Raw genomic sequence first — 57671 nt, forward strand, 5'->3', positions numbered from 1 at the left:
AGCATTTAATGGGTTTAATGTGGCTACCTCAGCATCGTTGGCTCGCACCAATTCTTGCTTAGCGGCCAACTCACCGGCTTGCGGCAATGGATTGGCTTGTGCTTGAGGCAAAATTTGAGTAGCTAATAGCACTGAAGTTGCAATCATGCTTAGTGATGGCAATGTCATGAAATGTCCTTATCGACGATAATTTTACGTGGCGTTAATTGTCGCATAACGAATTAAAAAAACGAGATGAAACTATATATTAGCAAAGAATAAATTGCGATTTAAGTAAGAAAAAACAGCGCAAAAATGCTGATAACTCTAATCTAAGCCATTTCCCTTTATAAACAGCTCAACACAACTTTGAATATACACCTTACGTTGCTCATCACTTTCTTGGCAATTTTCACCAAGGTTGGCAAAGTACACCGCCCGACCATGGAACAACAACAACAGCTGCATTGCCGCGTCTTCCACAGGAGTCATTAACGTCAAAGATTGTTGTGCTAACTTTTTCGTAAGGTAATGACTTAGCGTTGTGATGGTCGTTTTCGGCCCTGATTCTAGATACATCGATGCAAGATCCGGGTGCGTGTCTAATTGACTGATCGCATTGCGATACGTCTGTTTAACGCCGTCTTCCAACAACATATTTTGAAAGCGCATCCCAAATTCCACCAGCATCTGTTGCAATGGAAGCTGATAATCAAACTCACTGTCGTTAATACGATGGGTAATACACTTTGACTGAATGCAAGTTTCAAACAGCGCATCTTTGGTACCAAAGTGAGCGTAAACGGTTTGTTTAGACACATTAGCCGCCTTTGATATCGCGTCCATGCTGACCCGATAGCCGTGTTCGGCAAACAATTGCCCTGCTGCCAATAAGATCTGTTGTTTCTTATGTTCGTGTCTATTCACTGTTTTTCCTCACAAACCTTCACTTTCGTTAAACTTTATAACAATCAAACTGGACAGTCTAGTTTGATTGTTGTTTAATTGCACAATAATAACCTTAATGCATATCAGGGATGTCAATGCTACCCACATCACACTTAAAAACTGCGCTACTACTGAGCATGACAGCCTCACTCAGCGGCTGTTTTGACTCATCAACCCAATCCACTGAACCAGCCGAATCAACGCAACATCTAAGCGTGCAAACCTATTCCCTTCACCAAAGCGATCTCTATCAAGTGCAACGAGAATATGTGGGCACCATCAAGGCATCTCAGCAGTCTCGTCTTGGGTTTGAGTTTCCCGGAAAAGTATCGGCTATTTTGGTCGATGTCGGAGACAAAGTGGCAAAAGATGCCCCGCTAATCCGTTTAGATACTCAACTATTGGAAACCGAAGCGAAGCAATTACATGCCCAGCGCAACGAAATTAAAGCGCAGTTACAACTGGTTGACGCTAACTTAAAGCGCCAAAGATCGCTTAAATCAAAAGGATTTAGCGCCGAAGCAGAAATGGATGCACTCACCAGTGAAAAAGCAGTGTTACAAGCCAATACCGTACGCCTTAATGCCAGTATTCAAGCCAACTCACTCAAGCAAAATAAATCGACCATTAAAGCGCCCTATGCTGGTATTGTCAGCCAGCGTCATGTGTCCCTTGGTGATGTTGTTAATGCCGGTGCACCTACCTTAACCTTGCTAGCGCAAGACAATAAAGAAGCTTTTGTTGGCATACCCACAGCGCAACTGGCTAATATTAGTCAACTCAAGCAACCGCAAATCCGCATCGCCGATAACACCTATGCCGTGAAACTTCTTAACCCCGGCGCACAGGTGGACTTAAACTCAAGAAGTGTTGGTCTTCGTTACCTATTGCCCGACAGTGCACAAGTTATCGATGGACAACTGGCGTATCTTAACTACCAAGAAAGCATGTCGGAAAGTGGGTATTGGATCCCAAATACGGCTTTAACCGACGGTATTCGTGGGGTATGGAATGTGTTTGTCATCACGGATGACGAGCTAGTCGAGCGCCGTAGCGTACAAGTGTTGTTTGCCGATAGCCAAAACGCATATGTACAAGGGGCTATTTCCGAAAACGAACGCATTATTAAAAATGGCCTACACCGCATTGTTCCCGGACAAAAAGTGACGCCTATTTCGAGCGGGGAATAAACGATGAAAATCATCAACATCGTCTCTAACACTCGCTTATTAATATTGATGACGGCGTTTTTATTGGTCAGTGGCTTCTCTTCTTTTAACACTTTGCCACGCGCTGAAGATCCTGTTATCAGCAACCGTTTTGCCACAGTCACCACCAGTTATCCCGGTGCCAGTGCCGAGCGTGTCGAGGCACTCGTCACTGAAGTCGTCGAAAATAAACTGCGCGAACTCAGTGAAATCAAACTGATTTCATCCACCTCTCGTCCTGGCGTGTCTATCATCAATATCGAACTCAATGATGAAATTACCCACCCAGATCCTGTATGGTCTAAGGCCCGTGATAAGCTTTCCGATACTCCGCCGCTACTGCCTGTCGGCACATTTGCTCCGGAGTTTGATAGTGACCATACTTACGCATTCACCCTTATTACTGCCCTCATATGGCAAGGAAGCAGTGACAGCGATTTATTAACTCTTGGCCGCTATGCAAAAGAGCTTTCGTCTCAGCTGCGTGCGTTATCAGGTACTGAGTTTGTTGATAGTTACGGTATGCCAAAAGAGGAAATATTAGTTAGCCTTGATACGAGCTCAGCGGTAGCACTAGGCAATTCCAGTGCCAGTATTGCGCAGAGCTTAGATGGCGCAGATGCTAAAAACTCAGCCGGTGAACTGGTCAACGGACATTCAAGATTTGGCTTAGAAATTGCTTCAGATTTAAATTCCCTAGAGCGCATCCGCCAAGTGCCGATTGCAATAGACACACAAGGCCATCGCATACGCTTAGAAGACGTCGCCACCGTCACTCGCACGCAAAAAACACCCGCAGGCGAAATTGCCATTATTGACGGTAAGCCCGGCGTCATTGTGGCCGCGCGCATGCAATCTAACTTGCGAGTGGATAAATGGACGCCTCGCGCTAGAGCCTTAATTGAGCACTATCAACAGCAGCTTCCTAGCAATATCAAAGTCGAAACGCTTTTTAGTCAGCAAGGCTATACCCAAACTCGCCTATCCGATCTGAGCGACAGTTTGTTGCTTGGCTTTAGCATTATCTTGGTTGTGCTACTGCTTACCTTAGGTTTTCGCGCCGCTATTATGGTGGCGGTCGCCTTGCCACTGACCTCTATGCTGACCCTAATGCTAATGAAATTCACCGGCATTCCAATTAATCAGATGTCGGTGACCGGTCTTATTGTCGCCTTAGGCATAATGGTTGATAACGCTGTGGTCATGGTGGATACCATTCAAACCTACCGTTTAAAAGGCAAAGCCAAACTTGAATCGGCACTGATGGCAATTGAGCATCTTTGGGTACCTCTGTTGGGCTCTACTTTAACCACAATTTTGGCCTTTGCCCCTATCTTCCTAATGCCTGGAGCCAGCGGTGAGTTTGTCGGCGCAATTGCTATCACTGTTTCATTCTCACTGATTGGCTCATATATCATTTCACACACCATCATCGCAGGTTTTGCGGTGCACTTTTTGCCTAGCCATTCGTCTTCTAACCGCTGGTATCATACAGGTATCCGCATTCCCCCTGTTACGCGAGCTTTCTCCAAAACCGTGTCATTGGCAATACGCCGTCCGCTGATTGCAATTGCATTGGTCGTCAGTGTACCAGTGGCAGGCTATGTCAGCCTGTCACAATTGACCGAACAGTTTTTTCCGCCGTCAGACAGAGACATGTTTGAAGTTCAGGTCTACCTGTCACCACAAGCCAGTATTTATGCTACCAAAAATGTGGCTGAAGAGGTTGATAAGATCATTCGACAATATCAAGGCGTTGAACAAGTTAACTGGTTAGTCGGCGGTAACTTTCCATCCTTTTACTACAATTTACAGGCCTCACAAAGCCGAGCGCCTTACTTTGCGCAAGCAATGGTGAAAACCGATACCTTCCAATCGGCCAATGACATGATCGTTAGGTTACAGCGTCACTTAAATCAAGCCATTCCCAACGCACAAATACTCGTCAGAAAGCTAGAACAAGGCCCTCCATTTAAAGCCCCTATCGAGCTGCGCATTTATGGGGATAATCTTGACCAGCTAAAAAGCATAGGTGAAGACATTCGCTTGATCTTAGCCAACACTCAACACGTAACCCATACCCGAGAAACACTGCAACCGGGTACACCTAAAGTGTGGCTAGACATTGACGAAGATGCGGCAAAACTCAATAACATGACGTTAACCGATGTGGCGAATTTACTGCAATCATCGCTAGTAGGACGAGAAAGCGGCAGCATTATTGAAGCCAGCGAGTCGATTCCGGTACGAGTGCGAGTGGGCGACAGTGAAAGAGAAAATATGAGTCACCTTAGCAACTTGCGCTTACCGATTGCCTCAGAGGCTTACAGTACGGGCATGAGTATTTCCACCATTGCCAAGCTGAGCCTCACTCCAAGTCGAGGAGCCATTCCGCGCCGCAATGGACAACGCGTAAATACTATCGAAGGGTATATAGAAGCCGGCGTGTTGTCGGGTGGACGACACTTGTTACCAAGTGCCGTCTCCCTAAGAACCCAGCGTGCAACTTTCACTGCACTAGGCTCAAGCCTCCACAAAAGCATCGTTTGATACCCAGCAACTTATAAAGCAGTCGGAGCAGGTTCATTCCAAGAGTTGCGAGCTAACCTTTTGGATTTTCTCTTCGCCAAGTATTCTTGGTATTGAGGGTCAAATGGTGTCGCTGCACTTCGAATTTTTACATGCCTTTCTATTGGCACTTTGGCTATTTGGAAGAGATTGAACTGGCAATCCATATCCATGATCTTCTGCCAACCGTGAAACTGCCACTGGCCTTTTCGGTTGATGAAGTATTTTAGGGCGATCCAAGTTTTAGACTTTGTTGGATGGCGCCTTTTTGCCCAGTGCCACAATGTATGGAATAGCTTGTGGCCTACATATCCGAATACTTGTTTGGCAACGCAGTGTCGATAGTAGTTCGACCACCCCCTAAGTTTCGGGTTTATCAGTTTGATAAGATCATTCACTGGTAGGGTTACGTGCTTTTTGACGAGTTCACGCAGATTACTCAAGAACATCAACGTGTTGGATTTACTCGGTTTAATGAGCAATTTCCCTTTGTACTTCCTATGGTTAAAACCTAGGAAATCAAAGCCATCATTAATGTGAGTGATATGCGTTTTATCTTCGGAAAGTGTTAGGCCTCTTTCTGCTAAGAAATCAGCGATCAACGGTTTGATATCGTTCTCCAGCACTTCCTTTGAAGCACAAGTGACGACGAAATCGTCGGCGTATCCAATAAAGTTAGCTCTTGCCCCCTTTTTGAGAGCGGTAGACTTAATCTGCTGTTCGAGACCAGAGAGTGTCATTAACATCAAGGTTGGGGATATAATCCCGCCTTGAGGCGTGCCTTCATCGGTGTCTTGAAATAGCCCTTTGTCTACAAAGCCAGACTTTAACCATTGCTCCAACATACGTTTATCAACAGCAATATTTTCCATCAGCCATTGATGCCCGATTTTGTCGAAACAGGCTTTGATGTCCCCTTCGAGAACCCATTGTGCTGACCGTTTCTGACTTAAGCAGATAAAACACTGTCCGATTGCGTCAGCAGTGCTGCGCCTTGGTCTAAAACCGTAGCTGTTAGGATCGGCAAGATTCTCAGACACAGGCTCTAATGCTAATAGATAAAGTGCCTGTTGCGCTCGGTCTATCATGCATGGGATGCCCAATGGTCGAAGTTTGCCATTCTTTTTGGGGATATAGATACGCTTGAGTGGTTTAGCTTGATAGGCCTTTCGACTCAATTGATGCACGGCTTTCATGCGACGTGTGTCTGTGTTCCAAATGACACCGTCTATTCCAGACGTTTTACTGCCTTTGTTTTGCGATACTCGTTTAACAGCAAGAAGCTTTGCTGAACGAGAGTGAGTCAGTATCCATTGCAATGCTTTCGCTTTGCCACGTTTACCTTCTCTCGTTGCCTTTGCGATACGCATCTGAAGCTTTAATACATGCGCCTCAACAGATTTCCAGTCAATTGACTGCCATTGAGCGCTGTCAGGAGCGGCACTAATCTCTTTTGAGATCATCATTTGCATTTCTCCTTGAATAAAGTTCTTCAAACTCTCTCGCAACGGGAGACCAGTCGGAAGTGGGCTCACTTTCGTGATCAGACACAAGCCTGTATCTACATCGTTACAATGTAGCCTTCGCTTTCTCCGACCTCCTATACCTGCATTACTATCGGCCACAAAGGCTTTCCCAGAGGGAGTGATACAGGCTTACCGTGTTCCGTATGTTGCGCAGTGTCAGTGTAGATGCCCGCTATGGTGCGGAGAGTTCAATGATCACGAAAGAGCATGGGGCAATCTCTTTCCGACTCTCGTGCCTTTTGGCCACAGCGTGTTAACCACTTTCGCTGTTTCATCGTATAACGCACCTTACGCGGATTCACTTATGTTCATCATGCTGACTACCTAGCACTCACCCGATTTGTGGTTATCAGGAGGATCGTCCTCTCACGATTTCGATCCCGATTGGTCTATGACCAACCTTCGTTACATTGTTAGGCTCGCTACTTTATTCAGAGCCCTAGGTTCATCTGGTGATACAGATGGTTCACACATTAAGCGGTGAACAGCGCTTCATACGACTTCACGTCGCACACCCCAAACCGTATTAAACGACTTCCAATCTTCTTTAGAGCGCTACTCACTGCCAACGGGCTACCGCGTAGAATTTGGCGGGGAATCAGCAGAGCGAGATGAGTCAGTAAACAGCTTAATGGCCAATCTGGCTATGGTGATTACCTTAATGATTCTAGTGGTTGTACTGTCGTTCAACTCCTTTAGATTGAGCAACATCATATTCTCAGTAGCGTGGTTATCTGCGGGTCTGGGGATTTTGTCAGTGTATCTGTTTGGCTATCCGTTTGGTTTTACGGTCATTATCGCCATGCTCGGCATTGTCGGTTTGGCCATTAATGCCGCCATCGTGATTTTAGCCGAATTAAAAGCTAGCCCAAAGGCTTGCCAAGGTGATGAAAACGCCATTCTTGAAGCGGTGATGAGTTGTACCCGTCACATCACCTCCACCACGATCACCACTGTGGGAGGGTTTTTGCCATTGATTATTGCCGGAGGTGGTTTTTGGCCACCATTTGCCATTGCAATAGCGGGAGGGACAACCCTAACCACTTTAATCTCATTTTATTTTGTGCCGGCTCTATTTAAGTTGTTAATGAGAAAAGATAAACCTAAGAACAACTTATAAGATCACTGAATATCTGGGGAGTGTACTCCCCTTTTCCTACCCAATGTTTTAACCTATTTTCATGGTTATTGTGAAATAAGCGACACTCAACAGAGTTCGCTTTGAAAATGAATATTTAAGCCATTATCTACTAGACTTTCTAGTTATTCCTTTTATGCTAGATGGCGACTTCCTTTAATTACAACATTATTTAAAGGGTCAAAAGTTCATTAATTACGCTTAAGTCGGCGTCTAATACTAATAAATCATTTGGGAGAGACTTTTTACTCCCACTTATATGGATGTACTATGTTAAACACACTCATTGCACGCATAGCCAAGGGCAACCTTGTTATGCAAATCTTAGTCGGTATCGTTGCCGGCGCTATCCTTGCTACCGTTTCTCCTTCTACTGCTACTAGTGTTGGTCTGCTAGGTAGCCTATTTGTTGGTGCTCTTAAAGCCGTTGCACCTATTTTGGTATTCATTTTGGTGGCAGCCTCAATTGCCAACCAAAAGAAAAACCAACACTCTTACATGCGTCCGATCGTCATTCTGTATTTAATTGGTACCTTTTTAGCTGCGATCACCGCTGTTGTATTAAGCTTTGCTTTCCCGACAACATTAACCTTAGTAGAAAGCACAACTAGCGTAACGCCTCCACAAGGTATTGCTGAAGTACTGCATACTTTGCTGTTTAAACTAGTTGATAACCCAGTTCATGCTCTAATGGATGCCAACTACATTGGTATTCTTGCTTGGGGTATCGGTCTTGGTCTTGCACTGCACCACGCATCAGACACCACTAAATCAGTGTTTGAAGATCTAAGCCACGGCGTTTCTCAAATTGTTCGCTTTATTATCCGTCTAGCACCATTGGGTATCTTTGGTCTTGTTGCTGCTACGTTTGCAAGCACAGGCTTTAGCGCTCTACTAGGCTACGCGAACCTACTGTTTGTACTACTAAGCGCAATGCTAGTGATTGCATTGGTAGTTAACCCAATCATTGTTTGGGTTAAAACCAAACAAAACCCATACCCATTGGTTCTACAATGTCTGCGTGAAAGTGGCGTAACTGCGTTCTTCACTCGCTCAAGTGCAGCAAACATTCCAGTGAACATGGCGTTGTGTGAAAAACTAAAACTGGATGAAGATACTTACTCTGTCTCTATCCCTCTAGGTGCAACCATCAACATGGGCGGCGCAGCAATTACGATTACCGTACTGACTCTAGCGGCGGTGCATACTCTAGGTATTCAAGTTGATTTCTTGTCAGCACTACTGCTTAGCTTAATTGCTGCTATCTCAGCATGTGGCGCATCTGGTGTTGCGGGCGGTTCTCTACTGCTTATCCCACTAGCGTGTAGCTTGTTTGGTATTCCAAACGAAGTAGCGATGCAAGTAGTCGGTGTTGGCTTCATCATCGGTGTTATCCAAGATTCTGCTGAAACAGCACTAAATAGCTCAACTGACGTTGTATTTACTGCGGCGGCTTGTCGCGCTGAACAAGCAAAATAATAATCAGAGTTACTCGCTAAAATCACGTTAATTATAAAGGTCGGGCAACCGACCTTTATTTTGCCTACAAAACAGCCCAAGCGTACAATAAACAAACCACTCGACTACATCTCACCCAAATCCAGTATAATATTCACCCATCACATCAAAACCGCAATATTAGTTTCCACTAGCCATCAATATGACTAATTACCCATTACTTGATCTTTTAAAACAACAAGTTAAGTATTAAAAATGAATATTTATAGCGATTTTTAGGCATTGCCGTAATCGATACTGCGCTGTATATCTAGTTCTGTTCATACTAAAAATATTATAGACAGACACAACAATGACTAATCAAAAAACTATCTTGGGCCACCCACGTGGTCTTTTTCTGCTGTTTAGCACCGAGCTTTGGGAACGTTTCTCATATTACGCTATGCGTGCCATTCTGGTTTTATATCTCACAGACACAACCATTAACGGTGGCTTAGGCTGGAGCACAAAAGACGCTCTGGATTTATACGGTATCTATACCGGACTGGTATACGTCACACCGCTTATCGGTGGTTGGATTGCCGATAACTACTTAGGTCAACGTAAATCCGTTCTTATCGGCGGTATCTTAATGGCTATCGGTCAATTCTCTCTAGCACTTCCTGCTGGCGCGTTTGGCATTGATGCTTACACCTCTTTCTACCTAGGCTTAACACTGCTTATTTTAGGTAACGGTTTATTCAAGCCAAACATCTCAACTATGGTTGGCGACCTGTATGAAGAAGGTGACAACCGTCGTGACGGCGCATTTACCATTTTCTACATGGGTATCAACCTAGGCGCACTGATTGCGGGTATCGTGGCAGGTAGTGCGGCTAACGCCTACGGCTGGAATGCCGGTTTCCTTGTTGCCGGTATCGGTATGATGCTCAGTGTTGTGCTACAGCTGAGCTTAAGCCACTCTTGGTTAGGTAAAATTGGTACGGTTCCTGCGGCTAAATTAGGCCACAAGAACGGCGTTAAAACCAAAACTCCACTCACTAAAGAAGAAGTAGACCGTTTAAAAGTTATCTTAGTGATGGGCTTATTCGTGATCATTTTCTGGGCAGGCTTTGAACAAGCTGGCGGCCTAATGAATATCTACACTCAGCAATACACTGACCGTATGCTAGGTAGCTTTGAAGTGCCTGCAGCTTGGTTCCAATCATTAAACCCATTATTCATCATGCTACTAGCGCCTATCTTGGCTGCAGTATGGGTGAAACTGGGCAAACGTGAACCGACCTCTCCGGTTAAATTTGCTTTCGCTCTATTCTTCTTGTCGGTCGGTTTCTTGTGCATGGTTGGCGCGGTTCTACAACAAGGTGGCGATGAAAGCGTTAAAACTTCAATGATCTGGCTAGTTGGTGCGTACTTCTTCCATACTTTGGGTGAACTATGTATCTCTCCTATCGGTCTATCTATGGTGACAAAACTGGCTCCACTTCGCCTAGCATCATTAATGATGGGTGCATGGTTTGGCTTTAACGCTATCGCAAACTACGTTGCAGGCCTTATCGGCTCACATGTAGGCGACTTTGGCGCTATGGCTATCTTTGGTGGTATCGCTGTTGCGGCAACCATCTCAGGTATCATCTTGCTGTTCATGTCCAACACTTTGGTGTACTGGATGCATGGCGCAGAAAACAAACCTACAATGAAAGAAGATCAAGAGCTAGATCACGCCGTAATCTAACGCGCGATACAGCTTTAAACAGCGGTAAAACGTTACTAAAAGAAATGGGTCGCATATTGCGACCCATTTTATTACCAGCCCAGTTATTTAAAAACCCAACGTGAACTCAGTAAGTAGTTGCCTATTAGCCCTGCCCCTACCCCACACACAAAAGCCAAAGCATGAGTAACGTAATTCTCCCCTAGGCACAGCAATATTCCTTTGAACACCAATAGATTTGGCAACATTGATAAGCAGGCTGAAATAAAAAACCGCTTCCACTGCGCAAAGTGTTGCGCACTACTTTTAAAAGTATAAACACGGTTTCCTAGCCAAGTTGTTGTCGCCGCAACCACAAAAGACAACACTCTCGCCAACATTGTAGGCAACCCTAACCAATACAACAGTAAGGAAAAAACACTGATATCAACAATAAAACCAACAGCCCCCACCTTAGCAAAACGAACAAAACGGTGGTTTCTCATTCCATCCCCTTATAAAAGATCACCTGCATGTGAATAAATCATCTTGGTTTGACGAATAAATAGGTCTAAGATGAGCGCCTTTTCTATTTTGACTCGTCTTATAATAAACACGAAACAGTCCTTATGAAACTCAATACTAGTCCAGTAACACAGCATATTTTTCGTAATCACAATTTTTATCTAAAACGTGATGAACAGCTGCATCAACATTTTTCGGGTAACAAAGCGCGAAAATTCATGCGTTTGTTGCAAGAAGACTACTCTGGTATTGATACCCTTATCGGTTACGGCTCAATTCAAGCGAATTCTTTATACTCGTTAGCGGCGCTGTGCAAAATCAAAAAATGGAAACTGGAATTCTATGTACAAAGAATACCAAACTGGTTAAAAGAAAAGCCTAGTGGTAACTATCGCGGCGCACTGGATTTGGGCGCGCAAATCATAGAGTGCAGTAATGCGTTCGGTGATGAAATGACGCCAGCACAATACATAAAAGAAATCCGAAATCCCCAAGCGAACTGTTTAGTGATTCCCGAAGGTGGTCGAAGCTATTTAGCAGAAAAAGGCATTCAAGGGCTTGCGACTGAACTATTAGATTGGACTCGCTATAAACCCAATCAACAATTTGCTATTGCCCTACCCTCAGGTACTGGCACGACCGCATTGTACTTACACAAGCACCTCAAAGAGCACAACCTACCCGTGTTGACTTGCGCTTGCGTAGGAGGCGAAAGCTACCTGCGTGAACAGTGGCAAGAACTAGGCGAAGACGATACCCCTACAATTTTGCATGCAGATTACAAACATCATTTCGGTAAGCTGTACAAAGACGAGTTTAAAATTTGGCAAGATTTAGAAAAAAACACCAATGTTGAATTTGATTTGTTGTACGACCCGTACATGTGGCAATGCTTACTGCCATGGATGGATGCAAACCCTGATGTGTGCATTCTTTATATCCATCAAGGTGGTATATTAGGGAACGAAACCATGCTATCAAGATACCAGCGTAAATTTGAACCTGACACCTCTAACTCCAACACTCAAATCATCGCTCGTTAATTTCGAGCGAAATTTAAGCAAAACTCACCCAATAGTACGATTAACCCTACTAAACCTGATTTATCGCAACTCATCCTCCGTGCGCTCGCTAGATACTAAGGGGATTGAGAATAAATAAGGTCTATACAAATGGATAAGTTAGTTGAACGCTTCCTTCGTTACGTCAGTTTTGATACTCAGTCCGATGGCGCAATATCGCACTGCCCAAGTACCGAAGGTCAACGTGTCTTAGCCAAGCAGTTGTACCAAGAGTTGCTAGCGCTGGAACTTACCGATGTGACTTTAGATGATAACGGCTATATTTCGGCAAAACTTCCAGCTAACGTCGAGCATGCAGTACCTGCGATTGGCTTTATTGCGCACATGGACACCGCGCCAGATGCCTCTGGTAAAAATGTCCAACCGCAAATCATCGAAAACTATCAAGGTGGCGAGATAGCGCTAGGTAGATCTGGCGAAGTGTTATCACCAGCGCAATATCCAGACCTGAATGCATTACACGGCCAAAGCCTCATCACCACCGATGGCACCACGTTATTAGGCGCAGACAACAAAGCCGGCATCGCTGAAATCATCAGCGCTGTTGCTTACCTAAAAGCAAATCCAAATATCAAACATGGCGACATCTGCATTGGCTTTACTCCCGATGAAGAGATTGGACGAGGCGCGAACTTATTTGACGTCGAGAAATTTGCCGCTGAGTGGGCTTACACCATAGATGGCGGCCCAGTGGGTGAACTTGAATACGAAAACTTCAACGCCACTACTGCAACCGTAATTTGTCATGGCGTGAACGTTCATCCAGGCACGGCCAAAGACAAGATGATCAACGCCATGAACATCGCAGCCCAATTTCAATTGCTTATGCCAATGCAACAAACCCCAGAAACCACGGAAGGTTATGAAGGTTTCTACCATCTAAAATCCATGCTTCCTAGCGTTGCCCGCACCGAGCTTTCTTATATTTTGCGCGACTTTGACCGCCAACAGTTGCAAGAGCGTAAAGCCTTCATGCAACAGAAAGTAGATGAACTAAACAGCCAACTAAGCAAAGGCCATGTAGAGCTTGAACTTACTGACAGTTACTTCAACATGCGAGAAATGGTAGAGCCACACCCGCATATTATTGAATTGGCGAAACAAGCCATGCTTGAGTGCGGTGTACAGCCAAACATCAAACCTATCCGCGGCGGTACTGACGGTGCGCGTCTTTCATTCATGGGTCTGCCTTGCCCGAACATCTTTACTGGCGGCTATAACTTCCATGGTATCCATGAGTTCATCAGCATTGATGGCATGCAGCAAGCCGTACAAGTGATTGTGAAACTGGCGGAGAATACGGCGAAAAACGCTCAATAACTGGCGCCCAACTATTGGGGTCAATTCCGCCGCTGATTTTTAATAAACACAAGATACTCAGTTAACGCTAAGTATCTTGTTTGAGCAATTTATCAAAACAAACTAAGGATTCAGCAACAAAAAACGGATAAATGAAAGCCCATTCCTAGCCCATCGCATTGCAAAACTATCAGCATGCAATCGGCTTTATCATCCTCAAAAAATCCATTTATTACTCTTTAGAATGATAAACAGGATTTAATAGATTCATTTCTTTTTTCACTTCTATTAATAAGCTTTAAATGTGATGTGGCGCATAATGATAAGTATTCCCGTGATCTATTGGATAAAATACAATCATCAACAGTGTTAATCTATTTACGAATTAATAGGTTATGAATCTAAATAATTACAGAGAGGAATATAATGTTTTCCGTTACTTTAATGCCAAGCGATAATAACTCTCAGCTTTGTTCTCACCTAAAGAATACGCTGTCTGAAAATATCTATGACTATTTCGATGCGTCGTCAGTTCAGTTTTGGGAATCAGATGAAGATCAAATCATCTTCGTCGATAACAAAATCCAAGAGCCTAAATGGGGTATTACTATCAATGCAGAAAACCGTGTTGTACTAGAGGAATTTCTTGAGAATATGGAAAGCCCAGTACCATTGGAACTGCTAGAGAGTTAATTTAGTTATGCTTTGCCAACAGACGCTGCCAAGTGGTTATACTGCCACTTGGCTCTTGCTCTGTTTCATGAAATCATAATCTTCGATATAACAGCCACTTATCTTTCCCCACTGCGACTCTAATTTGCTACCATTAGCGCATTACATAAAGGAATGCCGATGAATAGCACCACTCAATACTACAACCAAAACGCACAGCAATTTTTTGATTCGACCGTCGATGTAGAAATGCACTCTCTCTATCAGAAATTCTTGCCTTTGTTACCCAGTAACGGTCGCATTCTTGATGCTGGGTGTGGTTCTGGTCGTGATAGCAAAGCCTTTTTAGACCTTGGCTATAAGGTTGACTCATTCGATGCTAGTGAAGAACTGACCAAACTCGCGGCAAAGCTGACTAAAAATAACGTCACCCAATCGACGTTTTTAGATTTCCAAACAAATCCAAATACCTACGACGGTATTTGGGCTTGTGCATCATTACTGCATGTACCGCAAAGCCAATTAAGCACAACCTTTACCCATTTAACTCAATTCCTAAAAGCTGGTGGCTATTTCTATTGTTCATTTAAACTCGGCCGTTCAGAATTAGATCGCAATGGCCGTTTTTTTCGAGATTTAACCCTCTCTCAGCTCAAGACTACTTTAGCTGACACGCAGGTGTTACACATTGAATCTTGGTGGGAAACCGCCGATTTACGCCCAAATAGAGAAAACGAAAAGTGGTTAAACGCCATCCTAAAACGTCATCCCTAATTAAAGAGTGTAAATCATGCTAAGTCAGTCACAAGTGAATGAAGTAATGGCCTGCTTTGGTTTTTCAGCCATGCAAGAACACAAACTGGGTTGCTTATATGAAGATAAGCATCGACAAATGGTAGTGGTCGACTTTTGGGACACTCCACCCAGCGACTATCACTACGTTGAATACACTAGCCTGCAAAATCGCTTGATGCACCAATATCAGGGGATTTATCGCTTTTTTGCTCTCTCTGAACACGCACTACATTCCCAACTTGAAAATTTCTTGCGCTCGGAGCTGCAACATAAAGTCGCGGATATAGCGATACACACTTACGGTGCTCATCGCAATGAAACCCATTTAGACCCTACTCCGCCAGAATTTAATTTTCACACTACCTTTGAAGAAGTGTTTGGCTCTCAATATTTGTATGCGCTGCGACCAGAAGAGGTTTATATAGACTTAAATGGTCATCGACGTTATATCGATTTTGTTTTGCATCGCCGCCAAGGCAATATTGCCATAGAGCTTAACGGTGAACGTTACCACCACCCGCTATTAATTTCGCAGCAGAAGTATCTTTCGCAGTTATATAAACAAAACTCACTGGTGCACGACGGGCTATTAGTTTATCGATGGTCAAATCGCGGTATGCGTGACGATTTTAAATTTAAAGAGCAGCTTAAAGATTATTTTGGTGATGCCTCACAATTTAAAGCCACACCTTATTTTAAAGGCAACAGACAAGTCAGCTTTGAGCTCTATGCTCACCAAAAAGACGCCATAGAATCCATCAGTGACAAGCGTTCGCAAGGTCAAAATACCTTTCTCACTGTTTTACCTACTGGCACAGGCAAAACCGAAGTCTTTATTGAAGACTTTCGCCGTCAATTACAACAAGGCGCAACCCAACACGCTTTAGCCATCGTTCCTACGGTGAATTTAAAAGATCAATTGGTGGCCAGAGTTCAGCAACAACTACCGCTAGTTGAAATCAGTACCGAGATAGATACCCCTTTGGATCTGACTATTGTCACCAATGCGGCGGTAGTGCGTAACTATCAACACCTACCGAGCCAACTGTTTGACTATATCTTGGTTGATGAAGCCCACAGAGCCGCCGCCACTGGGTTATCTAAGGCATTGGAATATTTCACGCCACGCACTTTACTTGGCCTAACCGCCACCGACGAACGACTTGACCAGAAAAAGCTAGAAGATATCTTTGGTCATTATCATGTCGATTTAACATTGCAACAGGCGATGGAACATGGGTTAGTACCGCCTATTCGAGTGTTTCGTCTTGAATCCAATATCGATTTTTCTAAAGTACGCTTTAATGGCAAAGACTTTGTGAAATCCGATCTGCAAAAAACGATTCAAATCCCCTCTAGAGATCACTTGATTGCCGATATTTTGCAAAAATACTTCGTCGGTAACGCATTACAAAAGCAAGGCATTATCTTTTGTGTGGATGTAAAACATACCGAGCGCATGGCACAAACTCTACGCTCGGTGGGCATTAATGCCAAATCTGTGCATGCTAAAGATCGCTCCGCTATTGATGAGTATTTTGCAGGAGAGGTTCAGTTTCTCTGCGCTTGCGAATTGCTCAGCGAAGGTTGGGATGCTCCGCAAACCAGTGTGGTGGTTATGGCAAGGCCGACCATGTCAAAAGCCCTGTATCTACAACAATTGGGAAGAGGCACTCGCCTAGCACCAAACAAAGAAGCCTTATATGTTATCGATATTATTGATAATTATGGGCCAGCTTTACTGCAACCTTGGAACCTACATAATTTATTTAATATTGGGCATTACCGCGCTTTCGCTGAGGTGGGTGAGTATCAACATCCTGTGCTACAACAAGAATTATTGGTGTTGGACGGGTTATACGAGCAAGAGCGCAAAATTGAGCCCATTGATATTTTCAACTTTGAACAAGAGTTTGGAGACTTATTCAGTGAGGAGCAACTGGCAAGAGAATTGTTCATCTCTACCGGTACCGTACGAAATTGGATTAAAAAACAAGATATTACCCCTACTCGCTCAATCCCATTTGGCAAAAGCCAATTACACTATTTTTCTCAAGAAAGCATAGAGCAGATCAAAGCCGAGAAAAACATAAAACCTCGCACCGAAGCCACTCGCTTTGACGATTTCTGGGAGTTTTTGGGCAAACGAGATTACACTTTCTCATACAAAATCATATTCTTACTTGCATTTCACGCTAATTGCGATGAAAACGGCGAAGCGCAAACTGAGCAAATAGCCAAACACTACCAGGCCTTTTATCAACGACTATTCACAGAATTTGGGCAGTGTGAAAAAGAGAACAATCCGCTCAATCGCACTGAACATCTGCAAGATCTAAAATACTTAACCCGCAGTATTGCCAATAACCCATTTGAAAAATTTGAACGTAAGCGTTTCTTCTATCAATCGAAAGAGCTCTCTCTCACTGCTATGGATTCGTTGCTATGGGATAAGCTTGGCAAACAAGATTGGGCAAAAATACAAGATCAAATGATTCAAGATGGGATAAACTACTTCCACAAGTTAGGCATCACGCTTAGCAAAACCTATTTTGAGTTTTAACATGCCACTGCAAATCTCCAACACCGTCACCCTAGCCGACTGGGAAATTGAAATGACTGCCATTCGCGCGCAAGGTGCGGGTGGGCAGAATGTGAATAAAACCTCATCAGCCATCCATCTTCGATTTGATATTAGTCGTTCCACCTTGCCGCAAGTGTATAAAGAACGATTGCTGGCTTTGTCTGATAGCCGTATTACCAGTGATGGCGTGATTGTGATTAAAGCGCAGGCGCATAGGACGCAGGAATTGAATCGACAAGATGCGTTAGATCGTCTGTTAATCTTGATTAAAAGCGTAACGATTGTGCCAAAGATACGTCGTGAAACTAAGCCGACGCGCGCCTCACAAAGACGACGAGTGGATGCGAAAAAGAAAAAGGGACAAACTAAATCAATGCGAGGCCGAGTGGTTTAACTCGACCCCGTAGTATACGAGTATTTTTACTCTAGCGGCGTGAGCGAGAGTTACGCTCTTGCGCTTTTCTCGCTTTAAAGGCAGAAGCGGCTTTGGCTTGCGAGGCTAAAATTGAATCGACAGTTAATTCCATAGGCTCTTTGGGTTCAATGCCGTTAGCAAAAGTGCGCATTCTTGGTGGAATTTCTCTTTCTTCTTCTGTTGGACGTGGCATACGTTTAAAACGAGACAAATAAAAGGCTTCTAGTTTCTCTCTTGCCCAGTCACTTTTACGCAAGTATTTAACGCTACTTGCCACTGATGGATTGGTGTGAAAACAGTTAAAACGCATTGCTGTGTCGAGAATATCCCAGCCGTAATGGTCAACAAGTTCTTTCACCATATCTTCAAGCTTTAGGCCGTGTAATGGGTTGTTTTGTAATTCTTCTCTATTAATGCTCATTGTACGTTCACTGTTGTGTATTTGGGTGAAGTATAACAATCCAAGAGCCTAACAGGTAACAGAAATGTCATTCTAAGCTCTTTCAAGTGCTTCGTTTGGCCCTGCGCCTATCAATTAGGGCACAAAAGGGACTCAAATCTGATAATTACTTTTTTTACCGATATCAAAATGCAAAGGCATACGCCATTTTTTAAGGGCTAAGAAGGCAAAGATAGCGCCACTGATACTGCTAAGTATGGCAAGTAAGGCGGCATCTTTCATCCAAATCACCAGTACCGATAAGATCAGCAACATAGGCACAAGCGTTAACCCTTTAATCTTAAAGCAGTATGACTCTTTTAATGCCACCCCAGAAAAAGTCACAAAAAAGAAGCCGATAAACAACCAATCGTGGCTAGGTAATGCAATAAAAGTCACTAACCCCAACCACCCAGACCACACAATAAGGGTGCGGATCTTTTTATCGTAGATATGAATTGTGGCAGCACACATAGCAGCAGAAATCGCCACAACATGAATACTTAAATGGCGCATGAAACCCGCTTTATCACTTTCAATCACGCACAGTATTTCGGCAAATGCGAGCATCAATAGTGCTACCGATACTAGGCTAATCCCTATTCTGTATATCACTACACTAATTTTATCTAATCCATCTAGCGATTCTTTATGCTCAGGATTGGCCATGAGTTTAATCTACCTTAATCACTTCTTTACTAAAAAAGACATTACCCGTTATCGCATTTGCTGTTGCGATAAAGACACTGTTGCTATCGGACTCTCGTTTAAACTGAAATTTAAATTGTTCTACCGGCGTTAATATCGACAAGTCACTTCGCTCAGATAGTTGATAGCCGCCGTCTTGATAGAGGTCGCTATTCACCACCAATTTATGCGCTATGGCTTTGCCTGACTTACGATTAAAAATAGGCTCACTGGTCGCATCAAAAGGATAGTTTTGTCCGTCGTAGCGAAGCAAACGCAGTGAAGCACCGCTTGCAACCACAATGTTCTTCCATTGATGATTACCCGTACGTGAAAGCAAGATCGGGCGTTTTATGGATGTAAACGTGGCTAGCAATTGTTTTGATGAATCAAACAGATAGCCAGTACAACCCTCTGCTTCACAAAAATGAGCGTCTTGCATTAGCACAAATAACTCGTCTTCATTATCGCCGTTAAGATCAGCATAAGCGTAAACAAAAGCGTCTGATTTAGCCGTAAATCCTTCAGGAAATGTGACTTGGTCGAACAATATTTTGAGTATTGGATCGTTAGGAGGGTCAATAGGAGCAGGAGGAGTAGAACTCGTCTGACATCCTGTGAGCAAAACGAGTATTGAGAGTAGAAAAGCGTAACTAAACTTGGTCTTTCTATCCATATTAAACATAGTGACTCCTCCCTAATCAAAGCTAGGACAAGTCACTATATTGTTCAATGATGTGCGGTAATTTACACGGGTTGTACGTAGTAATAGATGGCTAAAAAGTGACATGCCGCACCCGCCAACACAAAACAGTGCCAAATAGCGTGATTAAACGGGATACGCTTACCAACATAAAAAATAATGCCCAGTGAATACAACAAACCACCAGCGGCTAAAAATACTAGCCCTCCAGTATGCATTGTCATCGCCAGTTGATACACCATGACCAAAGATAACCAGCCCATAACGATATAGCTAATTAAGGAGAATCGTTTAAAGCGATACACAAATACCACTTTCATGACAATGCCAACTAAGGCAATGGACCAAATCACAATCATCAGCCCTATCGCTAATGGCGTGCGTAACGTGACCAATAAAAAGGGCGTATAACTACCTGCAATCAGCAAATAAATAGCGCTGTGATCGAAGGTCTTTAATAAACGCTTGGTTTTTTCGTAAGGAACGGCGTGATAAAGCGTGGAGGCTAAAAATAGCAATATCATGCTGCTACCGTAAATGGCCATGCTGGTTATCGTAAGTAGGTCCGCATCATACGCTAGGGCTTTACGCACTAATAAAACCAAAGCAAAAACACCAAAAATCATCCCAATCCCGTGGGTCAGTGAATTCGCTATCTCTTCATTTTTACTGTATTGATTGTTACTTGCTGTCGACATGGACACTACTTTCGTTAACTGGCTTAAACTGAGTATGACACGCTTTGCTATTTATTCGTAACTGGTATTTCGTCACTATGAACTCCTCAACTAATAGATGTGCACTCTTGGGAATATACGCCCAGATCCTAAACCTTTGTTTTCATATGTAGTGGATAACAAAGATTGGTCTATCCTTAACTCAGATCTTAAACTCAGTTTTCATTTTAAATACGGAATACATGCACATGAAAAAACCTCTTGTTATCGTTGCAGTTGTCGCCATTGCTTGGCTATTTATCTGGAACAACAACACCGCATTCTCAAAAGTTTGTTCTTCAGTTAGTGCTGTACAACACCAATTTCCTAGCAAATGTATGAAAGCAAGCGCGCTTTCCGTATTTGAATAAATCGTAAACCGAATACCAATCGTCATAATTAAGTGCTCAAAGATAGCTTTAACAAGCTAGAACGCTACATTCATTATTGCGATTGGCGTAACATCTCAGGTCCAGCTTCTGAGATCCTAGTCCTCTAGGATCTCGTCCCTAATTCGTGCATACATGCAAATTTCAAGACCTGACCCCGCACTTTTTTGGTACATATCGTGATTACAAGATTACCTCGATGGGTTGAATATGGCGCTTTGTTGCTTGCCTTTATTGCCGGATCGATCAATGCTATTGGTTTGTTGGGGCTAGACCATCAGTCTGTGTCTCACCTGTCTGGGACTGCTACCCTATTTGGTACAGAGTTATTTACTTCTTCCATTGGGCAAAGTCTGCACCTTGCGGGCGTTATGGGGTCGTTTTTCTTGGGTGCGGCCATATCGGGTTTTGTACTTAAATCATCCTCTTTAAAACTTAAACGTCACTATGAAGTTCCGCTCCTTTTAGAAGCGTCACTTTTGTTGCTGACCATCTATTTGCTGTTTAACGGTAGCGATTATGGTGACTTTACGGCTGCTGCGGCGTGTGGATTGCAAAATGCAATGGTGACGACCTACAGTGGCGCGATTGTTCGCACCACCCATTTGACGGGGATCATTACCGACCTTGGTTTGATGCTGGGTCATTATTTGCGTGGTGAAGAAGTCAATTCCAGAAAGCTGATGTTATTTATCTACATTACGCTTGGCTTTATTTTAGGTGGCAGTGTGGGGGCTTATCTTTATCTATACAATTCGTTTTATGCTTTATTTATGCCATCGATTTTGTGTGTGATTATTGCTTTTTATTATCGAATCTATATTAAAAATCACCCAGAAATCGAATAAAGCCTATCAAAAAACAAAAAAGGTACTGAGCCTTAATCGGTCTCAGTACCTTTATTCATTGACTGTAATTTTATACTAGATTAGTGCGTGGCGCGCTTTTGCCGATATCCACTCAGAAATAACCACGGTCACCAGAATCGAACAAAAGATCACTGTCACTTGTGGCCAAGCTAACACTGCCATTGATTCTTGAAGCTTCAAACCAATGCCACCCGCTCCTACTAAGCCCAACACGGTAGATTCACGAATATTAATGTCCCAACGGAACAAGCTTGTGCCGATGAAACTTGGCATTACCTGTGGCAATACACCGTAGTCCAACACTTGCAGTGGCGATGCGCCCGTGGCGCGAATGGCCGATACTTGAGTAACGTTCACCTCTTCAATGGCTTCGTACATCAGCTTTGAGATAAAACCGATTGAACGAAGGGCAATCGCGATGATACCTGCCAGCAAACCAGGGCCTAAAATAGCAACTAATAACAGCGCCCAAATTAAAGAGTTGATAGAACGACTTGCCGCAATAATAAACAGCGCAATCGGTCTAATAAATACCGCACTTGGAGTGGTGTTTTGCGCCGCAAGAAACGCCACTGGAAACGCCATCACAATCCCAAGCAATGTCCCTAAAGTGGCGATATTTAGTGTATCCCAAAGCGGTAACCATAAATGCTCAAGATAGCTCCAACGTGGCGGCCACATACGCGAGCCAATATCAGCAATCTGATTTGGCGCATCGGTGACGAAGTACCAAATGGTGTCTTGGTTCATCAATTGCCATGCGTATACCAACAGGGTAATAAAAGCTAGCCATACACTCCAGCGAAGCAGAGTCTGTTTTTCGTCGTACTTTCGCCAAACAGTAAGCGAAGAATTGAATTGGGTCATTATTGTACTCGCTTACGAATCAAGGTTGAGGTGTATTCACACAACATAACAATAGCGATGATGATCAGTAGAATGGCCGCTGCTGCGCTGTATTCATAACGATCCATAGCCGTATTCAATGTGCCGCCAATACCACCAGCGCCAACAATGCCGATCACGGCTGATTCACGAAAGTTAATGTCCAAACGGTACATAGATAAACCAATAAAACGCGGCATGACTTGTGCTTGCACCGCATAGTTCACTTGTTGTAACCATGACGCACCTGTTGCCTTCATCGCCGTTAATGGCGCAGGATCTATGGTTTCAATTTCATCGGCGAACAGCTTGGCCAAAAAGCCAATCGTGGCAAAGGTTAAAGTGACAAAGCCGGCAAAAGTACCAAATCCAAACAGCGCTACACATAAAATAGCGATGATGATCTCTTGAAAACTTCTTGCGATAGAAATGAACCCGCGACAGAACAAATAAATAGGCTTAGGCGCTAAGTTTTTGGCTGCGCCCAGTCCAAAAGGTACCGAAAGAATCACGCCTGCCACAGTTGATGTCAGAGTCATGGTTAAACTTTCTATCAAACCTTGCGAGATGTTCTCCCAACGCCCTGTGAAATCAGGATTAAAGAACGCCGATACAAAGCGCCATCCGCGCTCACTGCCTTCGTAGATTCGAGTCCAGTTGATCTCAACCGATTGTGTCGCCAGGTATAAATAGACCACCACCGATAACGTAATGCCCCAGCGTAACCATGCACTGCTGATCAGTGCTGGCTTTTTCCAGTACGTTGGATAGTTGCCACTCATGCCAGTGCCTCAGTAAATGATGCGGCAATGATCTCTTCTTCTTCATCGCTGTCAGTCGTCGACGCACTCCAATCTTCTTGACCGTAGATTTTGGTTAACGCATCTTCGTTAAGCTCACTTGGCTTACCGTCAAAGACCACTTCACCGGCTTGCAGGCCGACAATGCGTTGTACAAATTGTTTTGCCAATTCAACATCGTGGATGTTGATGATGGCTGGAAGCTGATGCTCTTCACAGATTTCACTGATCAGACGCATAATTTGACGAGCCGTTCTTGGATCAAGTGCCGCCGTTGGCTCATCAATTAATAATAATTTGGGTTGTTGCGCGAGCGCTCGTGCAATACCTACACGTTGACGCTGACCACCAGAAAGTGCATCCGCACGTTTATTCGCGTGCTCTAGTAGCCCTACTCTATCAAGCAAAGCGTACGCTGCTTGCACATCTTGTTCTGGATAACGACGAGCAAAGCTGCGCCAAAAACCCACATAACCAAGACGGCCAGATAATACATTCTCCATTACAGTTAAACGCTCAATCAACGCATATTCTTGGAAGATCATCCCAATCTCTCGGCGAGCATGTCGCAGATTAGATTTGGATAATTGGACAAGATCTTTATCTGAAAAAATGACCTGACCACTTGTTGGCTCAGTAAGACGATTGATACAACGTATTAGCGTCGATTTTCCCGCGCCAGACGGACCAATTAAACCAACGACCTCACCGGGTTCGACAGTAAAGCTCACATCGGTCAGTGCTTTGTCCGATGCTGAATAGTGCTTGGTTAAACCCTTAAGAATTAGAGTAGACATAACTTCCATTTGGAGAATTTAGAAGGCTTGATAAACCTGTTGAAACAAATTCTGGATAGGTCGTTTTTATTTAAATCTGGACCTATCCAGAGTGATTAAATAACGATGCGCATCACCCGTTAGCTCGGTATTAGCTACAAGTGTAAGAAACGTTATTTGCTGTATCGATAGTGCGGATCACTTCCCAATGCTCTTGGTAAGTAATTGGAATAAATTGTGCTTCACCGTTACGACCGAACTCTTCTTCAAGCTTGGTGCCTTCCCAGTTAAAGGTGAAGAATGCTTGTTGAATCTTCTCTTGTAACTCAGGCGCTAGGTTGTGCGCTGTGCCGTAAGCAGAAGTTGGGAATGTTTGTGACTTGTAGATAGAAGTAAATTGTTCTGGCTTCACAACATCACGCGCTAGCATGCGGTTTAGTACAGAGTTAGCAATTGCCGCTGCATCGTAATCTTGGTGAGCAACACCTAAGATAGAGTTATCGTGCGCGCCAGAGAATGCCGGTTTGAAATCCGCTTCAGGTTTTAGACCATACTCAGCTTTTAAGATAGCTGAAGGTGCTTTGAAACCAGAGTTAGACGTTTGAGAAGTAAATGCTAGGTTCTTGCCTTTCAGATCTTCAACTGCTTTGATGCCAGAATCTGGGTGAGTAATGATTTCCATTTCGTAACCGAAAGAACCATCTTTACCTGCCATCATAGTAAATGGTGCAAAACCTGCACAGTTTACTGCTAGTGGCGTAGAGCCTGTGTTAAATGCTGCAATGTGTAGGCGACCTGAACGCATCGCTTCGATTTGAGCGGCGTTGTTTTGCACTGGGAAGAAACGAACGTTCTTACCGGTTTCTTTTTCAAGGTGTGCTAAGAACTCACTCCATACATCAGCATATACTGCTGGGTCTTCAACAGGAGTGTAAGCAAAAATAAGAGTTGATGGGTTAGCCCATTCAGCTTCATTTTGCGGAACATCAGCCACTAGGTTGCCAGTACGGTCTTGGTAGCGAACATCCATAGCTGAAACGGCTGCAGAGAACATTAATGCAGTAGCAACTGCAGTCTTAACTAACTTCATTGTCTTTTCCTAAACGGGTTTAAGTTGGAAAGTAAGTTAGTTGAGTTTAATGACAGAAAAGTTTAAGGTTTGTGAATTAATTATGTATATCAATCATTTGGATGCCCAGAAAAAATAAATGTAAATAGTTATTATTAATAACTGGATAGAATAGATATTTGCGCTGACCACAGCTAATATGCATATGAACATCATTAGCTACGCGATAAGTAGCACAAGAAAGGTTTGCATAAAACATGAACGTTATTTGCCAATTTATGCTTGGCCAGCAACTCGATCACAAAAACAGAAGCATTGAGCAGATATGGGCTCTAGATGATTTTTGGCTACAGTATGATCGAGAATACCTACAATGGTTATTCCCCATAGACACCTCTAATAAACTTCAATCCCACACCCCTTTAGTGTGTCAGTCTACCCGTGATTATTTTTTCACCTGTAAAGCCTTAAGAGAAGCTCAACGTCGCTCGTTAAACATGATGTTAAATTTTTATGACATGCAATTGATCGATGGTGTTGTGCTTCCGCAAACCGATTTCAGCGTAAATGAGCATAGTTGGCTCAAGTATGACGACTACAGTCATCAATGTATTACCCAAATGATTCGAAGTTTAGCCCTTCTAGGACAAAAAGAATTAAGCCAAGCCTTTCAAAAGGGAATGATTGATGCGGCCGTACAATATGGTGAAGTCGGTCAGGAGTCACTCACCCATTGGCGAAACGCTCATCTGCTATAGAATTCAATCCAACACATCCCACACGCTATAAATTAATCAACAATGAGGGCCCTGTGTTCTCATTGATCAAAAAACACACGCCCCCCTATTCAGCATGCATCTAAAGCATCGTCCTTTTACCTCTTTGGTGTTAGTGATCAAGAGCACAAATACGCCTTAATTATATTGACTTATCTGTTTGTTTTTTCCCGTTTTATTCACCTTACAAAGCGTAATTTTTCGTACCAAAAACTGAGAATTATTTTCCACCGAAATATTTTGAGTAATGAACTTAAAACCGTTAATTTTCGGCGCTAAATCAAAAAAAACATCAGGGTTATTATATGTTCAAAAACTTCTTTGCGAGCCTTTCAAAGGTTGGTAAAGCATTGATGCTACCAATTGCATCTATGCCTGCCGCCGGTATTTTGTTAGGTATCGGTTCCGCTAACTTTGGGTTTATCCCACCTATCGTGTCACAACTTATGGCTGAAGCCGGTGGCGCTGTATTTGGTAACTTGCCACTTATTTTCGCACTTGGTGTCGCAATTTCCTTTACTGACAATGACGGCGTGGGGGCCGTTGCTGCAGGTATCGGTTATTACGTACTGATTGCAACCTTAAAGGTTATGGCAGGCGTACTAGGCGTTGATCACATCGATATGGGGGTACTCGGTGGTATCATTTCTGGTGCGGTAGGCGCATACATGTTCAACCGTTTCTACACCATCAAGATGCCAGCTTACTTAGGCTTCTTTGCGGGTAAACGATTTGTACCGATTGTCACTTCATTTGCTATGTTGCTATTGGGTATCGCACTTGCCTTTATTTGGCAACCTATTGGTTTAGGTATCGATGCGTTTGGTCACTGGGCTACAGAACAAAATCCAGTCATGGCATTTTGGGCTTACGGCACCGCGGAGCGTGCATTAATTCCATTTGGCTTACACCACGTTATTAACGTAATCATTCAGCTTCAAGCCGGTGACTTTACTAACGCAGCAGGTCAAGTATTCCATGGTGAAATTCCTCGCTTCTTCGCAGGCGATCCAAACTCAGGCAACCTAGCAGGCGGCTATCTGTTCAAGATGTTTGGTTTACCAGCAGCGGCTATTGCAATGGGTCGCGCAGCAAAACCTGAAAATAGAGTCAAAGTGATGGGGATCATGGTTTCGGCGGCTCTTACTTCATTCTTAACAGGTATTACTGAACCAGTAGAGTTCGCATTCCTATTTATTTCACCAGCGCTATACGCAATCCACGCTATCATGGCAGGTCTTGCTTATCCGCTATGTATTATTTTGGGTGTGAAACACGGTTACAGCTTTAGCGCCGGTCTGATTGACTACTTAACCTTCTATGGTATTTCAACTAAAGGTTGGATGATCATTCCACTTGGCCTAGCGTATGCAGCGATTTACTACGCAGTATTTACTTGGTTTATCAAGTTCTTCAACTTGAAAACACCAGGCCGTGAAGATGGAGAGCAAGACACTTCTGAAAAACTAGAAGGTGATGAGTTCACTAAAGAACTCGTTGCTGCGTTTGGTGGTAAAGGAAACATTGTTTCTGTCGACGCTTGTATTACTCGTTTGAGAATGCAGGTTAAAGACCAAGACCAAGTAGATAATGATCGACTAAAAGCTCTAGGGGCAGCAGGCGTAGTACGTGTAGGTACTGGCGTACAAGCTATCTTTGGCGGCAATAGTGATGTTTATAAAACACAAATGCTCGATCATATGAAAAACAACTAAACTCAATTAAGTTTAATACTGTCTATTAAGAGTGGCTCCCGTTAAGGGTGCCACTCTTTTTTTGTTTAAACGATTTATCACCTGCGCAGCTAAGCTCCCCTGTTCTCGCTTCTCGCTTCTCGCTTCTCGCTTTGCAATAAAGTTGTGACACGCCACTCATTCCAAATCAGCAAAATCTCACCCACCCACCTTAGTTAACAAAATCGCAATAACTTCGTTTCATACACACACAAATAATGTGACTATTTAGTAACCACATAGTGGTACACCCTACATTAAGCGAATTAATAAAAATAACATCGTCAAAGGCTACAAAGAGGAGAAATAAAATGCATAAAAATGACACTGTCCCCCTCCCTAGCAACACCAAAGAATGGCTAATGCATAAAAACAGTTTGATAGTCCTTGCTAATATCGCACTGTTTATTGCCCTATATAATCTGTTGCCGTTTGAACCGCAGGTCGTACTTGGCCTTAGTATATTAGTGTTTATTGCAGTGCTTTGGTTAACCGAGGCATTGCACGTAACTATCACCGCCATCTTAGTGCCTATTTTGGCGGTCGCCTTTGATATTTTTAATACCCAAACTGCCCTCAACAACTTTTCTAACCCTATTATCTTTCTCTTTTTAGGGGGCTTTGCGCTTGCTGCGGCTATGCATGTACAAGGGCTTGATAAAGTCATTGCCGATAAAGTGCTGATCATGGCAAAAGGCAAAATGAGCACCGCGGTATTTATGCTGTTTGGTGTGACTGCAGGCTTATCTATGTGGATCAGTAACACAGCCACAGCCGCTATGATGCTTCCGTTGGTGCTTGGCGTACTCAGTAAAGTGGATGCGGGTAAAGAGCGTAAAACTTATGTCTTTGTACTGCTTGGCGTGGCTTACAGTGCCAGTATCGGCGGTATCGCCACCATAGTCGGCTCACCGCCGAACGCCATTGCCGCAGCCGAAGTGGGACTGACCTTTAGCGAATGGATGGCATTTGGCGTACCTGCCACTATCATCTTATTGCCACTTGCCGTAACCACTCTTTATTTGGTGCTAAAGCCAAACTTGAAAGGCACTTTTGAGCTAAACCGTGAGCCGGTGGTGTGGGATAAAGGAAAGATCGTCACTTTATCTATCTTTGCGTTGACCGTATGTTGCTGGATATTCAGCAAACCGATCAACGCCATGCTAGGCGGCATTTCACGCTTTGATACCATTGTCGCCTTGTGCGCAATTGTCTTGGTCAGCTTTGCGCGAGTCGTACACTGGAAAGACATAGAAAAAACCGCGGATTGGGGCGTATTGATCTTGTTTGGCGGCGGCATTTGTTTAAGTAATGTTCTAAAAGCCACCGGCACCAGTGTTTTCTTGGCAAATACATTAAGTAGCCTGATCTCAGATTTTGGCATTTTGTTCATTATCGCCATCATTGCTCTGTTTGTGGTTTTCTTAACCGAATTTGCCAGCAACACCGCCAGTGCGGCGCTACTGATTCCCATCTTTGCGACAGTGGCAGAAGTATTTGGCATGTCGCCAGTCATTCTGTCTGTATTGATTGCCGTCGCTGCTTCTTGTGCCTTTATGCTTCCTGTAGCTACTCCGCCAAATGCGATTGTGTTCGGCTCAGGGCATATCAAGCAACAAGAAATGATGCGAGTGGGCATTGTCTTGAATATTGCGTGCATTATCGCTCTTACCTTTATTGCCACCGTATTCTGGTAAGCGATTTTTCACCGACCACTTAAATAAAGAGGCAGCGTGTTACTGCCTCTTTTTTCATCACTTGAACGCACAAAACAAACTCATTGCACAACATGCAGTTTCTTATCTTTTCCTGAACGTTTTTTATTTGTATCATCATTAACGGACGTTAATTAACGGGAGCAGGATGCTCATATCTCACTGATGAATAAACAAAAACAACACTCTAGTTCTTCCCTTAGTAAAATCTCCTGTAGCAGTGTGCTATTGTCCACTTTGGCTTTATCATTTTGTGTTGAGGCTGCCACTCCCGTGGGCATGAAATACACCATTACTCGCGCCGAAAATGCTAACGATACTAAAAACGCCATGGCGCTGCCGTATCTGTTTTCTACTGAAACGATGGGCTTAAATGTGGGTGTCGGTGGCGTAGTACAAGGCATTGGGCAAGAGCAGTTGGTGATTGGCGGAACCGCATGGGGAGGCGAAGAAAGCTACGGCATTTCCGCGGGGCTTTGGAACTATCGCCCTTGGTTTGCCAATCGCGCTTTTGTTTCCGTATCTGGCATGTATGCCTATTTTCCTGATCAGCGCGCTTATACCATAGGCGCAGGTTCGTGGCCAAACGACAGTCCAAGGCCGGGCAGTTCAGGTTCAAGCCAAGATGATTATATCCAAGGGGATGGCTTTTCAAACTGGCTAGATTTTAAAATAGAATACGTGCTACCCCTTGGCTCGGCCAAGCACTCTCCTACAGCCCATTATCACCTGCGCAATGGTTTATTAACCGATGGGCCAACTAGCACCTACTGGAACCCACTGGAAACCGGTTCTACCATATTATTGCTGCGTCAGTTTAATCGTTACCAATCCTATACCAACCCAGGCGAAGCCAAACAAGACGGGGATATGAACGCTTTTGAGCTGGGCATTCAATATGATAATACCGATTTTTCTCCCAACCCATCTATGGGTAGCCGCCAATATATCGGCTACACCTATGAAGGCACGCTTATCTCTCAAGACAGCAAATGGGATTTTGTCGAACTGGATATGAGTAAATACATCTCTATTGGTGAGAGCAACTGGGCACTGCAACGCATTATTGCCTTAAACTTTTGGACTGGTTATTCACCTTCTTGGAAAGTCACCGCGGTTGATTCACAAAATAGCCAAGTTGAAAACGCGCCGCCGTATAACGAGGGTGCATCGCTCGGTGGTTTATATAGAATGCGCGGATTTGATTCGAACCGCTTTCATGACAAAGCCAGTTTGTACGCCACCGCAGAATACCGATATACCTTACGCCACAATCCAATTAAAGACGTCTCTTGGCTGAAATTTCTAAATATTGATTGGTTCCAGTTAGTCGCCTTTGCCGAAGCGGGACAAGTTGCGCCAAGTTATGATTTGGGCGAGCTCACCTCAGACATGAAATTGGATGGTGGCTTTGCGGTGCGAGCACTAGCAGCAGGCTTAATTGTACGCTTAGATTATGCCATGTCCGAGGAAGGCTCTTACATGTGGTTTATGGTCAATCAGCCCTTTTAACTGCAAATTGACGCCAAGTTAACCAAAATAATGGCAGTAGATAGATAAGAGTAGAGCTCATATCTAAATAGGTATGATAGTGCTGATGATGCATTAACTGCAGATAAGCTAATAATGAACCGATGGCGAGTATTCTTGCTCGCCACGCACCTTTAATCACAATGTGCGCGACAAACACTAAAGCAATGCCGCTATGGGTGCTGTAATCTGCGCTAAACTTCGGCCAAATGCTGAAATAATCATCTAAAAACATTGAAATGTACACGACTGCGGTTGTGCCTAACAATGCTTTGATTGCAGCTTTTCTTGGTTCTCCTGACGATAAATAAAGCAACTTCAAGCTAATAACAACTAGCACTGGTGTATAGATATCGGCAATCAAAGCCCACTGCTCAAAGCTAAGTTCGGGGATACTCACGACTCTTCACTCACCAAGCTCGACTATTGCAAAGGTTCAAGTTTAACGATCTTGGTGCGATCAAAGGTCACTCGATAACGTGCGGTGCGCTCTTTGATACCACCCGGCTCGGTTTTCTTCTCATGAATTTTCACTTCAATTCGACCACGACGAGAAATGCTCACTTTACGCGACTTATTGGATGTCGAGTACACATACATATCGCGATTTTCACTCGGAAAACAGCGCATAATAGGGCTAAGATCGACGGTAGTGCTGGTTTTTATCTTTTTAAAACCGTTGTATTCAAAGTTCTTCAAATTAACGATCTCTTTGAAAAACAGCGAGATATTCTCACGGTTTGCAATCGCTAATTTAGAGTTAGGCTGCGAGTTGAACCACGTCTCTCCCGAACCAATATCGGTTTTTTTATCCGGCTTACTAAAGGTGGACACCACGCGCGGTTTTTTACGAATGATCTTATCAAACACCCAAGATTTAATGCTCTCTTTAAACACATCCCGCACCACATACAGCGCGGCGAACGCCAATACAAACTGCAAGTCAGTATCCAGTCCCATTAAACGAAACTGAAAAATCACCACACTGAAACCTAACATAATAAGGCCCGTGGCAATAGCAAGGGACAGATAACGCTCTTTCTCCCCTACTCGCTTACTGCTGCTGTGTACGCGAAGTGGCAACTCTAGCAATTTCTTTTGCAGGTCAGTTTGGTTAAATATTCGAGTGAGCTTTTCTTGGTCTTCCGCTTCAATGCTTTTTACCGAGTAGATCCCTTCGTACATTTGCGTGATGCGATATTCATCTTCGGCTATGGAGAGTTGTGACAAATAATCACGGGCTACCGTTGCCCCTTTGATGTTTTGCACATACGCGGTTTGTCTTAGCAAATATTGCTCAAACTCATAGGAGAGAATGGCATCCACTTTACGAAAGCGTTCAAACTTTTGGTCATCTTCTAATTTAAAACGGCGGAATGAGGTCAAAATATTAGAGTGACCTTTTGCCTTGGCAATGATCTCTTCTACTGCTTGCTCTTCTTTTTCTTGGGTGGTCTTAAAAGAGCGTATCTCATTGATAAAGAGATACGCGAATAAGCTGATAGAGGTTTTGTATGACTCGTAAGGAAGCTGTTCCTTTTCCAGTATTTTGATGTACAACAGCATTAAGCTGATGCTTTTTCCTTTGTGAAAGCGGCGCGTTTGAGTAAATGCATTATCAAAGAAATCACCCGCAGAAAAAGTATCTCCAAGATCAATACTGCTTGGGATAACAAACTCAACCGTGGTTTCCGATTGTGAAGCGGCCGAGAGAGTTTGTTGTAACTCAATACTCTTTTTTGCCGTTATCTTCAAATCTAACATTTACTCAGCCATCCTTAATACCACTCACAAGACGTTACAGGGTTATAGTAACACCCTTCTAATTATATAGCGTAAGTCAATTTGCGGTATATAGATATTTGAATTACCTAATAAAAACGAAACTGATATTAACAGGTGTTTACAAGTACGCCGTTACTTCAGCCAAAACCACCACACGATAAACCCAATCAGTGCTATGCCTATTAGATTAACCATTAGCCTGATCTCCTTGTGTTATTGCTTGTGCTAACCCTTGTGAAGGTTCCTGTGTTTTCGGTTTAAACAACCTCAATCGATTGGCATTGCTCACTACCGTAATTGACGATAGCGACATCGCGACCCCTGCCACTATTGGGCTTAATAACACGCCAAACAGCGGATACAACACGCCCGCGGCAATAGGAATGCCCACCGAATTGTAGATAAATGCGCCCCATAGGTTTTGTTTGATATTACGCATAGTGGCTTTACTCACTTCAATAACCTGAGAGACGCCAAACAGCGAACCACGTATTAAGGTGATATCAGCGCTTTCAATGGCCACATCAGTGCCTTGCCCTATTGCAAATCCAACATTGGCCTTAGCCAGTGCTGGTGCATCATTAATGCCATCCCCCACCATTGCCACCACTAAACCTTGCTGTTTCAGGGTTTCAACCCATTGCAATTTATCTTGCGGTAGTAGTTCGCCATGAAATTCATCTACGCCCGTTTGCTGCGCTACGGCTTTGGCTGTGTGCTCGTTATCACCGGTTAACATCATCACTTTAATGCCAAGCTGAGTTAATGCGGCAATCGCCGAAGCAGATTCAGTTTTAATGGGATCGCTAATAGAGAGTAAAGTGTGTAACTGCTTATCTATGGCAAAGTAAATCACAGTATGCGCCATGGCTTCCCACTGCTCGGCCTTTGTTGCGACATCGGAAATATCAACGCCTTGCTCTCGCATCAGTCTTTGATTGCCCAATAACAAACTGTGACCATCGATATTAGCGGTGACACCTCGACCCGTTAGATTAATAAAATCAGCCACGGCTAAAGGCGCAATTGACGATTTATGTTGCGCGCAATAGCTGACCACAGCGCTTGCTAATGGGTGGGTAGAACCTTGCTCAAGCGCAGTCAGGTAGTCCAGAGTGAATGGGTTTTCACGCACGTGCTCAACATTGGCAACACTAGGCTTGCCTTGGGTGATGGTGCCGGTTTTATCCAAAATCACCACATCGATGTTACTTGCCATTTGCAAAGCGTCGCCATTGCGAATCAAACCGCCAAACTCGGCTGATTTACCAATGCCAATCATGGTTGAGATTGGCGTGGCAAGGCCAAGGGCGCACGGGCAAGCAATGATAAGTACCGAAGTAGCCGTGACCAACATGTTGATCACCGTTGGCGCAGGGCCAAAGTTGTACCACATGAGCGCAGTAATGATGGATAAGATCATCACCGTCGGTACAAACACGCTCGATACTTTATCCGCTAAATGACTGATAGCAGGTTTGGAGTTTTGCGCATTCGACACCATCTCGATAATTTGTGCCAGCGTAGTATCACTGCCCACTTTCAACGCTTGAATAGTCAAATTTTGCGCGCCATTAATAGTGCCTGCCGATACCGTATCTTTGATGGATTTCAGCACTGGAATCGGCTCACCCGTTAACATAGATTCATCGATTAAAGACTCGCCCTCAATGACCTGACCATCCACTGGAATTTTTTCGCCGGCGCGAATCAATACCGAGTCACCGATTTGCACCTCCTCTACAGGCAAGGTAATGGCTTTACCGTTTTTTATTACCAGCGCTGTCTTGGTTCGTAAATCCAACAGACGTTTAATGGCTTGTGAGGTTCTGCCACGTGCCTTTAATTCCAATGCTTGCCCAAGATTAATCAAACCTATAATCATGGCCGAGGCTTCAAAATACAGATGACGGGCACTGTCAGGCAATAACGCAGGCATGAGCACTACCACAATGGAATACAGCCACGCTGAGCCTGTGCCTAAGGCAATTAAAGTATCCATGTTAGCGTTGCGATTTTTAAATGCCTTTCTTGCGCCAATAAAATAGTGTCGACCGCTAAACCAAAGCACCGCCAACGTCAGCAAACCCACCACGCCCCATGCCAGTTGTTGTTGCGTGGTATTTACGGTCATCGAACCGCCCAACATGCCATACAGCATCAGAGGGACACCTAAACTTAAACCGCCTATGGTGTGCCTGATTTTGTGTTGATATTCTTGTTGCTGTCTTTGCTCACGCTCAGATTCTGCGGCCGTTTCATCCACAATCACAGATGCGCCATAGCCTGCGTTTTCTATAGTTTGTACAAGTTGAGACTCAGTTAATGAGGAATAAACGCTTGCGGTGCGGTTGGCAAAGTTAATGGTTACGGATTCATGCCCAGATTCAGTTGCAATAGCCGCATTCACCGCCTTTTCGATGCTTGCAACACAACTTGCGCAAGTCACGCCAAATAAGTTTAAACGCACTAACTGCGCGCTACTGTTCACCTGTTGCGGTGCAGCGCTGTTGCTATTGCCTTGTTCAATAGAAGTCTGCGTTTCATTGTGATTAGGCGCGTAACCGAGCTCAGTTAAGCTCGATGTAATTTGCTGAGGCGATAACAAACCGACCACTTCGATGCTTTGCTTGTCTAAATCAATGCTGACTTCAGCCAGTTCATCTAGCTCACGCAGCGCATCTGTAATTTTGCCTACGCATTTTTGACACGACACGTTTTGCACAGCGCCAACATAGGATGGCAATGTCCCTTGCTCAGCGGTAAAGCCTAGCGATTCAATGAGATTTATCGTTTCATCTAACGAAAGAGCGGTGCTCACTCGCGCTGATATATAGTCGGTATTGTGCTCTGTTTTATTGGCAACGGTGCTTGCAATGGCAAAGGTTTCATCGAGTGATTGTCCCTTTTTAACTATTTTATTGATGCACCCTTGGCACGACACGCTAGCAAGACGCAGACTAAAATGACTCATGCGTTGTCGTCCTTAGTCCAAGACTCAATCAGGCAACAAATTGACTCTCCGGTCGGCGTGCCATCACTTAAACTTTCCCAACTAGCAAAGGTGCTTTTCAACATGCTGACATGTTGTTGCAGCCTTAAGATCTGCTGTTCGGTTTCAGTGATTTTTTCGGTCATCATTTGCCTTACTTGGGGGCAAGGAGAAGTTCCTTCCTCCGCTGACGCTAAAATAGCTTCAATCTCTTTTAACGCAAAACCTATCTCACGAGCTTGATGAATAAACTTTAAACGTTGCAAAGCGGCGCGGTCATATTCTTTGTAACCATTGTCGGGGTTTCGCGTCGCCACAATCAAACCTCGTTTGGTGTAGTAACGCACCGTATCCGGTGACACATTGGCTAATTTGGCAAGTTTTGAAGTAATCATTTTTCGTCTCTCATTGTTACTTTAAGCTTAGTGTAAAACCTAGGAGCAACACATAGGTCAAGCGATTATTTTGTTACGAGTGCGATCACGAAAATAATCACAAATATTGCGGCTACCAACTTCAAAAATAGTGACAATGAACGAGTACCGCCCGATGGCGCTTTATTACAACAACCCATAATCTGTTTCCTTTGTTTATGATTTCCCGTCACAGTCTAAAACCTGTGTGCTAGGCATAGGTCAAACAGTTTAACTCGCTGATTTGCTGTTATTTAATTTACATCACGACAAATGATATTAACCTTGACCAAAAAAGACCGTCTAAGCTATAACCAAAGGACAAGGTTTAGAGTAGTACAATGATTAAACGACATTATCACATCAATTTTTACGCCATTTTGGGGATGCTAGCTCTGCTAGTAGCCAGCATGACGCCGTCGTTTAATTCCCTTTCTCAGCACGCAATGCCGGCAAATGCAATAACGCAAGCGAATGTTGAAAGCGTACAATCGAGTCATGCTGCGCATTCAGCACAAGCTCACTGCGCCAACCATACCCATGTGAAGATGGGGCATGACTGTGTTGAGCACCTTTGCTCAGGACAAAGCTGTGGCACTGTGATCGATTTGAGCGCATCCCCTCTATTAGCTTTAACTTCTATTGCAAGTACCGACCCCTTGATGCGCAATAAATCGCAACTATTAAGTGCGCACCTGCAACAACCTATTCGTCCTCCTATTGTTTAGCGTTATCAATCAACACCAACCAAATAATGCTTAAAAAGCTGTTCTTAAACACAGCACATCTTAAACAAAACGTATCACCCGCCTATCTTGCGAGTAATACCACTGGAGTACACAATGAATACCTTTTTAAAAACAATGCGCACCACTTCCGTGCTTTCTGCCTCACTATTATTTACTGGCCTAAGCTACGCCAGCACTCAGTTCCAAATGTATAAATCCCCGAACTGCGGATGCTGTACCGAGTGGGCTGAAATCATGCAAAGCAAAGGCTATCAGGTGGAGGTTCATGAACAAAATCAATGGCATGAAATCAAGCAGCAACATTCGCTACCAAGCAAGTTGCAATCTTGTCATAGCGCTATTATCGACGGCTACTTAATTGAAGGTCATGTGCCAGAAAAAGAGATTACCAAGCTGCTCAAAGAGCGCCCAGCAGGCGTAAAAGGTTTAAGCGCTCCGGGGATGCCGATGCACTCACCGGGTATGGCAAAAGAAGGTGAAGCCTATAAAGATTTTCAGGTGATTGCCTTTTTAGAGGATGGCAGTACTCGCGTTTATGCTCAGTATTAACAAGCAACCTTAATGACTCTTCCCTCGAAATAATAAAGGCTCCTACTAAGGAGCCTTTACTGGGCAATCGCCACAAGTAGCCAAGCAATCACATTACAACGACGCTTTATAACCTAACATGTAGTTCAGCTTGCTAGTCTTGCGGGTCATTTTTTTGAATTCTTTATTATCAAAGCGATCAAATTGTCCCATTTCTTTAGCGCTTAGACCTGAACCACCTAGGTTGGTGGTATCTAGCGCTAGAATCACGTCAGCGGCTTGTTTTACCGCTTCCATGTAGCCTGTTTCAGTAGTGAGATCAAAGCGGTTGATGTCAAATACTGGCTTTAGCTCTTTTGCCCAGTAGAACTCTAGGAAAGGAACCGGTTGCTTAGGCTTGTTCCAGCTCACGTCACGTGAGTAGTACATTAGAGCGCGGTATGGGTCGTTAGCAAAGTTGCTCATGCCGAGTTGCTGTGGCAAGTCTGTGTGTGCAACTGGCTTGTTGTTAAGATCAAACAGCCATGCGTTTTTGTCGTTTTCTAGCTCTGCCCAAAACTCATCCATAGATTTTAGGTGGCGATAATCTTTTTCTACGATAACGTGCACTTTAAAATCACTACCGCCGCCAGACATATGAGTGAAGGTATTGAAAGTATGATGTCCATCCGTTAGGTAGATAGCGTTGTTTGGCGCAACTACGATGGTTTTCATGTCTTTACGCACATCACCAACGTTCTTTTCACATTCAAATGTGCTTGGGTCTGAAGGCTTAGAATTAGTATCAAAAGAAACCAGCCCTTTTTGACCATTTGCCTCACAGATTTCATCGAACTGCTTTTTAACGTCGTGTTGGTAACGCCCAAGCTTGTAATACACCTGATCATAACCAATTGATGGCTGAGTTGGCTTTAACTCGGAAAGTACAGCTTGATACACATCACCCTGCTTTACTTGTGAAATATCCTGTGCAAATACCGAGTGCATGCTGACAAGTGCGGTCAAAGCGATTAAAGACTTATTCAAACAATTCATTTTCTATCCATAACAATTGATCATTGAAAATACGTATAAGGCTAAATGCCTCAGCGCTAGTTATGGATATCTTAGGAACACTGCGTGACTGGCATATGACGAAGATATGTCACTTTTAATATGAACTTTTATTTATAACCACAAGTTAGGACTGATAATGAATTGTATTTTATGCCTCATCAGCCCTATGTTACCTTGATCACTCTTAAGCTAAAGCAGCGGTTACTCGCGGTATAAGGAAATAATGATTAGCACTTCAAAAGACACTCACAACGCAAAAAACGTTATCGACAAATTGATTACCACTTTCTCATTTGGTGCATTTTCACTTGATTACGTTGGTGCTTATTGATGCGCATTTTATTGTTAACAGGCCTTGCGATGATTGCCTTTGCCGCCAACTCATTGCTGTCTCGACTGGCTCTTATTGACGGCGCAGCGTCAGCGCAAGTCTTTACCTTAGTTCGCATCATGTCTGGCGCTGTGACCTTGAGTGTAATATTACTCTGCACTCAAGGCGTTAAAGGGTTTTATCAACAGTGGTCCTTGGGAATATGGTCTGGGGTGTGCTTATTTCTTTACGCTTTGCTGTTTTCTGTAGCGTATACCTCTCTCACTACAGGTACCGGAGCTTTAATTTTATTTGGCGCGGTGCAGTTTTCGTTATTAGGCGCACATTTATTTCGCGGACATCGCTTTAGCTCAATAGAATGGCTTGGAATTTTGCTCTCTTTTTCTGGGTTCGTATGGTTAGTTAACCCTTCTGCAGTAGGCTTTAGTTTTTGGCCGGTATTGAGCATGTTGTTGTCAGGGGTAAGTTGGGCTGGATTCACCTTATTAGGTCAACGTGCAAATGCAGCGCTCCCTGCGACTACCAAAGGGTTCATTATTGCATCAATCATCTCTCTTAGCCTGATTCCTTGGCTACTTTCACCCGATAATCTAATCCCACAAGGTCTACTGTATGGAGTGATATCTGGTGCACTCACCTCTGGCGTCGGCTATGTACTCTGGTACGCCGTAGTGCCGAAAATGAGCTTACTGAATGCCTCGTTATCTCAATTAACGGTACCGGCAATTGCTTTGCTAATGGGGGTCGTTTTTCTTAATGAAACACTCACATTGAGCGGACTGATGAGTATGATGCTAATCCTTGGCGGAATCGCACTGACTTTATATAAAAAATCCGCAAAGACAAATAACGCCAGCAGTTAAGGATGCAATGAGGTAACTGATAAACCTATAAAACAGCTTATAAAACATTCTATTTGAGTTGTGATGTATAATTTTCTAAACGGAGTGTATGTATTTATTGACACTTGTTTAATGTGTGATATTTATAAGTGATATTTAAAAATATTCACTAGGTAAATAAGCAAATGGAAAACACTACTCTTCCGTCTAGTTCTCCTTCTCGATTAGGAACGCTAGCCCGCTCGTTGGGTCCCGGTATCATGGCCGCCGCCGCTGCTGTCGGCGGTTCTCACTTAGTTGCATCCACCAAAGCCGGTGCGATTTACGGCTGGCAACTGGCTATTTTGATCTTGCTTGTTAACCTTTTAAAATACCCATTTTTTAAAGCAGGCGTTCAATATACCGTTGGCACAAAGACTAGCTTAGTTGAAGGCTATTTTAATTTGGGCAAACCTTACCTTATTTTATTTGCCCTATTGAGTGTGATCTCTTCTGTGGTCAACACCGCCGCTCTGCTAATGTTTAGCGCCAGTTTATTGGCCTATTTCATTCCATTTGACCTGTCGATGACCACATTGTCGATCATAGTGTTAGTCACTTGTTTAAGCATTTTATTTGTCGGGCACTACAAAGCATTAGACGCTTTATCAAAAATCATCATGGTGGTATTAACCATCACCACATTAATTGCAGTGGCGATAGCGTTTGGTAACCCTGTAACGCCAGAACCTGATTTTGTATCACCCTCACCTTGGACGCTTGCCGCAATTGGTTTTATTGTCGTGACTATGGGTTGGATGCCCGCCCCTATCGAAATATCGAGCCTAACGTCAATGTGGCTAAAAAGTCAGTGCAGAGATCAAGAGGTGACGCCAAAATCGGCACTGTTTGACTTTAACGTGGGTTATATTGGAACAGCAATCTTAGCCTTAGTATTTGTCTCTTTGGGCGCGCTATTGCTACATGGATCAGGTGTTGAACTGCAAGCCTCTGGGGTTGGTTTTTCTCATCAGCTAATTGGCCTATACGCGTCTACCATTGGCGAATGGTCACGCTACTTAGTGGCAGTCATTGCCTTCTTCTGCATCTTTGGTAGTACCATCACCGTGATTGATGGCTATTCACGCGTTATTACTGAATCTCAACGATTACTGCGTAAAGACCAAACCATTCATCCAATGACCAATCAAATTTGGATGCTAGTGGTGTCACTATCGGCTCTATTTATCGTAGTATTTTTGGCCAAAGCACTGCTACCAATGCTGAACTTTGCAATGGTATTGGCATTTATTACAACGCCATTTTTCGCCCTGCTGAACTTTATTTTGGTTACGCGCACCCCGCTACCCGCCGAGCTTGCGGTAGGACCAAAACTAAAAGCACTGTCCATTGTTGGGCTTATCTATCTGTTTGGTTTCTTGGCTCTGTTTGTATGGTGGAAGTGGTTTATGTAAACCATTCTGCTGATAGCAAAAATGGAATCACGATCAAGGCATTGTGCTTTGGTGGTAATACTAAAGGGGCTCATTAAGCCCCTTTAGTATGCGACTTAGGTTTTAAGTTTGTGCTTTTTGTTTGTAATCAGGGAGTATTGGTGAACTTATAATGCCCCTTTCCTTGCTAGGGGTAAAATATTATGCAAAAAGAAAGACCTGACCCCGTCAATACTAAAAAGCTGAGAAATTATTCAATCAAAGTGTGGGTTATATCAGCGCTATGACAAATATTGCAATGTCAAATGAAATAACGGTTCCAATAGAAGTAGGATTTTTCTGTTTGATAGCTGTAATCGCGTACCCTGATCTATGTCCGTATAGCCTCCAAAATGTTAATTACCCCACAACCGTTACCTTACCAATGCACTGTATTTATATGCAGTTACAGTTCAAGTTAAGATAATTACTATGAAAAAGATGCATAAATCGCTTGATTGGCGCATCGAAAATACTAACTTTTAGACATTCACACATTCTTATCAATAGTTTGTAATATATAAAAGTGCTATGCAGACCTCGTAAACACTTATGCATCTTTTGTATCTGTTAAGTTGTTATGTTTAACCCATACTTTTATCAAAAAAAACTTTTACAACAAACACTTACAAGTGATATTTTGACACGAGACTTACAAGAAAGCAGGAGGTTATCCAGCTGCTAATTAATAACCTGCTATGGTTCTCCTCGTAAGTGATTGATTTCATTGCATAGAAAAAACTTGCTAGAATGTTCATCAAAATTAATGAGTTACGTTTCAATTTTGCTTATAATTGGATGATTAGGTATTGGAGAGAGTATAACTTTGATGATTTCAAAACTAAAACTAAGAGAAGTCGGCCCCATTAAAAACGCAGATATTACGTTTAACGATCTAACAATCATATCTGGTAGGAATGGTGTTGGTAAAACGTATCTTAGCTATACTTATTTTATACTAATGGAGCATTTTAGAAAGGAAATTAGAAAGATAATAACCCCTTCTGAATCATTAAATAAGTTAGTCTCAACTCTTGCTGACTCTTTGTCTATTGGCAAGAAAAATATTGCTTTTGAATTAAAGGATATTAATGTCACTATTGAGACATTGAATCAAGCTCTATTGGAAGCATCATCTAATAATGATTTTTTTAAAGACTTAGATGTTTCATTTAAACCATCAGATAAAACAAAAGTTGAAGCAGAATTAAATGAATGCTTTTTAAATAACTTAACTGGAAAGAACGTTAGACTAGGTCTACATAGTGATATAATATATAGATTAAGCAAATCTAAAGGTTCTAACTCTATTGAATTAGAACTAATAAAAGAAACTCCAACAAAAATTGATACCCCATCAGTTATTATGGAGTTTGACTTTCTATTAAGACTATTTGTTACAGAACAGTTGTTTAATCTTCGACAGTTTCCTATTACCTCTGAGAGAACAGGTATTGCGCTATTTAATTCCGATTTAATGGAGTTGAATAAATACAAAGTTGACGAGGTACAAAGTCAAGAACGCTATAGCCTTCCTATTGAAATTAACATTTCAACATACAGGCACCTTAAAAATCGAAAAATATCATATAATGATTGGACTCAAAAAATTAAACCTGGTTTCCAATCTCAAATTAAAGATATTGTAGGTGGGCATTACGAGATTGAAGATCAAGAAGTTTACTTCCAACCGAAAGGAAAAAACTTGAAGGTACCACTGAAATCAAGCTCTGGTGCATCCAAGTCATTAATGTTACTTGACTATTTTATGTATCAATATGGGCAATATGGTTATCTAATTATCGATGAACCTGAGCTTAACCTACATTTAGATAGCCAAAAAGAAGTCGCTCAAGTCTTATGCTCTATAGCGAATCAAGGCATCAAGGTCATAGTAACAACACACAGTGATCACTTTATTCGAGAAGTAAATAATTTAATTATGCTTTCAAATAAAAAGTTGGAGCCTCATGTTAAGCAAGAAATAATGAGAAAAGCTGGCATACGAAGTGACTCTATTATTTCTTCTGACAAAGTTTCAACTTTTGTACTTTCAATGAATGAAAGGAAAGCATATGAGATGTCAGTCGGTATGTATGGAATAGATTTGACATTATTTAATGAAGAGATCATGAAAAGTAATGATGTGACTCAAGAGTTAATGTCTAGCCTCTATGAGGCAAATCGTGATTAATCACCTCAAGAAAACGATCGAAAGCAAACTCGTAGTAAAACATCAAGATAATAAGGTTGAGTTCTATGAGTCAGAAGAAGATGCACTTTTAAAGAAAGTTGTTTTCTCAGTTAGTAATTTCTTGCGTGAGGGTGGTGGATTACTAAAAAATGCAGTGATAATTGAGGGGGATAGCTCAATCGAAGATTGTTTACGTCGGTTTACTTTCTATTTAAATGATACTTGCCCTGATATCACAAGACAGTGTGATTATATTGTTTTCCATGAAGCTAAAGATTCTCTTCGTATTATGCTAATTGAGATGAAGTCGAGTGATACTAGTGTCGATTTGGAAGCTCGGATTCATAAGCAGTTTCAATTTTCAAAAATTTTTGCTAAATACCTTATTGATGTAACAGCGGCTTATGTAGAAATAGCAGATGGTGTGCTAGCTAAACCTATTACTTATCATAAAATAGCTTTGGTAAAAGCAGATAATGTAGCTATGTCTTTGCCTCTAGGTAAGCCTCCTCAAAAAGTAGCACAACTGCCTTCAAGTGAATCAAACGGCATAAAGTCTTTGTTTTTAAACACAGACAGGCATGGTGTTGCAAAGTTAGATTGGCGGTACTTTATGGAAAATATATAAACATGTCGCAAAGTCGTTAAAATGCACCATACAAGCCTTTAAGGCTGATTCGTGAACGTGTGCCAAAAATACGCATAAAACAAATAAAAAATGCCTCAATGACTCTAGAGTGACTATGCATTAAGGCGTTTTAGTGCGTTTGCAAGGTTAAAGCGCAATGACTTACATCACGATTCCTTTTTCTATCCACATTCTAAATAAGAAAATGAAAACCTATCTAAATACCCTTATGGTACTGCTGATTAACCGTTGGTGTTAATGCGCTATGGACACTACCCACCGCACCCTCTTCTCCTTGCTTGAGTGCCTCTAAGAAGAGTTCGATTAACTGCCCTTTTGACACTGCCACTTGCGTTTCAGTTTGAATGTCTCGCAGATCAATCATCACATCGGTCAGCAAGTTAGGGAAATCAGCAAGTATTTCTAAGTTCAGTACATTGTGTTCACTATAGATGCTGTTGTGACTGCCTTTATGCTTTTGAATGACATACGGATTATCTTTGAGGTTGATAATAGATGTGCGTTTTTCACAGCGTTTTAAACAGCCTTTATTCACTTTGATTTTCTTACAGCCTTCGGTTTGTTGGAACAAACACTGGCGACTGGTTAGTAAAGTATTTGGGTGATAAATACTGTAGAAAGTTCTGAAGTTTTGTGGACGCTTTAACTGACGGATTTGCACTTTGCTCAACTCGTTAGAGATGAAAGCACCACTTGCGCCAAATTCTTGTTGCTGACAATGCATCGCAAATGAGTTTGAGGTATTCATGTGCGGGCCTGCCACCCATGCTAAATTCATCTGCTGCGCTTGATACGCCACACCTGCATTGTTGGTGATTAACATTTCAGGGCGCACAGCGGCTAAAAACTCTATTGATGCAGCGAAATCCTCACCAATCAAAATAGCAGGGAAACAAGGTTTAAGCTGTGGGTGCTCAGTAAAGAGTGTGATAAGTTTCGCCAGCTCTGCCTTTACGCCCATTGGCATTTGGTAATACACATCCACATTGGAATGAGACAGTAGACTCACATCTTCTGGCGATGAAATCAGCACTGAAAGATTTGCTACTGAATTTTCTGGTTGATGATGAGATAAAGTTAAAATCTTCGAGGTATCAATACCACTTTTTAACGTTGAACCATGTCCAGTTTCGGCGGTCACATCAAAGTCAGCGATTGCCTTAGCCACATGCTCAATGATTTGCGTTTTATCGTCGTAAAGCTTGGTTTTAACGCTGTTGACCTGCTCTTCTGAGGTGCATTGATACACTTTAGAGAAATGCGTAACCGCATTATCTCTTGGGTTATCAATGAACATGTTTTTGCCAAAGTTACCCTGCAAAAAGCCGTTCGAGAAATCGCGGTTAAATACGGTATACAGTTCAGTTTTATCGGTTAATAACGGCTCACCATCGCAAAATCTGTCTATCTGCTTGCGCCAATTATCCACCACAGTAAACACATAGTGAGATTTTTTAATGCGCCCTTCTACTTTCAATGAATACACACCAGCGTCAACCAGTGCTTCGAGATCGCCAAAGGCAGAGTTGTCTTTTAAGTTTAACGGGTAATGGCTGCCCATTTCTGTCGTTTGATACTGATCGCGACAAGGCTGACTGCATCGACCTCGGTTGCCAGATGCGCCGTTTCTTGCAGAACTGATGTAACACAGGCCAGAAAAACCAATGCAGTAAGAGCCGTGCACAAACACTTCCATCAATACATCGTGCTGCAAACCAAATTGCGCAAGATGTTTGATTTCTTGAATATTAAGCTCACGCGACAAATTCACGCGACTGGTGCCTAATTGATTCAGAAACAGTATTTGGCCTTCGTTGTGCGTGTTCAACTGCGTAGAAGCATGCACATCTAACTCAGGGAAGTGATGTTTAAGCAGGTAGGCTAAGCCTAAATCTTGTACGATAACGCCATCCACTTTTGTGGTATTCAGCTGACTGAGCAAACGCACAATAGCAGGCAATTCGCTCTCTAATATCAATACGTTAAGCGTGACAAAGATTTTACATTGATGCTGATGCGCCAGTTCAATTACACCATTTAGGTTATCTAAAGTCAGGTTTGTGGCTCTATTACGAGCGTTAAATCTGTCTAAACCACAATAAATTGCGTCTGCGCCGGCTGCGATTGCCGCTTTAATTGAATCTAGATCACCGCCAGGTGCCAATAGCTCGAACTGTTCTCTTTTCACAATGTATCCCCGAGAAAATTAGGCGCACATCTTACGTCATAAAATGGTAAAAGTAACCTTAGGTCACAGATTTCCAATTCACAATTGTGTCGAGTTAGCCCTCAAATGTCTGAATGACTTTTACAAGCATGTGATAATCATGGCATTATATGTACCTTGCTCATTTGTAGTACAAAAGTACAACTATGCGCTTTTTCCCGTCACACTTAACATTTTGCAGGCATTTATGGGACTTTTAGATCAGCTCGCTTTTTCCATCTCGGTAACTGGGCCTATCTGTTTAATCTTGGTTATGGGCGTTGTCCTAAAAAAGACATCCGTAATTAATGACGTATTTATACAGAGCGCATCCAACCTCGTCTTTAAAGTCACCTTACCGACCATGCTGTTTCTTAGCCTTGTGGAAGCTGATCATGACTTTGCCACCAGCGCCTCGTTAGTGGGCTTTACTGTGGGCAGTAGCTTGCTGTTTTTCGCTTTTTGTACTGCGTTAGTTGGCGTGATATTGAAAGGAAACAAAGACAACGGCGTTACCATACAAGGGGCATTTCGCTCGAATACAGGTATTATTGCCCTTGCCTACGTCGCTAATATTTACGGTAGCGATGGCGTTGCTACCGCAGCAATATACGTGGCGGCAACGACTCTACTTTATAACGTATTGGCGGTTATATCGTTAACACCGAAAGGTGAACAGTCAGGCAGTAGCGCAATAAAAGCCATGAGCAAAAGCATTACTAGCAACCCTTTGATCATCTCAATTATTGCAGGACTGCTCTACTCTGCTATTGGTTTGCCGATACCAAAGATTGCCTCAGACGCCGGTCACTACTTTGCTAGCATGACCTTACCTCTTGCCCTGCTTTGTACGGGCGGCTCATTGGATCTTAAATCACTACGAGCAGAAACCTTCGCCACTTGGCTTGCAACGGTAGTTAAACTGGTTGTTGCACCGATATTCAGCTGTTTGCTGGCTTACGCGCTAGGATTTCGCGCCGAAGCACTAGGCATCATCTTCTTTATGACCGCAGCGCCAACCGCCGCCGCCAGCTATATTATGGCTCGCTCAATGGGCGGAAATTCAACTCTGGCAGCCAATATTATTGCTCTAACCACTATCTTGTCGGTTATTACCACCACTATTGGTTTAGTGATTCTAAATAGCATGAATTTACTGTATTAATAGCGATACTTCACAGTAGAACTTAAATGAATAAAGGTCGCAGCTTATGCGGCCTTTGTTTCTTTCCCAACCAATAAAACTCTCATTGCTCATCACTTTCAGTTTGATTAATAGCATTAATCACTTTGCGCTTATTGCTGCGCCTTTAAACCCTTTTTCAAACTCTGCATAAACGTCTTAAAGTGCGGCATGAACTCAGAAAACAACGTATGTTTTCGATTCACCATCATTACAGGCCCAAGCAATCTCAGCGCCACACCCACTCTTGTCGCCTCCTCTAGAGTTAAGTCTGTACCCTTATTCATCATCGCCACCACATTAAACATATCTTCACGATCTTCGAATTCAAATTGCAATTTTTGCACTTCACCTTCTGCGGTAGTTTCTTCAATAGTTACGCTGTAGTGATGATCTTTTCTTGCTTTGCGAATCATAGATGACTTCCTTTAATTAAGTTGATAATGACAACTATAGTGATGTTAGTTGATTTAGTCAACCATTAATTAAACAGACAATAAAAAACCCCGACCAAATGATCGAGGTTCAAAATTAAATGGGGTTTTACCCTAGGATTTATTTTTTGTTATGAGAACGCCATTGTAAAGCTGCTATTGCCACAATAATTAAGCCCCCAATAATGCCTGTATTATAAAAATTCAATAAAAGCAATGGGATAGCAACTGCCGATGCTAAACGTTCGAGTTTACTTAACGAGTTAAACAAGTAACCTTCGATGGTGATTGCAATAGCGACAATTATCGCTAATGTCTGCGCTACGGATATAAATAAGGCAACTACACCCTCACCAGGGTTAACCAAATTTGTATAGGCCATCATAATAGGGATAACAAACAGACCGCCTGCCAGTTTAAATGCCTCAACTGACGACTTCATTGGATTGGCATTCGCTACCCCGGCCCCTGCAAATGCAGCTAAGGCAATAGGCGGCGTGACATTGGATGTTTGTGATAACCAAAATACGATCAAGTGCGCAGTTAAAATGGGTAATCCGAAATCTGTCAGCATAGGAACTGCCATCACCGCAAGAACAATATACGCGGCGGTAACAGGCAAGCCCATTCCCAGAATCAAAGCTACGATACTGATTAATCCCAAGGCGATAATCATATAACCGCCCGAGAAATCCATTACAAATTGGGTAAATTGCAGTCCGATTCCAGTTTGCCCTACAACTCCGACAATAATGCCTGCCGCGCCACAAGCCGCGGAAATAGGTAAGGCTAAAAGCGCACCGTTTTTCATGCCTTCAAAGAACTTTTTAAAACCAATCCGGCTATGCTTTCGCGTACTTGCCACCACTAGAATGGCAGCACAACCTGCCACCCCGACCAATAGCGGAGAATAAGCCATCATTAACAAAGCAGTAATCAACACCAGAGGAATCAAATGATGCGCCCCATGCTTCATTACAGCAATAACCGCTTCGGTCTTACTTACGGCTTGTAAATTTAACTTACAGGCCATTAAGTGCACGTACAGCAATGTACAGAAGAAATACAGTATTGCAGGTGCAATCGAGGCGAACATAATGTCGCTATACGGCACACCCGTAAACTGGGCCATAACAAATGCGCCAGCGCCCATAATCGGAGGCATAATTTGCCCACCCGTTGAAGCCGCCGCTTCGATCCCCGCAGCTTGCTCTGGCTTGTATCCCAACTTCTTCATCATGGGAATAGTAATAGAGCCTGTGGTTACCGTATTAGCAATAGCGGAGCCCGAAATAGAACCTAAGCCTGCCGATGCAAGCACTGCCGCCTTTGCTGGGCCTCCTCGATATTTGCCCGCAATGGCAAATGCCAGATCGATAAAGAACTTGCCCGCCCCTGTGACTTCAAGAAAAGCGCCAAATAATACAAAAATAAAGACTGTGGTTGCGGCAATGCCTAATGCTGAGCCAAACACGCCATTGGCTGAAAATATCTGAAATTGAATCAGCTCTTGTAAGGTATAAGCCTTTATTGAAACAGCACTTGGCAACAGATCGCCAAACATGCTGTAACTTAAAAATGCTAGGGCAATAAAGACCATCACCCAACCCACGGTTCGGCGACACCCTTCCATGAGCAGTGCAATTAACACGCCGCCGGCAAACATATCTGCGGCTTGCAACCCATAAAATAAATAGTTGATGTCGTTGTAATCAAACACAGACATCCGATATCCCGCAAACACGACCAGCAAGCAGAGGATGACATCTATGGTTCGCCCTACTAGATAAAACTTATTACGGCGATTTGAAATAAGCGGAAAATGTAAGAATATCAGCACTAACACCCAACATAGGTGTATCGGTCTAAAATAGGTAGCGGAAATCGTTGAGCTTATTCCTTGCCAAATTTGAAAGATCGAAAGTGATACCGCAAACAACAAAATGGAATAGCCAAAAAATGTTGTCACTCTTTCGTAAGGTAAATTGGCAGTAAGATCTTGCGTCTTTTTATTATCAGTTACATTCATAACAACACCTGAAATATGAACGAAAAATGTGAAGCACAAAAAAAGCAAGCATGAAACTATGCTTGCCTTCTAGTTAAGTAGTTCTATTTAGAAATAGAATCTAAGTATTTTTTAGCACCTGGATGCAAAGGTACACCTTGTAGGCGAGCAGCGTTTTCAGGCGTGGTCATTTCCGCCATTTTCACCACTTTTCTAATATCTCCAATGTGTTCATAAGCAGATTTAGTTAAGTTATACGCCATATCGTCACTCATATTGGCATTCACCACTAATACATTCCAAACGCTTAATGTCGATACTTCACCTACATTGTTATAAACGTCTGCAGGGATACTGTAAGCGCTATAAGCCGGATTTGCCTCAATGAAAGCTTTACTTTCATCAGCAGAAATCGAAAGGATCTTGATCTTATGCGTCAACGCAACCTGCGTAACTGCGCCAACACCTTGCCCACCGACAATGAATCCAGCATCAATTTGACCATTGGCAAGCGCGTTCGTTGTCTCTGAATAGTTTAAATACACCGCTTTGATGTCTTTTTTAACATCAATTCCAATGGACTCTAGTAACGCAGCAGAGGTTACCGCTGTACCACTGCCAGGCGCACCTAGAGAGATACGTTTGCCTTTCAAATCCGCTAAAGAATTGATACCCGATTTTTCTAAGGTCAAAGTGTGCACAAGGTTTGGGTATAATGCGAACAGTGTGTTCACTGGCATTTTCGCAGGGAACTTACCTTGACCATTGTAGGCATCAAGTACAACGTTACCCATCGCAATACCGGCAATCATATCGCCACGAACCACTTTAATGGTGTTTTCAACAGAAGCGGCTGTTACTTCTGCTTTAGCATTTACTTCCGGTACGTTTTCTGACCACACTTTCGCCAAAGCACCGCCAAATGGGTAATAAATACCACTTTGACCGCCGGTGCCAATTGAATAGTTTGCTGCATTTACCGATAACGATAATAAGCATGCCATAACCAATATTAAGCTACGATTTATCACATCTATCTCCTTGATTATTAATCTAGATGGTTGGGTGGATTTGACACAAAACCACCAAACTAGATGCATAAGCATTACTAGTAGTCTTAAACAAGTCAAAGTAATGTTCGGCTGATTGTGATGTCAGTGTTACAAATGCGTGATTAAATTTGATATTTTAGAAGCACGCGATTTTATCCGTAACTCGCATTTCTTTTGTTCAATACCTAATAAAAATGCATAGCTTGCTTAAAGCAGACCAACGTATAACGACCTGTATCAACCCAGAATATCCAACTAATATTTATATTCCCCCTAGGGTCTGTGTTAAGGTGCACGCTCACTCACACTTAGTAACCCACTCCATTAGGAATTATTTTGACTAATAACGATATTTTACGCCGTATTCGCTATACCTTTGACCTTAAAGACGCTGACATGATTAATGTGTTTGCTGCCGCTGATCTTGAGGTTACACGATCTCAAGTGAGTAACTGGCTAAAGAGAGAGGAAGACGAACAGTTTTGTAAGATCATCGACAAAGAATTGGCTATTTTCCTAAACGGATTTATCAATATCAAACGTGGTAAACGTGAAGGTGAGCAACCTAAGCCTGAGTCTCGCTTAACCAATAATATGGTTTTCATGAAACTGCGTATTGCGTTAAACATGAAGGCAGAAGATATTTTAGACACACTAAAAGTGGCGGACTTGAATGTGAGCAAGCACGAGCTAAGCGCGTTTTTCCGTAAGCCTGAAAACAAGCATTACCGCGAGTGCAAAGACCAAATCCTACGCAACTTTTTAACGGGTGTGCAACTGCAACTTCGCCCAACAGATACCGAAAACGATTAATTGATACAGACCGATAAGATAATGACTATGCCGTACTCCAACTTGCCACTTTGTTCTGAAATTAGCACTCTTTTAGCCGCTAACTTTAAGACGTTAACCGAAGTTCAACAACTTGCTATCCCCTCTCTATTGGAAAAACAAGATGTATTAGCGATAGCGCAAACAGGCAGTGGTAAAACGTTAGCGTACGGTATCGCCTTACTTGAGCAAGTGCGTTTGAGCCCTTGTACGACCCAGGCCATTGTATTAGTGCCAACACGCGAACTTGCCCAGCAGGTCAGTGAATCTTTATTGCCGTATGCTAATGCTACAGACGTCAGCGCTATCTCTCTTTGTGGTGGCATAGACAAAGATATTCAGAAGCAGCAGTTATTGCTATCTCCGGAGATTTTGGTAGCGACCCCAGGTCGCCTGCTTGATTTGTTGCTTGATAAAGCCATCGATGTGAGCCGTTTACACAGTTTAGTATTAGATGAAGCTGACCGATTATTGGATATGGGGTTTTGGCCTGATATTCAAAAAATCATTGAGTTGCTACCGTCAAAACATCAAACCGCTATGTTCTCAGCGACGTTCTCTAGCGAATTGCAAACACAAGCGGCGCCATTATTGAACGAACCAAAACGCATTCAAACCACAGTGACCAATAGTTTGGTAGAAGGCATTGAAGAAACCTTGTATTTGGTCAATAAAGGCAGTAAAGCCAACGCGCTTATTTCTGAATTAAAGAAAAACAATTGGCCGCAAGTGTTGGTGTTTATTGGCGCTAAAGATAACGCCGATGCGCTTTGCAAAAAGCTCAATAAAGCCGGCATTGTCGCTGCGGCTTTGCATGGCAATAAATCTCAGCAAGAGCGTGAAGCAACTCTAGAGCAGTTTAAACAAAAACAAGTAAACGTTCTTATTGCGACCGACTTACTGGCGCGTGGCATTCATATCGAGCACTTACCTGTGGTTATTAATGTTGAACTGCCGTCACATGCTGAAGCTTATGTACATCGCATTGGGCGTACTGCACGAGCTGGTGAGCAAGGCATTGCAATTTCATTGGTGTGTCATGGTGAAACTGAGTATTTAAGCGCGATTCGTCAACTTACGCAGCGAGAGCTTGCACTGCAACCGCTTGAAGGCTTCCCTGTTACGGATAAGCCCTCTTCAGGTCAAAGCAAACGAGCACCTAGAGATAAAAAAGCAAACCGCCGTACTCAAGCAAAGAAAAGCATCAAGCAGTTTAAAAGTAATACCAATCACACTAAGTAAGTGATCAGAACTAGCGCAGGAAAAATGCTCGAGAACAAGACAGAATTTTTCGATAAGTAGTTATTCTACAATCAAAAATTCTAACGCCGTTATCGAGCATTTTAACAAGCTAGAATGACCAGTTATTTAGTACGATTGGTATAAGCACTGATTCTAGCCAGTCATTAACTCATTAAACGAAAAAACGCCAAGCAAAATGCTTGGCGTTTTTGTACTCAGAACATGGCGTTAAAACTGATGTAACGACTTGGCTTGAGTGACCGGTTTATCTTGCTTTAACAAACGCATTCCTTTAAACATGCGCACAAACCAAATCAAAATAGCGACAGCCGATATAAAGCCACCCGCAATGGGAATGACATGCGCCACTTCTTCCAGTGCGCTGTTTCTAAACCAATAATCATTCACCCCAATCAATACTCCATTGGAGGTGGCTATGGTTACGATAAGCACCACAAAAAAGGTCAAAAACAAAAAGAAGCTGCGTATTAAACCGTAATAATGCGAGTTCACGACTTCGCTATCTTCGTCTTTATCTAAACGATACCCTGCATAGATAATGGCAATCACACCAGACAGCAGTAACGTAAATGGGGTTAAAAAACTACCAATGTAAGCGTACCAAATACCCTTATGATGTTTATTCATTACTTACCCCATCCTTTCTACTTTTTCCTTTAACGGGAGCATCTTCTAATTGGTCTTTAACTTCTGCATACCACTGATCGTGATGTTCTTTTGCCCACGTTTCATCAACCTTACCCGTCACCATACCTTCAAGTGCGCCTTCCATACCGACTAAACCAATATAGATATGGAACACAAAACCACAGATAAGAACCAATGCTGAAATCATATGGACTAAGTTCGCCACTTCCATATCACGACGAGTTTGGTCAAAAATTGGGAAATCCAATATCACGCCGCTGGTTGCAAGCACCGCACCAACCACAATCAATAGCCAGTAAATGACCTTCTCACCACCATTTGAAAACCCAGCCGATGGATGCGAGCCTTTATGCTTGCCGACCATACCGCCCATTTTCATAAACCATTGCACATCCGTTTTAGTAAATAGCGATTTACGCCACCATTTCACAAAAATAAAGATAAGCAAAATATAGAAAATTGGTCCTATATAGTTGTGATACTGCTTAGCGGTATAAATCACTAGTCCCCAAATATCTGATGGGATATAAGGCTTTAAAAAGTGTTTACCATAAACCAGCATCAACCCACTAAATGCGAGGGTCAAAAAAGTAAATGCCATCGTCCAGTGGAGCGCTCTATCCATACGACTCCAGCGGTTAAGCTTTCTTCCCGTACGGGGCTTACTAAGCATCAATGGTCCGACTAAGAAATACGCCAATACCACCATCATGATGCTACCAAAGATAGCTACAGCGGCGGCTGGAGACATCCACTTTTCTTTTAAAATGAACCACGTTTGACCGGGTACACTGATCAAAATACCATGCTCAGGAGAAGCTGAGGTGGTTGTACCCTCAACGCCTCCTTTAACTTCGCGCCAATAATCCGCGCCAGCTAATTGCACCATCTCTTTTTGCGCAGTGTCGTTTTGTTTTTGTTCAGCATACGTTGGCGAGCTAAATGCCATTAAGACACTTGCCAACATCGCTAACAACAACAATGTCGATTGTTTCGCTAACTGCATTTGATTGCTCCTTTAACTAGCTCTTAGTCGCATCAAACGCAATATCTTCACCGTCGCTCCAGCCGGCACCTTTCGCTCCGCGCTCAACAACACGTTGACGGAAGATATCAGAAACAATTTCTGCATCACCCGCTAGTAGTGCTTTGGTTGAACATAGCTCGGCACACATAGGAAGCTTACCTTCGGCAATACGATTACTACCATATTTTGCTCGTTCTTCATCAGAACCCGCTTCGGTTTCAAGGCCGCCTGCACAGAAAGTACATTTGTCCATCTTGCCTCTTTCACCGAAGGCTGTAGTGTGCGGAAATTGTGGTGCGCCAAACGGACAAGCAAATAAGCAGTAGCCACAACCAATACAGAGATCTTTATTGTGCAGCAATATGCCTTCTGCGGTGTATTCAAAACAATCCGCCGGACACACCGCTTTACAAGGCGCATCTGTACAGTGCATACACGCAACAGAAACAGAACTTTCGCCCGGCTCACCGTCATTAAGGGTCACAACGCGACGGCGCTGAATGCCCCACTCTAACGCATCGTCATTTTCGTTTTTACATGCTGTGACACAGCCATTACATTCGATACAACGCTTGGTATCGCAGAGAAATTTCATTCTAGCCATAATTTAGGTTTCCTTACGCTTTTCGAATATTACACAGGGTAACTTTGGTTTCTTGCATCTGTGTAACCGGGTCATAACCATAAGTGGTTGCCGTGTTTGCGGCTTCACCAATGACATAAGGAACAGTGCCCTCAGGGTAACGCTCTGTTAAGTCTTCGCCTTGGAACTTGCCACCAAAGTGGAATGGCATAAATGCCAGTCCAGGGCTTACGCGACGCGTCACCATAGCTTTTACATGCACTCTTCCTTTCTCTGCACCTTCAACCCAAACCATCTCACCGTCTCGAATACCAAGATCGTTAGCATCTTTTGGATTCACTTCGACAAACATTTCGCGTTGTAGCTCTGCAAGCCATGGGCTAGAACGAGTTTCTTCTCCACCCCCTTCGTATTCCACCAAACGTCCGGTGGTCAGTACGATTGGGTATTCTTTCGATTTATCGACATCTTGAATACTCTTGTACAAAGTAGGTAGACGATAAATAGATTCGCTGTCATCCCATGTAGGATAATCTTTAACCAAGTCACGACGAGGCGTGTACAGTGGCTCTCTGTGTAGTGGCACTCGGTCTGGGAATGTCCACACAATCGCACGAGCTTTGGCATTACCGTAAGGAATACAGCCGTGTTTAATGGCAACGCGCTGAATCCCACCAGAGAGGTCTGTCTTCCAGTTTTTGCCCTCTGCGGCGGCTTTTTCTTCGCTAGTGAGATCGTCCCACCAGCCTAAGCTTTTCAGCAATTTATCACTAAACTCAGGGAAACCATCTTCAAGCTCACACCCTTTCGAGTAGCTGTCTTCCGCAAGCAGATTTTCACCTTCAAATTCCACACCAAAGCGAGCACGGAAGTTACCGCCACCTTCAGCCACCGGTTTTGAAGTATCATATAAAATATGTGTGCCTGGGTGTTTCATCTCTGGCGTACCCCAACAAGGCCAAGGTAATCCATAGGTTTCGCCATTAACAGGACCACCTTCCGCAGACAAGGTCGTTTTGTGGAAGGTGTGCCAGTTTTGCTGATGTTCTTTAAGGCGCTCAGGGCTTTGACCGCTATAGCCGATGGTCCACATGCCTTTGTTAAATTCGCGGGTCACATCTTCAATAACCGGTTGGTTATCTTTGACTGCGATATTTTTAAACATCTGATCTGAGTAACCCAATTTTTTGGTTAACAGATACATGATTTCGTGGTCAGGTTTTGATTCAAATAAAGGTTCAACAACTTGATCACGCCATTGCAATGAACGGTTTGATGCCGTAACTGAGCCGTGCGTTTCAAATTGCGTTGTAGCCGGAAGTAGATACACGCCATCAGTACGGTCATTCATTACCGCCGCTACCGTTGGATATGGGTCAACAATCACCATCATGTCTAGCTTTTGCATTGCTTTACGCATTTCTGGTCCACGGGTTTGCGAGTTTACCGCATGCCCCCAGTAGAACATGGCGCGAATATTATCGTTTTGCTCTATATTCTGTTTGTCTTCCAACACACCATCAATCCAACGCGATACAGGAATACCCATGTTATTCATTGGCTGTTTGCCACGGTACTTAGTTTGATCAAATCGCCCTTCGACCCATTGGTAATCCAGATCCCATACCTTTGACCAGTGCTTCCAAGAACCCGGTGCGAGACCGTAATAACCCGGTAGTGTATGCGACAATACGCCAAGGTCTGTTGCGCCCTGTACGTTATCGTGACCACGGAAAATATTCGCGCCGCCGCCCGATTTACCCATGTTGCCAAGTGCCAGCTCCAACACACAGTAAGCACGAGTGTTGTTATTACCAGTGGTGTGCTGAGTCCCGCCCATACACCAAACGATACAACCCGGTCGGTTATCCGATAAGATCTTGGCGGTTTTGTACATTTGGTCTTTAGAAGCACCCGTTACGTGTTCCACTTTATCAGGTGTCCATTTCGCCACTTCTTGACGAATTTCTTCCATGCCAAATACACGTTGGCGGATAAATTCTTTGTCTTCCCATTGGTTTTCAAAGATGTGCCACAACAAACCCCAAATAAACGCAACATCGGTACCCGGACGAAGCGCAATATAGTGGTCCGATTTAGCCGCAGTGCGAGTACGTCTTGGATCAGCAACTACGATTTTACAGCTGTTCTTTTCTTTGGCGATCAAGATGTGTTGCATGGCAACAGGGTGAGCTTCAGCTGGGTTTGAGCCAATAAACAGCATTGATTTACAGTTGTGCATATCATTAAACGAATTGGTCATTGCACCATAACCCCAGGTATTCGCTACCCCTGATACTGTGGTGGAGTGACAAATACGAGCTTGGTGATCGACATTGTTTGTGCCCCACAACGATGCCATTTTTCTGAACATATAGGCTTGTTCGTTGTTGTGTTTTGCACTGCCGAGCCAGTAAACCGAATCCGGCCCCGATTCTTGACGAATTT

Annotated in this window: 49 protein-coding genes and 2 pseudogenes (2 of these 51 only partly in view); 26 read left to right on the top strand and 25 right to left on the bottom strand. The window is 43.2% G+C overall.

Annotated features, from left to right (window positions below; translation table 11 throughout):
• Both QV280_RS07110 and QV280_RS07115 read right to left on the bottom strand, forming a co-directional pair.
• Nucleotides 1–168 carry the beginning of a peptide ABC transporter substrate-binding protein gene (locus QV280_RS07110; protein WP_152819826.1) on the bottom strand. Its footprint begins 1458 nt before the window's first position, so the window shows 168 of its 1626 coding nt (coding positions 1–168); it begins with the start codon at nt 166–168; the stop codon falls past the left edge of the window.
• 138 nt (nt 169–306) lie between these two features.
• Nucleotides 307–906 carry a TetR/AcrR family transcriptional regulator gene (locus QV280_RS07115; protein ID WP_023403192.1) on the bottom strand — a complete coding sequence of 200 codons (600 nt, stop codon included), beginning with the start codon at nt 904–906 and terminating at the stop codon, nt 307–309.
• Nucleotides 907–1022: 116 nt separating this feature from the next.
• Here QV280_RS07115 and QV280_RS07120 point away from each other — a divergent pair, with 116 nt between their 5' ends.
• Both QV280_RS07120 and QV280_RS07125 read left to right on the top strand, forming a co-directional pair.
• A complete protein-coding gene (locus QV280_RS07120; RefSeq protein ID WP_152819825.1) occupies nt 1023–2117 on the top strand; it encodes an efflux RND transporter periplasmic adaptor subunit in 1095 nt (364 codons plus the stop codon).
• 3 nt (nt 2118–2120) lie between these two features.
• Nucleotides 2121–4586 (top strand): annotated as a pseudogene (locus tag QV280_RS07125) (efflux RND transporter permease subunit); the annotation flags it as partial.
• A gap of 110 nt (nt 4587–4696) precedes the next feature.
• Here the strand turns inward: QV280_RS07125 and ltrA are convergent.
• Nucleotides 4697–6169 carry a group II intron reverse transcriptase/maturase gene (ltrA, locus tag QV280_RS07130; protein ID WP_152819824.1) on the bottom strand — a complete coding sequence of 491 codons (1473 nt, stop codon included), beginning with the start codon at nt 6167–6169 and terminating at the stop codon, nt 4697–4699.
• A 574-nt stretch (nt 6170–6743) separates the two neighbouring features.
• Here ltrA and QV280_RS07135 point away from each other — a divergent pair.
• The 3 genes and pseudogenes from QV280_RS07135 to QV280_RS07145 form a co-directional block, all read left to right on the top strand.
• Nucleotides 6744–7349: pseudogene (locus tag QV280_RS07135) on the top strand (efflux RND transporter permease subunit); the annotation flags it as partial.
• A gap of 288 nt (nt 7350–7637) precedes the next feature.
• Entirely contained in the window at nt 7638–8846 is a 1209-nt protein-coding gene (gene sstT, locus QV280_RS07140; RefSeq protein WP_152819823.1) for a serine/threonine transporter SstT, read from the top strand.
• A 331-nt stretch (nt 8847–9177) separates the two neighbouring features.
• On the top strand, nt 9178–10560 hold the full coding sequence (locus tag QV280_RS07145) for a peptide MFS transporter (RefSeq protein ID WP_152819822.1): 1383 nt from the start codon (nt 9178–9180) through the stop codon (nt 10558–10560).
• Between the two features lie 83 nt (nt 10561–10643).
• On the opposite strand, the gene QV280_RS07150 is transcribed toward QV280_RS07145, so the two are convergent.
• Nucleotides 10644–11024, bottom strand: coding sequence for a GtrA family protein (locus tag QV280_RS07150; RefSeq protein ID WP_152819821.1), 381 nt, complete (start codon nt 11022–11024; stop codon nt 10644–10646).
• 123 nt (nt 11025–11147) lie between these two features.
• Between QV280_RS07150 and QV280_RS07155 the strand changes: the two genes are divergently transcribed.
• The 6 genes from QV280_RS07155 to arfB all read left to right on the top strand — a co-directional run bounded on the left by QV280_RS07155 (nt 11148) and on the right by arfB (nt 17869).
• Nucleotides 11148–12086, top strand: a complete 939-nt coding sequence (locus QV280_RS07155) for a 1-aminocyclopropane-1-carboxylate deaminase/D-cysteine desulfhydrase (RefSeq protein WP_023403198.1) — start codon at nt 11148–11150, stop codon at nt 12084–12086.
• 129 nt (nt 12087–12215) lie between these two features.
• Entirely contained in the window at nt 12216–13445 is a 1230-nt protein-coding gene (pepT, locus tag QV280_RS07160; protein ID WP_152819820.1) for a peptidase T, read from the top strand.
• A 405-nt stretch (nt 13446–13850) separates the two neighbouring features.
• The gene (locus tag QV280_RS07165; protein WP_152819819.1) at nt 13851–14117 is read left to right on the top strand and encodes a hypothetical protein; all 267 of its coding nucleotides are present in this window, start codon (nt 13851–13853) and stop codon (nt 14115–14117) included.
• Nucleotides 14118–14276: 159 nt separating this feature from the next.
• Nucleotides 14277–14870, top strand: coding sequence for a class I SAM-dependent methyltransferase (locus tag QV280_RS07170; protein WP_152819818.1), 594 nt, complete (start codon nt 14277–14279; stop codon nt 14868–14870).
• A 16-nt stretch (nt 14871–14886) separates the two neighbouring features.
• The gene (locus tag QV280_RS07175) at nt 14887–17454 is read left to right on the top strand and encodes a DEAD/DEAH box helicase (protein ID WP_152819817.1); all 2568 of its coding nucleotides are present in this window, start codon (nt 14887–14889) and stop codon (nt 17452–17454) included.
• Nucleotide 17455: 1 nt separating this feature from the next.
• Nucleotides 17456–17869 carry an alternative ribosome rescue aminoacyl-tRNA hydrolase ArfB gene (gene arfB / locus QV280_RS07180; protein ID WP_152819816.1) on the top strand — a complete coding sequence of 138 codons (414 nt, stop codon included), beginning with the start codon at nt 17456–17458 and terminating at the stop codon, nt 17867–17869.
• Nucleotides 17870–17900: 31 nt separating this feature from the next.
• On the opposite strand, the gene QV280_RS07185 is transcribed toward arfB, so the two are convergent.
• From QV280_RS07185 to trhA, 4 genes are all read right to left on the bottom strand, one after another.
• Nucleotides 17901–18311: a VF530 family protein gene (locus tag QV280_RS07185; RefSeq protein WP_039970166.1), complete on the bottom strand. Its 411-nt coding sequence runs from the start codon at nt 18309–18311 to the stop codon at nt 17901–17903.
• A gap of 132 nt (nt 18312–18443) precedes the next feature.
• Complete coding sequence (locus tag QV280_RS07190; protein WP_023403214.1) at nt 18444–18998, bottom strand: DUF2301 domain-containing membrane protein; 555 nt, start codon at nt 18996–18998, stop codon at nt 18444–18446.
• Nucleotides 18999–19002: 4 nt separating this feature from the next.
• Nucleotides 19003–19701, bottom strand: coding sequence for a hypothetical protein (locus QV280_RS07195; protein ID WP_253912506.1), 699 nt, complete (start codon nt 19699–19701; stop codon nt 19003–19005).
• A 62-nt stretch (nt 19702–19763) separates the two neighbouring features.
• Nucleotides 19764–20417: a PAQR family membrane homeostasis protein TrhA gene (trhA, locus tag QV280_RS07200; protein WP_152819815.1), complete on the bottom strand. Its 654-nt coding sequence runs from the start codon at nt 20415–20417 to the stop codon at nt 19764–19766.
• 227 nt (nt 20418–20644) lie between these two features.
• On the opposite strand from trhA, the gene QV280_RS07205 reads away from it, so the two are divergent.
• Nucleotides 20645–20806: a hypothetical protein gene (locus tag QV280_RS07205; RefSeq protein ID WP_162890991.1), complete on the top strand. Its 162-nt coding sequence runs from the start codon at nt 20645–20647 to the stop codon at nt 20804–20806.
• A 197-nt stretch (nt 20807–21003) separates the two neighbouring features.
• Nucleotides 21004–21672: a YoaK family protein gene (locus tag QV280_RS07210; RefSeq protein WP_367869530.1), complete on the top strand. Its 669-nt coding sequence runs from the start codon at nt 21004–21006 to the stop codon at nt 21670–21672.
• A gap of 75 nt (nt 21673–21747) precedes the next feature.
• Here QV280_RS07210 and phnE (QV280_RS07215) read toward each other — a convergent pair whose 3' ends face one another.
• The 4 genes from phnE (QV280_RS07215) to phnD form a co-directional block, all read right to left on the bottom strand.
• Entirely contained in the window at nt 21748–22560 is an 813-nt protein-coding gene (gene phnE / locus QV280_RS07215; RefSeq protein WP_023403218.1) for a phosphonate ABC transporter, permease protein PhnE, read from the bottom strand.
• Nucleotides 22560–23360 (bottom strand): phosphonate ABC transporter, permease protein PhnE, encoded by an 801-nt coding sequence (phnE, locus tag QV280_RS07220; RefSeq protein ID WP_023403219.1) that lies wholly within the window; start codon nt 23358–23360, stop codon nt 22560–22562. Before phnE (QV280_RS07220) ends, phnE (QV280_RS07215) begins: the two co-directional genes overlap by 1 nt.
• Nucleotides 23357–24175 carry a phosphonate ABC transporter ATP-binding protein gene (gene phnC, locus QV280_RS07225; protein WP_152819813.1) on the bottom strand — a complete coding sequence of 273 codons (819 nt, stop codon included), beginning with the start codon at nt 24173–24175 and terminating at the stop codon, nt 23357–23359. Before phnC ends, phnE (QV280_RS07220) begins: the two co-directional genes overlap by 4 nt.
• A 130-nt stretch (nt 24176–24305) precedes the next feature.
• Nucleotides 24306–25244, bottom strand: a complete 939-nt coding sequence (gene phnD / locus QV280_RS07230; RefSeq protein WP_023403221.1) for a phosphate/phosphite/phosphonate ABC transporter substrate-binding protein — start codon at nt 25242–25244, stop codon at nt 24306–24308.
• A 236-nt stretch (nt 25245–25480) separates the two neighbouring features.
• Between phnD and QV280_RS07235 the strand changes: the two genes are divergently transcribed.
• The 4 genes from QV280_RS07235 to QV280_RS07250 all read left to right on the top strand — a co-directional run bounded on the left by QV280_RS07235 (nt 25481) and on the right by QV280_RS07250 (nt 30959).
• Complete coding sequence (locus QV280_RS07235) at nt 25481–25981, top strand: opioid growth factor receptor-related protein (RefSeq protein WP_152819812.1); 501 nt, start codon at nt 25481–25483, stop codon at nt 25979–25981.
• Nucleotides 25982–26304: 323 nt separating this feature from the next.
• On the top strand, nt 26305–27714 hold the full coding sequence (ptsG, locus tag QV280_RS07240; protein ID WP_023403223.1) for a PTS glucose transporter subunit IIBC: 1410 nt from the start codon (nt 26305–26307) through the stop codon (nt 27712–27714).
• A 329-nt stretch (nt 27715–28043) separates the two neighbouring features.
• On the top strand, nt 28044–29429 hold the full coding sequence (locus QV280_RS07245; RefSeq protein ID WP_152819811.1) for an SLC13 family permease: 1386 nt from the start codon (nt 28044–28046) through the stop codon (nt 29427–29429).
• A gap of 297 nt (nt 29430–29726) precedes the next feature.
• Nucleotides 29727–30959: a BamA/TamA family outer membrane protein gene (locus QV280_RS07250; protein ID WP_447026245.1), complete on the top strand. Its 1233-nt coding sequence runs from the start codon at nt 29727–29729 to the stop codon at nt 30957–30959.
• Here QV280_RS07250 and QV280_RS07255 read toward each other — a convergent pair.
• The 4 genes from QV280_RS07255 to QV280_RS07270 all read right to left on the bottom strand — a co-directional run bounded on the left by QV280_RS07255 (nt 30943) and on the right by QV280_RS07270 (nt 36149).
• On the bottom strand, nt 30943–31377 hold the full coding sequence (locus tag QV280_RS07255) for a hypothetical protein (RefSeq protein ID WP_367869529.1): 435 nt from the start codon (nt 31375–31377) through the stop codon (nt 30943–30945). The genes QV280_RS07250 and QV280_RS07255 overlap by 17 nt on opposite strands.
• A 23-nt stretch (nt 31378–31400) precedes the next feature.
• Complete coding sequence (locus QV280_RS07260) at nt 31401–32741, bottom strand: hypothetical protein (RefSeq protein ID WP_023403227.1); 1341 nt, start codon at nt 32739–32741, stop codon at nt 31401–31403.
• Nucleotides 32742–32949: 208 nt separating this feature from the next.
• Nucleotides 32950–35736: a heavy metal translocating P-type ATPase gene (locus QV280_RS07265; protein WP_152819809.1), complete on the bottom strand. Its 2787-nt coding sequence runs from the start codon at nt 35734–35736 to the stop codon at nt 32950–32952.
• Nucleotides 35733–36149: a MerR family transcriptional regulator gene (locus QV280_RS07270; RefSeq protein ID WP_152819808.1), complete on the bottom strand. Its 417-nt coding sequence runs from the start codon at nt 36147–36149 to the stop codon at nt 35733–35735. Before QV280_RS07270 ends, QV280_RS07265 begins: the two co-directional genes overlap by 4 nt.
• A 359-nt stretch (nt 36150–36508) precedes the next feature.
• Here QV280_RS07270 and QV280_RS07275 point away from each other — a divergent pair, with 359 nt between their 5' ends.
• On the top strand, nt 36509–36895 hold the full coding sequence (locus QV280_RS07275; RefSeq protein WP_023403229.1) for a hypothetical protein: 387 nt from the start codon (nt 36509–36511) through the stop codon (nt 36893–36895).
• Nucleotides 36896–37009: 114 nt separating this feature from the next.
• On the top strand, nt 37010–37465 hold the full coding sequence (locus QV280_RS07280; protein ID WP_023403230.1) for a DUF411 domain-containing protein: 456 nt from the start codon (nt 37010–37012) through the stop codon (nt 37463–37465).
• A gap of 93 nt (nt 37466–37558) precedes the next feature.
• On the opposite strand, the gene QV280_RS07285 is transcribed toward QV280_RS07280, so the two are convergent.
• The gene (locus QV280_RS07285; RefSeq protein WP_039970170.1) at nt 37559–38479 is read right to left on the bottom strand and encodes a ParB/Srx family N-terminal domain-containing protein; all 921 of its coding nucleotides are present in this window, start codon (nt 38477–38479) and stop codon (nt 37559–37561) included.
• Between the two features lie 351 nt (nt 38480–38830).
• Here QV280_RS07285 and QV280_RS07290 point away from each other — a divergent pair, with 351 nt between their 5' ends.
• The 4 genes from QV280_RS07290 (at nt 38831) to QV280_RS07305 (ending at nt 43967) form a co-directional block, all read left to right on the top strand.
• The gene (locus tag QV280_RS07290) at nt 38831–39694 is read left to right on the top strand and encodes a DMT family transporter (RefSeq protein WP_039970172.1); all 864 of its coding nucleotides are present in this window, start codon (nt 38831–38833) and stop codon (nt 39692–39694) included.
• A gap of 164 nt (nt 39695–39858) precedes the next feature.
• Nucleotides 39859–41127, top strand: coding sequence for an NRAMP family divalent metal transporter (locus QV280_RS07295; protein ID WP_023403233.1), 1269 nt, complete (start codon nt 39859–39861; stop codon nt 41125–41127).
• A gap of 847 nt (nt 41128–41974) precedes the next feature.
• Nucleotides 41975–43339: an AAA family ATPase gene (locus QV280_RS07300; protein WP_152819807.1), complete on the top strand. Its 1365-nt coding sequence runs from the start codon at nt 41975–41977 to the stop codon at nt 43337–43339.
• Nucleotides 43332–43967 carry a hypothetical protein gene (locus tag QV280_RS07305; protein WP_152819806.1) on the top strand — a complete coding sequence of 212 codons (636 nt, stop codon included), beginning with the start codon at nt 43332–43334 and terminating at the stop codon, nt 43965–43967. The genes QV280_RS07300 and QV280_RS07305 overlap by 8 nt, the downstream gene beginning before the upstream one ends.
• Nucleotides 43968–44184: 217 nt before the next feature.
• On the opposite strand, the gene QV280_RS07310 is transcribed toward QV280_RS07305, so the two are convergent.
• Nucleotides 44185–46176, bottom strand: coding sequence for a peptidase U32 family protein (locus QV280_RS07310; protein ID WP_367869528.1), 1992 nt, complete (start codon nt 46174–46176; stop codon nt 44185–44187).
• 226 nt (nt 46177–46402) lie between these two features.
• Here QV280_RS07310 and QV280_RS07315 point away from each other — a divergent pair, with 226 nt between their 5' ends.
• Entirely contained in the window at nt 46403–47359 is a 957-nt protein-coding gene (locus QV280_RS07315) for an AEC family transporter (protein ID WP_039970185.1), read from the top strand.
• 131 nt (nt 47360–47490) lie between these two features.
• Here QV280_RS07315 and QV280_RS07320 read toward each other — a convergent pair whose 3' ends face one another.
• The 3 genes from QV280_RS07320 to QV280_RS07330 all read right to left on the bottom strand — a co-directional run bounded on the left by QV280_RS07320 (nt 47491) and on the right by QV280_RS07330 (nt 50823).
• A complete protein-coding gene (locus QV280_RS07320) occupies nt 47491–47793 on the bottom strand; it encodes a DUF3861 domain-containing protein (protein ID WP_023403237.1) in 303 nt (100 codons plus the stop codon).
• Between the two features lie 139 nt (nt 47794–47932).
• Nucleotides 47933–49840, bottom strand: a complete 1908-nt coding sequence (locus QV280_RS07325) for a TRAP transporter permease (protein WP_152819805.1) — start codon at nt 49838–49840, stop codon at nt 47933–47935.
• 83 nt (nt 49841–49923) lie between these two features.
• Nucleotides 49924–50823 (bottom strand): TAXI family TRAP transporter solute-binding subunit, encoded by a 900-nt coding sequence (locus QV280_RS07330; RefSeq protein WP_152819958.1) that lies wholly within the window; start codon nt 50821–50823, stop codon nt 49924–49926.
• Between the two features lie 384 nt (nt 50824–51207).
• Between QV280_RS07330 and QV280_RS07335 the strand changes: the two genes are divergently transcribed.
• Nucleotides 51208–51684, top strand: coding sequence for a YehS family protein (locus QV280_RS07335; RefSeq protein WP_152819804.1), 477 nt, complete (start codon nt 51208–51210; stop codon nt 51682–51684).
• A gap of 27 nt (nt 51685–51711) precedes the next feature.
• On the top strand, nt 51712–52944 hold the full coding sequence (locus QV280_RS07340) for a DEAD/DEAH box helicase (protein ID WP_152819803.1): 1233 nt from the start codon (nt 51712–51714) through the stop codon (nt 52942–52944).
• Nucleotides 52945–53172: 228 nt separating this feature from the next.
• Here the strand turns inward: QV280_RS07340 and QV280_RS07345 are convergent, their stop codons facing one another.
• The 4 genes in view from QV280_RS07345 to QV280_RS07360 are tightly spaced (at most 55 nt apart) and all read right to left on the bottom strand, a layout consistent with a single transcriptional unit that may run on beyond the window.
• A complete protein-coding gene (locus QV280_RS07345; protein ID WP_023403690.1) occupies nt 53173–53592 on the bottom strand; it encodes a hypothetical protein in 420 nt (139 codons plus the stop codon).
• Nucleotides 53585–54580, bottom strand: a complete 996-nt coding sequence (locus QV280_RS07350) for a formate dehydrogenase subunit gamma (RefSeq protein ID WP_447026276.1) — start codon at nt 54578–54580, stop codon at nt 53585–53587. Before QV280_RS07350 ends, QV280_RS07345 begins: the two co-directional genes overlap by 8 nt.
• Before the next feature lie 55 nt (nt 54581–54635).
• A complete protein-coding gene (gene fdh3B / locus QV280_RS07355) occupies nt 54636–55244 on the bottom strand; it encodes a formate dehydrogenase FDH3 subunit beta (RefSeq protein WP_023403688.1) in 609 nt (202 codons plus the stop codon).
• Nucleotides 55245–55257: 13 nt separating this feature from the next.
• Nucleotides 55258–57671, bottom strand: the 3' portion of a protein-coding gene (locus tag QV280_RS07360) for a formate dehydrogenase subunit alpha (RefSeq protein WP_023403687.1). Its footprint extends 442 nt past the window's final position; 2414 of the gene's 2856 nt are visible here — the last part of the coding sequence; its start codon lies off the right edge, out of view — the gene reads right to left on this strand; it ends in the stop codon at nt 55258–55260.

The sequence above is a fragment of the Vibrio sp. B1Z05 genome (assembly GCF_052955985.1).

Coding starts and splice junctions, on each gene's coding strand:
- QV280_RS07150 (WP_152819821.1), bottom strand. CDS start 11,024: ATGAGAAACCACCGTTTTGTTCGTTTTGCTAAGGTGGGGGCTGTTGGT.
- QV280_RS07300 (WP_152819807.1), top strand. CDS start 41,975: ATGATTTCAAAACTAAAACTAAGAGAAGTCGGCCCCATTAAAAACGCA.
- ptsG (WP_023403223.1), top strand. CDS start 26,305: ATGTTCAAAAACTTCTTTGCGAGCCTTTCAAAGGTTGGTAAAGCATTG.
- ltrA (WP_152819824.1), bottom strand. CDS start 6,169: ATGATGATCTCAAAAGAGATTAGTGCCGCTCCTGACAGCGCTCAATGG.
- QV280_RS07245 (WP_152819811.1), top strand. CDS start 28,044: ATGCATAAAAATGACACTGTCCCCCTCCCTAGCAACACCAAAGAATGG.
- phnE (WP_023403218.1), bottom strand. CDS start 22,560: ATGACCCAATTCAATTCTTCGCTTACTGTTTGGCGAAAGTACGACGAA.
- phnD (WP_023403221.1), bottom strand. CDS start 25,244: ATGAAGTTAGTTAAGACTGCAGTTGCTACTGCATTAATGTTCTCTGCA.
- QV280_RS07195 (WP_253912506.1), bottom strand. CDS start 19,701: ATGTTTAATATGGATAGAAAGACCAAGTTTAGTTACGCTTTTCTACTC.
- QV280_RS07120 (WP_152819825.1), top strand. CDS start 1,023: ATGCTACCCACATCACACTTAAAAACTGCGCTACTACTGAGCATGACA.
- QV280_RS07350 (WP_447026276.1), bottom strand. CDS start 54,580: ATGTTGGCAAGTGTCTTAATGGCATTTAGCTCGCCAACGTATGCTGAA.
- arfB (WP_152819816.1), top strand. CDS start 17,456: ATGCCACTGCAAATCTCCAACACCGTCACCCTAGCCGACTGGGAAATT.
- QV280_RS07185 (WP_039970166.1), bottom strand. CDS start 18,311: ATGAGCATTAATAGAGAAGAATTACAAAACAACCCATTACACGGCCTA.
- trhA (WP_152819815.1), bottom strand. CDS start 20,417: ATGTCGACAGCAAGTAACAATCAATACAGTAAAAATGAAGAGATAGCG.
- QV280_RS07315 (WP_039970185.1), top strand. CDS start 46,403: ATGGGACTTTTAGATCAGCTCGCTTTTTCCATCTCGGTAACTGGGCCT.
- phnE (WP_023403219.1), bottom strand. CDS start 23,360: ATGAGTGGCAACTATCCAACGTACTGGAAAAAGCCAGCACTGATCAGC.
- QV280_RS07330 (WP_152819958.1), bottom strand. CDS start 50,823: ATGGCATGCTTATTATCGTTATCGGTAAATGCAGCAAACTATTCAATT.
- QV280_RS07155 (WP_023403198.1), top strand. CDS start 11,148: ATGAAACTCAATACTAGTCCAGTAACACAGCATATTTTTCGTAATCAC.
- QV280_RS07285 (WP_039970170.1), bottom strand. CDS start 38,479: ATGAATTGTTTGAATAAGTCTTTAATCGCTTTGACCGCACTTGTCAGC.
- QV280_RS07165 (WP_152819819.1), top strand. CDS start 13,851: ATGTTTTCCGTTACTTTAATGCCAAGCGATAATAACTCTCAGCTTTGT.
- QV280_RS07175 (WP_152819817.1), top strand. CDS start 14,887: ATGCTAAGTCAGTCACAAGTGAATGAAGTAATGGCCTGCTTTGGTTTT.
- QV280_RS07250 (WP_447026245.1), top strand. CDS start 29,727: ATGAAATACACCATTACTCGCGCCGAAAATGCTAACGATACTAAAAAC.
- QV280_RS07190 (WP_023403214.1), bottom strand. CDS start 18,998: ATGGCCAATCCTGAGCATAAAGAATCGCTAGATGGATTAGATAAAATT.
- phnC (WP_152819813.1), bottom strand. CDS start 24,175: ATGTCTACTCTAATTCTTAAGGGTTTAACCAAGCACTATTCAGCATCG.
- QV280_RS07260 (WP_023403227.1), bottom strand. CDS start 32,741: ATGTTAGATTTGAAGATAACGGCAAAAAAGAGTATTGAGTTACAACAA.
- QV280_RS07275 (WP_023403229.1), top strand. CDS start 36,509: ATGATTAAACGACATTATCACATCAATTTTTACGCCATTTTGGGGATG.
- QV280_RS07270 (WP_152819808.1), bottom strand. CDS start 36,149: ATGATTACTTCAAAACTTGCCAAATTAGCCAATGTGTCACCGGATACG.
- pepT (WP_152819820.1), top strand. CDS start 12,216: ATGGATAAGTTAGTTGAACGCTTCCTTCGTTACGTCAGTTTTGATACT.
- QV280_RS07205 (WP_162890991.1), top strand. CDS start 20,645: ATGAAAAAACCTCTTGTTATCGTTGCAGTTGTCGCCATTGCTTGGCTA.
- QV280_RS07345 (WP_023403690.1), bottom strand. CDS start 53,592: ATGAATAAACATCATAAGGGTATTTGGTACGCTTACATTGGTAGTTTT.
- QV280_RS07235 (WP_152819812.1), top strand. CDS start 25,481: ATGAACGTTATTTGCCAATTTATGCTTGGCCAGCAACTCGATCACAAA.
- QV280_RS07320 (WP_023403237.1), bottom strand. CDS start 47,793: ATGATTCGCAAAGCAAGAAAAGATCATCACTACAGCGTAACTATTGAA.
- fdh3B (WP_023403688.1), bottom strand. CDS start 55,244: ATGGCTAGAATGAAATTTCTCTGCGATACCAAGCGTTGTATCGAATGT.
- QV280_RS07295 (WP_023403233.1), top strand. CDS start 39,859: ATGGAAAACACTACTCTTCCGTCTAGTTCTCCTTCTCGATTAGGAACG.
- QV280_RS07280 (WP_023403230.1), top strand. CDS start 37,010: ATGAATACCTTTTTAAAAACAATGCGCACCACTTCCGTGCTTTCTGCC.
- QV280_RS07340 (WP_152819803.1), top strand. CDS start 51,712: ATGCCGTACTCCAACTTGCCACTTTGTTCTGAAATTAGCACTCTTTTA.
- sstT (WP_152819823.1), top strand. CDS start 7,638: ATGTTAAACACACTCATTGCACGCATAGCCAAGGGCAACCTTGTTATG.
- QV280_RS07145 (WP_152819822.1), top strand. CDS start 9,178: ATGACTAATCAAAAAACTATCTTGGGCCACCCACGTGGTCTTTTTCTG.
- QV280_RS07325 (WP_152819805.1), bottom strand. CDS start 49,840: ATGAATGTAACTGATAATAAAAAGACGCAAGATCTTACTGCCAATTTA.
- QV280_RS07170 (WP_152819818.1), top strand. CDS start 14,277: ATGAATAGCACCACTCAATACTACAACCAAAACGCACAGCAATTTTTT.
- QV280_RS07265 (WP_152819809.1), bottom strand. CDS start 35,736: ATGAGTCATTTTAGTCTGCGTCTTGCTAGCGTGTCGTGCCAAGGGTGC.
- QV280_RS07290 (WP_039970172.1), top strand. CDS start 38,831: ATGCGCATTTTATTGTTAACAGGCCTTGCGATGATTGCCTTTGCCGCC.